Annotated in this window: 36 protein-coding genes, 2 pseudogenes, 1 CRISPR repeat array and 1 riboswitch; of the genes and pseudogenes, 11 read left to right on the forward strand and 27 right to left on the reverse strand. The window is 69.6% G+C overall.

The window, feature by feature from the left end; all coding sequences use genetic code 11:
- Positions 1-138: 138 nt before the first annotated feature.
- The 6 genes from GA0115242_RS32395 to GA0115242_RS32415 form a co-directional block, all read right to left on the reverse strand.
- The gene (locus tag GA0115242_RS32395) at positions 139-612 is read right to left on the reverse strand and encodes a TetR family transcriptional regulator (RefSeq protein ID WP_161353391.1); all 474 of its coding nucleotides are present in this window, start codon (positions 610-612) and stop codon (positions 139-141) included.
- A gap of 314 nt (positions 613-926) precedes the next feature.
- Complete coding sequence (locus tag GA0115242_RS41285) at positions 927-1,376, reverse strand: DUF2399 domain-containing protein (protein ID WP_202556147.1); 450 nt, start codon at positions 1,374-1,376, stop codon at positions 927-929.
- Between the two features lie 307 nt (positions 1,377-1,683).
- On the reverse strand, positions 1,684-2,298 hold the full coding sequence (locus GA0115242_RS41290; RefSeq protein WP_202556149.1) for a hypothetical protein: 615 nt from the start codon (positions 2,296-2,298) through the stop codon (positions 1,684-1,686).
- Between the two features lie 139 nt (positions 2,299-2,437).
- Positions 2,438-3,328, reverse strand: coding sequence for an MBL fold metallo-hydrolase (locus GA0115242_RS32405; protein ID WP_093834884.1), 891 nt, complete (start codon positions 3,326-3,328; stop codon positions 2,438-2,440).
- 91 nt (positions 3,329-3,419) lie between these two features.
- Complete coding sequence (locus tag GA0115242_RS32410) at positions 3,420-3,860, reverse strand: SRPBCC family protein (RefSeq protein WP_093834886.1); 441 nt, start codon at positions 3,858-3,860, stop codon at positions 3,420-3,422.
- A 61-nt stretch (positions 3,861-3,921) separates the two neighbouring features.
- A complete protein-coding gene (locus tag GA0115242_RS32415; protein WP_093834888.1) occupies positions 3,922-4,701 on the reverse strand; it encodes an oxidoreductase in 780 nt (259 codons plus the stop codon).
- A gap of 80 nt (positions 4,702-4,781) precedes the next feature.
- Here GA0115242_RS32415 and GA0115242_RS32420 point away from each other — a divergent pair, with 80 nt between their 5' ends.
- Complete coding sequence (locus tag GA0115242_RS32420) at positions 4,782-5,222, forward strand: MarR family winged helix-turn-helix transcriptional regulator (RefSeq protein ID WP_218088652.1); 441 nt, start codon at positions 4,782-4,784, stop codon at positions 5,220-5,222.
- Between the two features lie 190 nt (positions 5,223-5,412).
- Positions 5,413-5,682: direct repeats of the CRISPR family, unit length 28 nt; unit sequence GGACCACCCCCGCGGGCGCGGGGACCAC.
- Positions 5,683-5,786: 104 nt separating this feature from the next.
- Here GA0115242_RS32420 and cas2e read toward each other — a convergent pair.
- From cas2e to GA0115242_RS42030, 9 genes and pseudogenes are all read right to left on the reverse strand, one after another.
- A pseudogene (cas2e, locus tag GA0115242_RS32425) lies at positions 5,787-6,145 on the reverse strand (type I-E CRISPR-associated endoribonuclease Cas2e).
- Positions 6,142-7,086 (reverse strand): type I-E CRISPR-associated endonuclease Cas1e, encoded by a 945-nt coding sequence (cas1e, locus tag GA0115242_RS32430; RefSeq protein ID WP_093834890.1) that lies wholly within the window; start codon positions 7,084-7,086, stop codon positions 6,142-6,144. Before cas1e ends, cas2e begins: the two are co-directional and overlap by 4 nt.
- Positions 7,087-7,090: 4 nt before the next feature.
- Positions 7,091-7,849, reverse strand: a complete 759-nt coding sequence (gene cas6e / locus GA0115242_RS32435; RefSeq protein ID WP_093834892.1) for a type I-E CRISPR-associated protein Cas6/Cse3/CasE — start codon at positions 7,847-7,849, stop codon at positions 7,091-7,093.
- Entirely contained in the window at positions 7,849-8,586 is a 738-nt protein-coding gene (gene cas5e, locus GA0115242_RS32440; RefSeq protein WP_093834894.1) for a type I-E CRISPR-associated protein Cas5/CasD, read from the reverse strand. The genes cas6e and cas5e overlap by 1 nt, the downstream gene beginning before the upstream one ends.
- Entirely contained in the window at positions 8,583-9,776 is a 1,194-nt protein-coding gene (cas7e, locus tag GA0115242_RS32445) for a type I-E CRISPR-associated protein Cas7/Cse4/CasC (RefSeq protein ID WP_093834896.1), read from the reverse strand. Before cas7e ends, cas5e begins: the two co-directional genes overlap by 4 nt.
- A gap of 63 nt (positions 9,777-9,839) precedes the next feature.
- Positions 9,840-10,718, reverse strand: coding sequence for a type I-E CRISPR-associated protein Cse2/CasB (gene casB / locus GA0115242_RS32450; RefSeq protein ID WP_093834898.1), 879 nt, complete (start codon positions 10,716-10,718; stop codon positions 9,840-9,842).
- Positions 10,719-10,777: 59 nt separating this feature from the next.
- Positions 10,778-15,334 carry a type I-E CRISPR-associated protein Cse1/CasA gene (gene casA, locus GA0115242_RS32455; protein WP_256089807.1) on the reverse strand — a complete coding sequence of 1,519 codons (4,557 nt, stop codon included), beginning with the start codon at positions 15,332-15,334 and terminating at the stop codon, positions 10,778-10,780.
- An 897-nt stretch (positions 15,335-16,231) separates the two neighbouring features.
- Entirely contained in the window at positions 16,232-16,444 is a 213-nt protein-coding gene (locus GA0115242_RS32460; protein ID WP_237549435.1) for an STAS domain-containing protein, read from the reverse strand.
- Positions 16,421-16,549: pseudogene (locus GA0115242_RS42030) on the reverse strand (IS5/IS1182 family transposase); the annotation flags it as partial. The gene GA0115242_RS32460 and the pseudogene GA0115242_RS42030, both read right to left, overlap by 24 nt.
- A 288-nt stretch (positions 16,550-16,837) precedes the next feature.
- Between GA0115242_RS42030 and GA0115242_RS32465 the strand changes: the two are divergent.
- The 4 genes from GA0115242_RS32465 (at position 16,838) to GA0115242_RS41020 (ending at position 19,539) form a co-directional block, all read left to right on the forward strand.
- On the forward strand, positions 16,838-17,314 hold the full coding sequence (locus GA0115242_RS32465; protein ID WP_093834904.1) for a hypothetical protein: 477 nt from the start codon (positions 16,838-16,840) through the stop codon (positions 17,312-17,314).
- 155 nt (positions 17,315-17,469) lie between these two features.
- Entirely contained in the window at positions 17,470-18,066 is a 597-nt protein-coding gene (locus tag GA0115242_RS32470) for a hypothetical protein (protein ID WP_256089808.1), read from the forward strand.
- 25 nt (positions 18,067-18,091) lie between these two features.
- Positions 18,092-19,000 carry a transporter substrate-binding domain-containing protein gene (locus GA0115242_RS32475; protein WP_237549434.1) on the forward strand — a complete coding sequence of 303 codons (909 nt, stop codon included), beginning with the start codon at positions 18,092-18,094 and terminating at the stop codon, positions 18,998-19,000.
- A gap of 386 nt (positions 19,001-19,386) precedes the next feature.
- Positions 19,387-19,539 carry a hypothetical protein gene (locus GA0115242_RS41020; protein ID WP_161353395.1) on the forward strand — a complete coding sequence of 51 codons (153 nt, stop codon included), beginning with the start codon at positions 19,387-19,389 and terminating at the stop codon, positions 19,537-19,539.
- Positions 19,540-20,565: 1,026 nt separating this feature from the next.
- Here GA0115242_RS41020 and GA0115242_RS32485 read toward each other — a convergent pair.
- The gene (locus tag GA0115242_RS32485; RefSeq protein WP_093834911.1) at positions 20,566-21,144 is read right to left on the reverse strand and encodes a TetR/AcrR family transcriptional regulator; all 579 of its coding nucleotides are present in this window, start codon (positions 21,142-21,144) and stop codon (positions 20,566-20,568) included.
- Between the two features lie 395 nt (positions 21,145-21,539).
- Here GA0115242_RS32485 and GA0115242_RS32490 point away from each other — a divergent pair, with 395 nt between their 5' ends.
- Positions 21,540-22,385 (forward strand): DedA family protein, encoded by an 846-nt coding sequence (locus GA0115242_RS32490; protein WP_202556151.1) that lies wholly within the window; start codon positions 21,540-21,542, stop codon positions 22,383-22,385.
- 36 nt (positions 22,386-22,421) lie between these two features.
- Here GA0115242_RS32490 and GA0115242_RS32495 read toward each other — a convergent pair whose 3' ends face one another.
- Together GA0115242_RS32495 and GA0115242_RS32500 are read right to left on the reverse strand one after the other, a co-directional pair.
- On the reverse strand, positions 22,422-23,801 hold the full coding sequence (locus GA0115242_RS32495; RefSeq protein ID WP_202556153.1) for a ricin-type beta-trefoil lectin domain protein: 1,380 nt from the start codon (positions 23,799-23,801) through the stop codon (positions 22,422-22,424).
- Between the two features lie 393 nt (positions 23,802-24,194).
- Positions 24,195-25,445, reverse strand: coding sequence for an MFS transporter (locus GA0115242_RS32500; RefSeq protein WP_093834913.1), 1,251 nt, complete (start codon positions 25,443-25,445; stop codon positions 24,195-24,197).
- A gap of 55 nt (positions 25,446-25,500) precedes the next feature.
- Between GA0115242_RS32500 and GA0115242_RS32505 the strand changes: the two genes are divergently transcribed.
- Positions 25,501-26,031 (forward strand): CGNR zinc finger domain-containing protein, encoded by a 531-nt coding sequence (locus GA0115242_RS32505; RefSeq protein ID WP_141721831.1) that lies wholly within the window; start codon positions 25,501-25,503, stop codon positions 26,029-26,031.
- Positions 26,032-26,114: 83 nt separating this feature from the next.
- On the opposite strand, the gene GA0115242_RS32510 is transcribed toward GA0115242_RS32505, so the two are convergent.
- From GA0115242_RS32510 to GA0115242_RS32530, 5 genes are all read right to left on the reverse strand, one after another.
- Positions 26,115-27,467: a preATP grasp domain-containing protein gene (locus tag GA0115242_RS32510; RefSeq protein WP_093834917.1), complete on the reverse strand. Its 1,353-nt coding sequence runs from the start codon at positions 27,465-27,467 to the stop codon at positions 26,115-26,117.
- A gap of 43 nt (positions 27,468-27,510) precedes the next feature.
- Positions 27,511-27,933, reverse strand: a complete 423-nt coding sequence (locus GA0115242_RS32515; RefSeq protein WP_093834919.1) for a thioesterase family protein — start codon at positions 27,931-27,933, stop codon at positions 27,511-27,513.
- Positions 27,934-27,955: 22 nt separating this feature from the next.
- The gene (locus tag GA0115242_RS32520; RefSeq protein WP_093834921.1) at positions 27,956-29,101 is read right to left on the reverse strand and encodes an acyl-CoA dehydrogenase family protein; all 1,146 of its coding nucleotides are present in this window, start codon (positions 29,099-29,101) and stop codon (positions 27,956-27,958) included.
- Positions 29,102-29,198: 97 nt separating this feature from the next.
- Entirely contained in the window at positions 29,199-30,458 is a 1,260-nt protein-coding gene (locus GA0115242_RS32525) for an aminotransferase class III-fold pyridoxal phosphate-dependent enzyme (RefSeq protein ID WP_093834923.1), read from the reverse strand.
- Positions 30,459-30,516: 58 nt separating this feature from the next.
- Positions 30,517-31,497 carry a 3-oxoacyl-ACP synthase III family protein gene (locus GA0115242_RS32530; RefSeq protein ID WP_093834925.1) on the reverse strand — a complete coding sequence of 327 codons (981 nt, stop codon included), beginning with the start codon at positions 31,495-31,497 and terminating at the stop codon, positions 30,517-30,519.
- A gap of 586 nt (positions 31,498-32,083) precedes the next feature.
- On the opposite strand from GA0115242_RS32530, the gene GA0115242_RS32535 reads away from it, so the two are divergent.
- Entirely contained in the window at positions 32,084-33,058 is a 975-nt protein-coding gene (locus tag GA0115242_RS32535) for an LLM class F420-dependent oxidoreductase (RefSeq protein WP_093834927.1), read from the forward strand.
- A 281-nt stretch (positions 33,059-33,339) separates the two neighbouring features.
- Here GA0115242_RS32535 and GA0115242_RS32540 read toward each other — a convergent pair whose 3' ends face one another.
- Complete coding sequence (locus GA0115242_RS32540; RefSeq protein WP_202556155.1) at positions 33,340-34,779, reverse strand: short-chain fatty acyl-CoA regulator family protein; 1,440 nt, start codon at positions 34,777-34,779, stop codon at positions 33,340-33,342.
- Positions 34,780-35,155: 376 nt separating this feature from the next.
- Between GA0115242_RS32540 and GA0115242_RS32545 the strand changes: the two genes are divergently transcribed.
- The 3 genes from GA0115242_RS32545 to GA0115242_RS32555 are packed head-to-tail and all read left to right on the forward strand — an operon-like array spanning position 35,156 to position 38,739.
- Positions 35,156-36,664 (forward strand): MmgE/PrpD family protein, encoded by a 1,509-nt coding sequence (locus tag GA0115242_RS32545; RefSeq protein WP_093834931.1) that lies wholly within the window; start codon positions 35,156-35,158, stop codon positions 36,662-36,664.
- On the forward strand, positions 36,664-37,572 hold the full coding sequence (gene prpB / locus GA0115242_RS32550) for a methylisocitrate lyase (RefSeq protein WP_202556159.1): 909 nt from the start codon (positions 36,664-36,666) through the stop codon (positions 37,570-37,572). The genes GA0115242_RS32545 and prpB overlap by 1 nt, the downstream gene beginning before the upstream one ends.
- 33 nt (positions 37,573-37,605) lie before the next feature.
- Positions 37,606-38,739, forward strand: a complete 1,134-nt coding sequence (locus tag GA0115242_RS32555; protein WP_093834933.1) for a bifunctional 2-methylcitrate synthase/citrate synthase — start codon at positions 37,606-37,608, stop codon at positions 38,737-38,739.
- A gap of 110 nt (positions 38,740-38,849) precedes the next feature.
- Here GA0115242_RS32555 and nrdF read toward each other — a convergent pair whose 3' ends face one another.
- The 3 genes from nrdF to nrdI all read right to left on the reverse strand — a co-directional run bounded on the left by nrdF (position 38,850) and on the right by nrdI (position 42,516).
- On the reverse strand, positions 38,850-39,872 hold the full coding sequence (nrdF, locus tag GA0115242_RS32560) for a class 1b ribonucleoside-diphosphate reductase subunit beta (RefSeq protein WP_093834935.1): 1,023 nt from the start codon (positions 39,870-39,872) through the stop codon (positions 38,850-38,852).
- 35 nt (positions 39,873-39,907) lie between these two features.
- Complete coding sequence (gene nrdE / locus GA0115242_RS32565; RefSeq protein WP_237549438.1) at positions 39,908-41,989, reverse strand: class 1b ribonucleoside-diphosphate reductase subunit alpha; 2,082 nt, start codon at positions 41,987-41,989, stop codon at positions 39,908-39,910.
- 83 nt (positions 41,990-42,072) lie between these two features.
- Positions 42,073-42,516: a class Ib ribonucleoside-diphosphate reductase assembly flavoprotein NrdI gene (gene nrdI, locus GA0115242_RS32570; protein WP_093834937.1), complete on the reverse strand. Its 444-nt coding sequence runs from the start codon at positions 42,514-42,516 to the stop codon at positions 42,073-42,075.
- A gap of 168 nt (positions 42,517-42,684) precedes the next feature.
- Positions 42,685-42,907, reverse strand: a riboswitch (cobalamin riboswitch).
- Positions 42,908-43,125: the final 218 nt, after the last annotated feature.

Genomic DNA, 43,125 nt, shown 5'->3' on the forward strand with positions numbered 1-43,125 from the left:
GGTGTCCCCTTCACCGCGCACCGGACGGCACCCCGGCCCCGAGTGCCGCCGACCGGCTCGGCGCCCTGTCGAGGACTCCGCTCCCGGCCCCGGCCCCCGCCGTGCGGGCCGCCTCGGTCGGCCTGGTCTGCTGCGGGCTCAGGTGGCCTCGGCCAGCACGGCGCGGAGCGCCTCCTCGGCGCCGTCGAAGCACTCTTCGAAGGGCCCCTCGGCAGTGGCCCAGCGGCCGAACGCCTCCTCGGAGACGATCGCGGCCACGCGGGCCGCGAGGTGCGCCTCGGCAGGCGTGGCTCCGCGCTGTTCCAGGGCGTGTCGCAGCGCGGCGGTGACATCGGCCGACTTGCTGCGCTCGCGCTCCAGCAGCTCCGGACTGGACCGGACGATCGCTCTGCGTCGCCCGGCGTCGGTGACCGTCGCGCTGATCTCCGTGCCGACCTCGCGGAGGGCCGACAGCGCCGCGCGCAGCGGTGGCAGTCCGGGATCCGCGGCGAGCACCGCCTCGGCCACGGCGGGCGGCAGCCGCTCGGAGCCCGCGAAGAGGATCTCCCGCTTGTCCGGGAAGTGACGGTGGAAGGTCCGCTTCGTCGCTACATCAGCTGGTGAAACACGCACGCCGCCGACGAACGCCTCCGCGAGGTAGTGAACAGAGCGAACGTTGCCTGATGCGGCGCTAGCAGCGGGCGGAGCTCGGAGGGCCAGCTCGCTTGGGGCGGGCCTCCCCGATCCGGTCGGACGCGATCCGCAGTGATCCAGTCGTGCTCATCGATGACCGAGGTACGCGTCACCTCGGTGGGGGCGGACCTGACACTCATCTGCCTGCCTCCGGCGGGCGCGGTACTGACCCAGCACCTGGCTCAGTACCGCATCGTGCTCCTGGAAGACCGCTCTCCCGCCTGCCCTCAGGGCGTCCCACACGGTCTCCTCTCCTATTCCAGGAGCCGCCCGAGAAGAACTGATGAGGGCTCGGGGCCCGCGTTTTGAACCGTCGATACGCCCATCGCGACCAGCTCGGCTCCGTACGCACGGGCCACGTACTCGGCAATCCACAGACCACACCCGTCCAGGTCTCCGCTGTATCTCAGGTGGGTTCCCTGGTCGCCCGCGAGCTGCAGGAGGGTGTGGCCGACGTTGCCGAGCTGCCCGCTGGTGCACGTCAGCGGCCCCGGGCTGTCGCAGGCCATGGCTGCTTCGAGGACCGAGGGGTTCTCGACCACGGTGAGCACCTGGGGCGCGAGGGTGGGCGGGGTACGGGTCAGGTCGAGCAGGGTCAGCGCCACTGGTGTGGCTGCCTCTCGTAGCCGCTCGTGCACCGGCCCGTCGCCCACCGCCTGCACCTGGTACAGCAGCACGGAGGCCGACAGCCGGTCGGCGATCATTCCGTAGTCGGCGAGCAGCGCCCGGAGCAGGTCCGGGCGGCTCGGTTCGGAGCGCCCTGCCAGTTCGGCGATTGTGTCGGCCAGCCGGGTGCCGACGGGATGTTCAGGCCGAAGTAGTGCGGGTCGCCCGCGCAGTCGTGCGAGAGCTTCGCCAGAGAGACCGCGGGGCTGCGCGGCAGCTGCGAGGTGGCGGCAGCCAGGGCGTCGACGAGCGACGTATCGAGTCAGCGTCGTCGTCCGTGACGCCGGCCGCTCGCATCCGCGCCACCAGGGCAGGTAGGTGCGGCAGGGCTCGGCTTGTGTAGTCTCACAACCCCTGGCGCAGCGTTGCGGCTGTGCGCCGGTCTGCTGTGCTGTCCTCCACTGGGCGGCTGACAGCGCGTTCCACAAGCGGTGACAGGTCCTCGGTAGTCAGGCCGAGGACCGTCAGTAGTTCGCGGAGCGGCACGCGGACGCCGGTCGCACTGACAGCGACGACTGAGCGGACACTGCGGCGGCAGGCGGCGGTGTCCAGCCAGGAGCGCAGGGTGGCGAATCCCGCCGGGGGCAACGTGGGCACCCGTACTGCGGCGATCGTCTCGGGGGCCTGGCCGGAGCACAGTCGGTCGTGGATAGCCGTCCGCAGGGGGCCAGGTCGGGGGCCTCGCCACAGCCAGGGCGCGGTGACCTGGTGCCGTCCGGCGGTGACTACTTGGTGGACCATGACTGGCCCGGCTTCCTGTTTGATCATGGGGGTCATGAAGGGGGCGGTAGCGAGCACGTCGAAGTCCCAGGAGCGCAGGAGCGCGAGGACTTGCCGCAGGTTGAGTTCGTCGAATGCTGCGTCGATCTCATCGACGGACAGCAGTCGGGGTCCGTGGAAACCTTCGCCGGAGTACAGCGCGGCCGCGATCACGACCGGGGCGATCAGTCCCGCGTCCACGCGGTCGCTTCCGAGGTGGTGCTGCGGTCGGCGAGGTCACACCCCCGCTGTCGCCGACCTCATGCCCTTCTCGGACTGCTGATCGTCTCCCGCGCTGGGAACGCGGTCGGCATCGGCTGCTGTCGGCCGCCTGGGCTGCCTACTCCTGGTGACCCAGCTTCACGGTCATGTTCGGGTGGCGCTCGCTGAGTGCCTTCAGGGCGAGCAGGCTCTTGATGCTGGGTTCGCGTTCCTGCACGTAGGTTCCGGGCTCGACGTCGTTGTCCCAGCCCCAGCGCGTGTGGCTGACATCCCCGGTCATGAGCACCGGACCCGCCGCGGTGCGGGCGAGGTAGGACACGTGTCCCGTGGTGTGCCCAGGGGTGAGGATCGCGAAGAACGAGCCGTCGCCGAACACGTCGTTGACACCTTCGAGCCGTCCGCCCGGGTCCTTGGTGAACTGGAGTTCCTGGAGCGGCGGGCGTCCGGCCAGGAGGTGGTTGTTGGTTCCCTGGGCGAACAGGTTAAGGAAGAGCGATGCCTCCGCCTCGTTGGCGCCGGTGTAGATGGGGACGTCCTTGGGAACGTCCGGGAGTCCGGAGACGTGATCGAGGTGGAGATGGGTCATGAAGACCCCTTCCAGGGGGACTCCCTCCGCTTCGATGATCTCCGCGGTGCTCTGCTGCGGGCGCATCTTCTCGATGCCCCCGTACTTCCTCAGCATTATGCCGACACCCACGCCGACGGGGTCCTCCACCAGCCGCCGTGAAACGCCCGTGTCCACCAGGAAGAACCCCTGCGTGGGGTGCCGCACGACGTGGGCGTAGATCTTGATCGATTCCTTGTGGTCGGTGATCCCCGCCGCCACGGCCTTCGGGTGCTTGATGTTGAGCAGCCCCGTGATCGGGGCCTCCCAGTCGGCGCCGATCGTCTTGACCTCGGCGGGCCCGGGCTCGTTGATCACGGACTCCATGGCCGCCGCGCTGATCGGCTTGCCGATACGGGCAGGCTGAGTCTGGTGGGTCGTGGCCTTGAAGGTGAGCATCTTCATGGTGGAACTCCTCCTTCTTTGATCACTGAAAGCTGGTGCAGACCGATCTGCAAGTCGTGAGAGCGTGAGGCGCCGTTCCCGCCGCCGTTCGCTATCCGACGCGCTGCTCGCGGGCGTAGGCGTCGAGGCGGGCGAGTTCCTTGCCGTAGACGCGGTGCAGCCTGCGCGGCGCGACGATCCGCTCGACGAACCCGGCGACACCGCTCTCGCCGTCGAAGCGGGACGCGATGTCCACCAGCGCCTGCCCGCCTCGTGGGGTCACGGTGAACGTGGTGACGAGGCCGGAACCGCCTTTGTCGGCGTGGACCAGGGTTCGGCCCGGCTCCGGCTCGGTAACCTGCATCCGCAGCTCCCGAACGCCTCCGGCAAAGTCGATCTTGTACCGGAAGGCGCCGGTCTCTTCGACGTGGAAGTCGTAGAAGGGCGGCGGCAAGAACCGGGAGTGAAGCTGCGTGTCGGCCAGGTACCGGTAGACCTGGTCCGCGGGGGCGTCGATAGTGCGTTCGGCGGACGCGGCGACGACGTGAGTCATGGGTCTGACCTCCGTATTGGTGGGGTGGAGTGCGGGATTTCTGCGCACTGTTGCGGCTGGTTCAGACCGTCTTGATGGTGCCGCCGTCGACGACGTAGTCGGCGCCTGTGATGTTGCCGGCCACGTCGGACAGCAGGAACGCGACCAGAGCAGCGACTTCCTCGGCTTCGCTCATGCGCCCGGTGGTGATGTTCTGGGACTTCGCGATCTGCTGGACGAAGTCGGCGAGGCTGACACCCGCTGCCGCGGCCAGCTGGGCGACCGGGCCGTTGGGGTCCTCGTAGACGGTGGTGCGGACCAGGCCGGGAGAGACGGTATTCACGCGCACGCCCTGGGGGCCGAACTCCTCGGCCAGGGCCTTGCCGAGCGCGGTGACCGCAGCCTTGAGCGCGCTGTAGCTGGCTGGGACGCCCGCAGGCATCCGGGCGACAGCAGAGGAGATGCTGACGATCGCCCCGCGGCGCTCGATCAGGCTGGGCAGAGCCGCGCGCGTGGCGCGGACGGTGGCGAGCACGTTGATGTCGAACATGCGGGTCCACTGGGTGTCGGCGGCGTCGAGGAAGCCCATGACGGCCTCGTCCCCGCCGCCCACGTTGTTCACCAGCAGGTCGATGCCGCCCAGTTCGACCAGGGCCGCGTCGATGAGGGCGGCGACGCCTTCCGCGGTGCTCAGGTCCGCGGACACGGCGTGGGCGCCGGTTTCCTTCAGCTCGGGCGTGACGGTGCGTGCGGCGCACACGACGCGGACGCCTTCGTCGATCAGGATCCGGACGGTGGCCAGTCCGATGCCGCGGCTGGCGCCGGTGACGACGGCGGTCTTGCCCGTGAGGTTGAGGTTCATGAGGCTCGTCCAATGCTTATGACTTGAATGCTTAAAGCCATACCTATCATGGCTTGAAGCAGTCCGCTAGCCTGGGAGGCATGACGATGACGAACGCGCAGGCAGAGGCGCAGTGGGAGCTCGGCAAGCTGGTGCACGACCTGGACATGCAGAGTGCCGCTCGCATGCGTGACTGGGTGACGCCGCTGGGCCTGACCGTCGCGCAGGCTTCGGCCCTGCGCGAGATGACCGGTCCCATGACCATGCGCGAGCTGGCCGGGCGGATGAGCTGCGAACCGTCCAATGCCACCGTCGTGATCGACAAGCTGGAGAGCCTGCGGCTGATAGAGCGCCGCCCCCATCCCACCGACCGCCGGGCCAAACAGCTTGTCCTGACCCCGGAGGGCATCGAGCTGCGGGAGCAGCTACTGAAGGCCCTGGCCAAGGAACCCCTGTTCGCCGGCATGACGCAGGACGAACAGCACGCACTGGAGGGCCTGCTCAAGCGCGCCCTTCTCCGCGATGAGGTCCTCCATGCCTGACGGCGTCGGGCGGCGGGTTGAGCACGAGTGATCGCCTCCAGCCGTCGGGTGGACAGCACTGCGCCCGCCCCGCAGACGTCGTGCTCGCGTCGGCGGGGCGCATCGGGTGGTGTGGGTGGTGCGTCCGGCCTGGTGGCCTGTCCGGTCCTCGCCCTGGATCTTGGGTGCGGGGCGAGGACCGGACAGGCCAGGACCACCCCCGCGGGCGCGGGGACCACATGCGGCAGATCGCGTGCACCGCCTGGTGCTCGGGACCACCCCCGCGGGCGCGGGGACCACCCTGAGCCGCCGTCAGGGCCCTTCTTGGACCCGGGACCACCCCCGCGGGCGCGGGGACCACCCGTCGAAGGCCTCACGGAACGGCTCGCCCTCGGGACCACCCCCGCGGGCGCGGGGACCACGCGACGGTCCAGGCCGGGCCGTCCGGCGCCTGGACCACCCCCGCGGGCGCGGGGACCACAGGACTTGACCAGGGCTTCTAGCGGGTGCCCTCGGTGAATTTACCTACTTCCAGGGAAGCGGGAGAATGGTGCATTTGGAACCTTTGGTTGGTTTCTGTTGCTGTCAGCCTTTGCCGAACCGGCGTCGTTTCGCCGCTTTGCTCCAGCCTGAGAGAGGGGGTGAGGCCGTGGGGTTTTCGAAGGGGAGCGTGGCGCGGGCCGGTGGAGGAGGGTTAGTCCTTCATGGTCGGTCGGTTTCCAGGCGTGTTCGTGGGTTTGGAAGGCGAAGCCCTGTTCGTTGTTCGTCTGGTGAGCGAGCAGGGCGCGGCCCTGGCCGGAGTAGGTGCGGACCTCGTTCCAGAGGAGGTCGCGTACCCGGGCGGACGGAGAGCCCAGGAATACTCCGGGGGAGATCTCCAGGAGCCAGCGGGTGAGGAAGCCGCGTAGTCCGGCGGGGCAGTTGGTGAGCACGATGACGGTCACCAGATGGGCTCGTCCCCGTAGTTGCGTCCGCCGGCCACGTCGAGGCCGCCGTCCGACTGGAGCGTCACTCGGTCCGTTTCGGACGGCACGTCCTGGTCGTCGTGGTGGAGGAGGTTCTTGATGTCCTTCGCACAGCGGTCAAGCATGCGTGACCGGTTGATGCGGTCACGCAGTGCCCGTCTGGTGCGGGTGGGGATGTCGTCGGTGCCGTCGGCGACAGCGTCGAAGGCTGCTGGAATGGCGATCTCCGTCTTGTACAGGTCGGCGATGTCCAGGACGAACGACCTTTCGTGTCCGGAGTGCACGAAGCCGAGTCCGGGGGAGCAGCCGAGGGCGGTGACGACCGCGTGGGCGACGCCGTACAGACACTGGGCTGCTGCGGTGACGGCCTGGTTGGGGCCGTCGGCGGCGGTGAAGTCGTCCGTTCGGTACTCGCGGCGGCGCCAGGGAACGCCGGTGCGGGTTGATTCCGCGTGGTAGCAGTCCTTGACGCGGCGGCCTTCCATGCTGAGGAGTTCGTTGCGGGTGCGGCCGCTGGGGTCGTCGTCGGGGAAGCGGAGCCGGTACATGTCCCGTGCCACTTCCAGCCGGGTCCTGCGGTTTGCCCAGGCACTCGCCTGCGCTTCCAGGAGGGAGGAAGACCGGGTCAGTGAGCGTCCGCCGGCGTAGAAGCGGACGCCGTGTTCACCGGCCCAGACCACGGCGGCTCCGCTCTCGCCCAGCAGGGCCATCGCCTGGTGGGTCACGCGGGTGCCGGGCCCCAGCAGGAGTGTGCCGATGGTGGCGGAGGGGATGTGGGTGACGCCGTCGGTGTCCGTGGCGGTGATGGCGTTGTCCTCGCGGTGGACGGTGCAGCGTTCCAGGTAGAGGAAGGAGACACGGTCGCTGATCCGGGTGAGTTCGCGGGGCGAGGAGAGGCTGCGTTTGCTGACGGTGCTCAAGAGGTCACCGCACCGGGGAGAGGGTCATCAGGCCACAGCCGTATGCCTTCGCCTTGCCGAGGCCCTGGGTCAGGGTGCGGCGGAAGGAGGGCAGGTCGGTGATCCGCAGGCACCCGTCGAAGGTTGCCTGGGCGAAGTGGACGTCGGGGCCACGGGCCGCCTTGGGCCGCTTCTGCGACTGGAGCGGTGCCGTGTTCGAGGGGGCTGGCCTGCCGAACCGTACCGCCGCACGGTTGTGCACGACCACCTGGTAGTCCGCTGGTTGGGCGGGGGCTTCCTCCGCTGACGGGATTCTGGGGATGATCGCGAACCCGGCCCGTTGTTGGTGTTGGAGGAGCCAGCCGATCTGATGGCGGGCGGTGACGTGGGCGGTGCGCTTGGTGGGTGAGTCGGGCGTCGCGGTGTCCTTGCGGATGTGGTGGACGGGGTTGGCGGTGAGGCGGAAGGCCCAGACGTCGTCCTCGGCGAGCGCGTTCAGGAACTCCTCGTAGGCGAAGGTTCTCCAGCCGGGCTCGGGGAGGTGCGGCCAGCCAGCCTGTTCGACGAGATGGGTCAGGTCGGGACGGTGGGGGCTGGTGATGAACAGGTCGATGCGGTCGGCGGGTGCGGGGTCCACCCGCCACAGGACGCGCGGGCCGTTGCCATCGCGAGCCGGAGGCTCGGGGAACGCCATGTTGACGGCGCCGTGCATGCGGTGCGGTGAACCGAGGAGCCTTCGCGCTTCGGGCCGGGCGGTGTTGATGCGGAACCGGGTCAGGTACATCAGCGATCCTGGGCAAGGTCGGGGCTCGTGGTGCTGCCTTCTGGTATCGGTACGGGGCGCAGTCGGGCGGTGGGGTCGTGGGCAGGCTGGGGGGTGCTCAGGGCCTGGACTCCGCGCAGTGCGTACTGGCGGTGGTGCGGGCTGAAGCTGATGGGATGGTCGCGCTGCGTGTGGTCGGGGAGATCCGCGGGCGGGCAGTCGATGAGGATGTCCAGTCCTTCGGGCGGATCGCTGGGTGCTCCGCGTACCCGGAATCGGGCGGATGCCAGCCACGGCGCGGTGCGGAGTGCCGTGTCGAGGGGCTGGTCGGTGAGGGACTGCGGCAGGAGGAGCGGCCGCGCCGGGGGACAGGAACGGCGCCCCAGGTAGGGGAGGAAGCGGGGTGCGCCGACTGCCTGGTGGAGGCGGCGGAGGAGAGTGACTTCACCTTCGACGCCGGCGAGGAAGACGGCGTCGCAGAGGTAGTACCGCTCCGAGAGCGGCTTGGCCGTTCCGGTGTCGGCGTGCCGGGCGGTCTGGAAATCCCGGATGCGCGCGCCCGGTTGGTCGATGCGGACGCCGAAGCGGAGCGCCGCCAGGTCGGAGAGGTCGGAGTGCCGGGGACGTCCCTCGGCTGCTGCGAGCAGGCCCAGGACGCCGCTCTTGGTGGGAGCGTTCTCGGTGGTGCGGCGGACGAAGCGGCCGGCGGAGCCCCACGACTGGAGGGGGCCTGCCAGGCGTAGGAGGAGAACCGTCATGCTCCTGTCTCCAGTCGGTGCGCGACAGCTGTCCGGACCTGGCTGAGCATGGCCTCCAAGTTGACGGCGGTTCCGAGACCCGCGAGCGCCGCTGTCTCCTGGCCGACACGGAACACCCAGGCCGGCGGCTCCTTGCTGAGCCCGTACTGGCTTTCGAGTTCGGGCACGTAGTCGGCGAGTCGCTTGCAGCTCTCCCGCAGGAAGCCGCCCTGGGCGGACTTGCCGATGGGTTCCTCGAACGCGCCGACGAAGCTGACGGGCAGGCGGTCGCGTAGTTTGACGATCACAGCTGATGGGAGCGTGTGGTGCCCGAACGCGTTGATCTTTCCCGTCGGCAGTGAGGTGATGAACGCCTCCAGGAAGGCTGCGACCGCCTTTGATGCCGGGGTGCTGGGGGATTCGTCCTCGCGCAGTCCGCTGCCGAGATTGCGGTGCAGCTCGTCGGCGTCGATGGCGGCATAGCGGTACAGGGTCGCGGAGTTGAAGTCGACGGTGCCGATCATGCCTGCACCCTTTTCGGATTCGCCGCTGAGGTCGTCCACGGCGGTGTAGTAGTCGGACTCGATATCGGACCGGTGGACGCTGAGCGCGTGGGCCACCTGCGTGGCCGCCTCCACGTTCAGGTCGGCCGCGTCGGCCAGCATCCTGCCGAAGAGGGCGATGTCCACGGAGTGGCGGGTGTCGATCGCGTTGCGTACCCGCGCCTTGTTCGCCTTGTTCCTGAAGTGTTCCTTGAGAGCCTGCACGTCGCCGTCGGGACTTCCGGCCAGTGCCTCTTCCGCGAGTGCGTCGAGCTGGCGGCGGCTCAGGAACATGAGGTACTTGGCTTCGGGGGCGTCCGTGCCGTGGGCTTCCTTGCTCTTGGACTTCGATGGTTCAAGTGTCGAACCGGTCGCGGTCTTCATCGTCTCCTCGGCGAGGGCGGTCGCCGTGTCGCTCAGGGACGCGTCGCGTTCGGTGATGCGTTTGGCGAGGGCCTCGACCACCTTCTTGGTGCGCACCCCGAGTTCCTGGGCCGGCAGTAGCTCGTCGAACCGGCGTCGTACAGCGCGTTTCCATGCCTGACTGGAGACTCGGGCTCGCCGGACGCCGCCGTAGTAGGCGGATTTGGGTGTTCCGGTGTCGTCGCGGTTGATGTTGCTGGGCGGGAGGTTCTGCAGAATGTGAATGTCGATGATGGTGCGTGTCACGGACTCTTCCGATCTCGGTCTTGGGGGCGGGTGTGAGCGGGGTGACGGACGAGGCGTGGCGGCTCAGGTGTCCGCGTCCGCCGATTCGAGGTCTTCCGCGCAGTGGCTCTCGGCTTGCTCTCCACTTCCGGGAGCGGCAGCTTCCTTGTCCGCCCCTTCGGGGGACGACGGATAGCGGCGGTGGTATTCGCGGCCCCAGGACCGGCGGACGTCATCCTGCTGGTTGTGGTCCTGCCACCGCAGCAACTGGTCGGCGAGGAGGCCGTAGTCGAGGGGGATACGGGCCGCGCGCAGCAGAAGCGTCATCTCGCGCAGCCTGCTGCCCAGGACGTCGGTGTCCGAGGAGACGCCGATCCGCACGAACCTGCGCCGCACACTGTCGCTGGCTTCCTCGACTTTCCCGACCGGTGACGTTCCGTCGGTACGGTCGCTGTTCTGGCCGGCGGGGGGTGGGGAGGCGGTGGCCGGAGTGTCGTGAGTTCCGGTCTTCTGGTGGGCGAGGCGGCGTACCGCACGGCCAAGAGGCCACGCCGGCATGTGCATCGAGGCGTCCCGGATGGACTGTTGGTGCAGAGCCCACAACGTCACGGCGAGATGGACAGCGGTGTCTTCTCGAAGCTCCAGCTGTTCCTGGGCGGCGTAGCCGGCTGAGGTGAAGTACCTCGGTTCGGCTCGGCCGGGGGTTTCGTCAGCAGCCGAGGCTTGCTCCTGCTCCCGCAGGTGCGTCAGGTCCTCCAGATGGATTAGTCCCCAGGCCGAGGGGGAGGTGTGCGCGTCGCGCCCGGCCTCGCGGCGCAGTTGAGCGACCGCGCCCACCGCCCATGACTGCTCGCTGCGGTACTCGGTCTGCAGCTTGCCGATGGTGCGCAGTACGGAACGCCGGGGCAGGGAGAGGGCGGGGCGGGGTTTCTTGGCAGGGGGTGAGGATGTGGTGCGGCCCATACGGAGTCTCCAGACGGACGAGAAGATCGTGGTGTGGCGCGGGTCCGGCGATCGGTGGTTCAGGGCCGCGGAGACGGTCCGAGCACAGTGCGCAGCCGGGTGTGGAACCACAGTTCGGCACGGCCCGCGTCGACCAGACACGGGCCGAGGCCGGGAAGGTCGACGACCCTGCCGTCGACAGCGGCCGGACTTGCCGACCGGAGCAACTCCCGGCACAGCCGCAGGAGGTGAAGGCGCACGGTGCCGCGCCACTGCTGTCGTGCTGCCTGAAGGTCCGGCTGCCGGGCGAGAGAGCGCAGCCAGGCCCGGCAGGGGCCGTCCAGCGTTCCGTACGCCAGGTCCCGCGCCGCAGATGCCGCGGCTTCGTGATGATCGGAGCCGGAAGCGCGGGCCAAGTTCGCCGCCAACTGGCCAAGAGCCGTCACCGCGTTCTCGGCGTCCGCGACAGCGTCCAGGGCGGCAGCGCCATAGACTGGGTTGGTCGCGTGGAGGGTGACCACCGGCAGGACGACGGAGTCGTCGACGATCTCCTCGATCACCGACTGCTGAGTGCCGTACACGATGCCGACCAGGCGCAGCCGCACCAGTTCCCCGGGGTCGATCTCGCTGTCTGTGATGATCTGCGTGTACCAGCGAGTGATCCCGGAACGTAGGTCCCGCGCCGGTTCACCGCCAACGGCCGTCTCGGACGACTGGCTCCGGGCGGGCAGCAGGGCCGCGAGCCCCCGCCACGCGGTGCGTGCGGGGTCATGCCGTACGGGTCCGTACACGCGGCTGCGGCCCTGCTTCTTCTCCTGGGTCGGGCTGCGCCGCCAACCGGTCATCGGTTCCAGCCGCCACGGTGCTGCCATGGACAGTTGATCGCCGTAGCCCAGCACGACTCCGGTGACCGCGTCGTCCTCGACGCACAGCCGGATTCGTCGCGACTGCCAGGTGTACAGGTCCCGCAGACCCATTGGTTCAGGGCCACCCGCCTCGTCACCCCGTACTCCCGGGCCGTACGGTTCTCGTTGTTTCCAGACCGGCCGGTCACGCCTTGTCTGATCGGCATGACCGCTTCCCTGGTAGGCATCCTCGAAGGCGATGAGGTTGAGCAGCAGCGTTTCCCGGAGGGTGGCGCCCTCGGCGAAGACACCGCCGAGATTGCCGAGCGAGCCGACACCGAGGGGATAGACCTTTCCGGCCCGGCTGCGCTTTTCGTCTCCCTGCATCGCTGACTTGATGCCGGAGGTGTCGAAGGCGTGGGCGTGCAGCAGCCACCGCGCCGCCTCGGCGAACGGAAGCCGGCCGACGCCGGGCCTGCGCATCGCGAAAAGGGGCGACCCGGAGGGGACGTCGGCCACGATCCGGCTCAGGGAAGCGATCTCGCCCTTACTGGTCCGCAGATCGGGCGTCTGGAAGAAGGGGCGTTCGGGATGGAGGAGATCGAAGTGGTCCGCGACGTCCGCGAGGTAGTCCGCCACGGGGGCGAACGGTTCCCGGCTCTTCCACACAGCCTCCCATTCCTCAAGGTCCGCGGGGCCGTCCAGCGCGTCATGGACGATCGCCAGCATCAGCCGCAGAAGGGCCAGGTCCTGGGTGGGAATGTCACCGACGGTCCGGCGTAACGAATCCGCCTGGGCGAAGACCTCCAGCAGGGAGAGTTCGGCCATGGTGCCGTCCACACGCTGGACCGGCACCCACGGCTCGGTCACCAGATTGAACTCGCCGGCCGCTTTCGGTTTGGTCTGTTTCTGTGCACGGGTCAACTTTCCTGCCCCGTCATTTCTCGTCCCTTCTTCGGGACTGCTGGCGTGAGTGAACTCCAACCCGACCGCAGGGTGATATCGCAGATCGAAGCCCGCCAGCCGGGTCTGACAGCGGCTGTCGAGGACGAGGAGCAATTCCCCTGCCAGCCAGGGGCATTCCTTCACCTGCCAGGCGGGCACCATGAACTGTTCGAGTTCCCGGATAACCCGGTCGATCATCCAGCGCTTGCTGAAGCGGCCGGGCAGCGTCAGCGAACTCGCGGCGACCGCCTCCGCCGCACGTCGGCCGGGAGGGAATTCCGTAGGGAGCTCCAGTCCGCCCCGTCCTTCGTCCAGCCACGGAACGGTCCTCAGACGGCCGTCCGTTCCCCGCTGGACGACCAGGACTTCGAGGGTTTCCTCCCCGTCGCGGACCTGGGCACGGCCTTCCCGGCTGTCGTCGGCGTCGCCGGCGTGCGCCTCCAGCCATCCGTAGACCGGCCGGCCCGGACGCTGGACCGGACCGAGAAGAAAACCGTCCGCCCGTCGGAGTTTTTCGTCGAGAAGGGCACGATGCTGTACATGCGCCTGGTCCAGGGCGTCGCTCCAGGACGTCGGGCCGATCGGTTGGTCGGCGTAGGCGCCGTGCACCAGATCGCTGATGTCGGCGGGCAGAACTACCGGGCGGCCATCCAGATGCCGATCCAGAACAGCCAGCGAGCGCAGCAGGGTCCATTCCCCCGGATACACAGCGCGTGATCCCGGCACAGGCAGCGGTGGGGACGCGCTCCAGTCGACGCCGGTGACCAGGCAGCGGGCCGTGGACAGACGCGCGGGACGCGAGACGCCCGGATGACGGTGCAGGCGCCCCATCCGCTGAAGCATGAGATCGACCGGAGCCAGATCCGAGACCAACAGATCAAACGACACGTCGAGCGAGTTCTCGACCACCTGACTGGCGATCACCACATGCCGGTCCGGCCGTTCACCGGCCGGACCGAACTGCTCCAGGAGAGCGACGTCGTTCGACGCACGATCGGCGGCGAGGAAGCGGGAATGAGCGACAGACACCGTTGTGTCGCCGAGTCGCTCCCGCAGCACTTCCGCAGCCTCCAGCACCCGTGCGACCGTGTTGCGTACGACAAGGGCGCACCCGCCGTCGGCCAGCTCCGCTTCCAGACGATCCGCCAGCACGCCGAGATCGTCGTCCACGCGCTCCACCACGACAGCGGTCCCGCGGTCCGCCGCCGCCTCGGGACGGGCGCAGAGCGGCTCCAGGCCGGGGGCCACCGCAGTCAGCAGAGGGTATACACCGGCCTGGGACTCCACCCCCTCAGGTGTGGAGCCTCCCGCGTAGGCCGCCGCCAAGGCATTTCTGCGCTCGGCCGGTAACGTGGCAGACAACAACACCACCGGCACCTTGTAGGCGGCAAGCCAGTGCAATGTCCGGTCCAGATAGCGGTTCATGTAGGCGTCGTAGGCGTGCACCTCATCAATGACCACTACCTTGCCCGCCACCGCCAGATGACGCAGTGCCAGGTGCCGGCTTTTGAGCGCGGCGAACAGAACCTGGTCCACCGTCCCCACGCCGAAGGACGCCAGCAACTGCTTCTTCCGCCCCCGCAGCCACTGATGCGCTAGCAGGCCGGTAGCGCGATGACGCACCGTCCCGGGCTTCTCCACTCCGATTTCCGAAGCGTTCTCGTCGTCCATATCGACGCCGGCGAGCGTACGGGTCCCCGCTTTCAGCAGCCCGGACCAGGAGGCGTTGAGCGCGGCCTTGGCGTGCGCGAGCACCAAGGACCGCCTTCCCGAACCATCGTCCGGCAACACGTTCAGCCACGCCAACAGCCGCGCGAACATGGCGTCCCCCGTGGCACGGGTGGGAAGCGCCACCAGTACACCGCCGGCCCCCGAACGAGCCGCGAGAACCTCAGCCGCAGCCAAAGCCGCCTCCGTCTTACCCTCACCCATCGGCGCCTCGATGATGAGCAACCCCGCCGGTTCCATCGTCTGAGCCATCCGCACGGCTTCCTCCTGCACCGGACGGAGACTTCGGCCCGCCAGGTGGGGAAACCGCTCGCTGAACAGGCCCTGCGGCGGGCCCGACGGCACGACAGGCCGCCAAGCGGCCGGAAGATCCAGCCCCTTCCACGCCGCCTCCAGACGACGCCGCTCACCCGCCGGGCCCGGCGGCTGCCACGACTCCGGCGCGTAGGGGAAGAGCTCCGGCGCACTCGCGATCCAGTCAGCGAGGATGACGACAGCGGTTGCCAGAACCTGCACGGTCTGTGGAAGCCGCACCTCGCTCCACTCCTGCAACCTCTGCTCCACACCGGCCAGTTCGGCACTCCAGTCCATCAGCTCGAACTGGGTACGCCTCCACACCAGCTCACTGGGCCCTGTGTGACGGAGGAGGTGAGGACGCAGTTGGAGATCGTGCATCTGCTGGTGGCTCGGCGGCACGCCATGATGCCCCCCTGCCACCACCGCGAACTGCCCCGCGAGACGCGCCCCCAGCCCGAAGCGTTCTCTCAGCCACTCCTGGAGCAGCAACTGCCCGGCGAGACCGTGCGGAGCCAGACGCCGGTCCTGCCCGTACTCCTTGACTGTCGGCATCGTGAGCCCGCGATCCCGCATCCTGTCGGCCAACTGCTCCACCTGACACGCGAACGCGGGAGAGCACTTGCCGATGTCGTGCACCGCGGACAGGAAGCCGACCAACAGCCGGCCGTCGCCCTCACCACCGGGGAGAGCCTCAGACAGCAACCGTTTCACCGACTCCGGCAGCCAGCTGTCCCAGAGCTTGCCCGCTACAGCGCCTGAATCTGCCATATGGCGCCACAACGGCAGCCATCCGTCTGACGTCCTGTCGTGCTTCGCCCACACCGAACGAGCCTCCGCCGACAGCCTCAAACCGGGTGCCCCCCTACCGCCAGCACCTGAAACACCTTCAAACACGAACCCGTTCACCCCCGCTGAAACCGGTCACACGCAACTCGGACATGACGCGAATCGCTCCTGTGAACTTGGGGTCCGGCTGGGACGGCACCCGCGGGTGCCGTCCCAGCCGGAGATCTGTCAGTTCCGGAGCGTGCCGAGCAGCCCCATCAGCACCAGAAAGGCCCACAACCAGGGGCGGAATCCACTGGCGGCGATCATTGTCAGGACCAGATTCCACACGGGAGCATGCTGATCAGGCCCGGCTAACCACGTCATTGGCTAGACTCACCTCGTCCTTCAGTTGATTTCGTCACGGAGGGCAGGCCGGGCTCACCCCACTCCCTGAGACGGAGCGGGACTGCGTGAGCCCGGCCCCTCAAGGCTGCCCCGCAGAGAGTCCGCCGCCAAGCGATTGTCGTAACTTCACCGGTACTGCCCGCTTTTGATCCGGGCGTTCGGAGACCTAAACTCTTCGTTCAACTTCTGAGGGGTACCGGACCAGTTGGTGAGCCCCGCAGGTGCGGGGAGCAGTCGCGGAGCCCCAACTCTTCGGGGCCACCCCTGCCGCTAGTCAGGGAAGGCGTGGCGGCGACGTGGCGCAGGTTACCCAACCGCTGGGCGCGGTAGAAGTGCGAGCCAGAGCATCACGTAGCGTCGATGTGCCTGTGATTCTCATTCAGCATGGGCTGTAGACAGATCGGTCTGGCTGAGGTGTTCCTAAGGGTCCGCCGAAAAGTAACTTGCGTGTTTCTGGGCTTGACATCGCAGGTCAACGCTTTGCCCGCCCACAGGTTGTTCTCCGGCAGGCCCTAAACCTCCGGCGCGCGACGTGGCGGCCGGACGTTATCTCGTCGAGGCCGCAGCGATGTCGCAGTGAGGTGCAGGCGAGCCGTCAACCTCTCGTTTCAGGAGCTGGGAGTCGCAGAAGGCGAGCCGGGACAGATCGAACACGACCGGCCGGGCGGTCACGGCGAGGGCCTCGGCTATCTGCTCCCTGACCGGCTCGACGGAGTCTGCGTCGAAGTCGCCGCGCAGGGCCTGACGCGCGGCGGGCAGGCGTCGCCACCGCATCCCGATCTCCCGCCGTCTCATGGCCAGTTGCCTCGTCAGGAACCGCAGGGCGCGGCTGGACAGATCAATCGAGGACGGGTAGGCAAGCACGCGAAGCTCCTGGCGGCCACGGGTGATCTTGGTCGAGAACCCGTCCACCAGAAGCGCCACTCGTGTGCAGGACTGTCCAACTCACGGTCAGCAACACCAGCTTGGAAACGGCTCTGTGATCCCGAGGTAGGCCCTCTCGGGGACACAGGCAGTTCTCGCCAATTTTTACTGATCCCTGTACAAGGCAACATGCGCCCCTGGAACATTAGCCACAGATAACAATAGACCTGGGATTAGGCGAGTTGATCATATTGCGGCAGTGCGCTGAGAACACATGCGGAGGCGCCCATGATCAGTCTTCCTGAAATCTCTGCCGAACTCGCGACGTACTTCTCAATGGCGGCTGGAACATTGGGTACCGCTTTGATGGAAGGCGCTGCGCAACGCGTCGCAGACGGGTCGATTGAGGCTGGTCAGGGTTACTTCCGCAGGCTATTCCGGCTTCACGAAGCCGATGACTCCCAGGTCGAGTTGCCTCAGGGGGGCAGTGAGGAGCGTGCCGACGCACTACTCGGCGCGCTCTCCTCCGAGGACCGGCTGCGGCTGGCAGAGGCTCTGGCGGCGTGGGTCGGTGAAGTCCGCGACCGACAGCCGGGAAAGCCTCGTCTGGGCGAGGCCAGACTTGCCGAACTCATCGGCGAAAAGGTGCACACCGCCACATACAACGTCACTGCGAACGGTCCGAACTCCGCTGCCATCGGCTCAGTGGGCCCCAGTGCAACCTTCCACTTCGGCGGCAGTGGCCGGGACGGGACGGGAATATGAACTCCGCAGGCCCCTGCCACGGTACAGAAGGGAGCCGTGAGATCGGAAAGGTTGAGACCGCCGGTACCGGTTCGCCCGCGATCGGGTCGGTCGGCGATCACGCCACGTTTAGCTGGGTGCGCGGACGCGCGCTAACGCAGGATGTGTGGCTCCTCGTGTCCGCCGCCTTCGTCATCATCGCAACCGTCAGCTTCACCATCTTCGCCGTCGTCCGGTGGCCCAGCGGCCCGCAGGGCCAGTACATATGGTTCTACGTCCTTGTGGCCCTGGCCCCACCAATCGCTGGTACCGCTCTGTACCTGACCGACCGAACCATCCGCATCGCCCTCGTTGTGGTCGCCGCCCTCTGCTGCGGCGGCGGCGCGCTCGCCTGGGTGGAAGTGGACCGTACCGGTGAGGTCGACGTGGAGATGGAGATCCAGGACGCGCAGCCCGTCGAGGACTCAGGCGGCAGGATCAAGGTGAAAATGGCGCGGCCGGCCCCCGGTGACGTACGGGACAAGCTGCGGCTGAAGTTGACCATTAGCGACGAAAAATCAGACACCCCCACCTGCGTTGGCCGGACAACGGCGCGCATCACCGCCGACACACCTGGCATCACCCCCAATATGTGGGAGGTAGGTGCCGAGTCGACCGTCGACTTCGACCTCGGTGGTCGCCGAGGGGCGGTTCAATTCACTGTCTGGGTGACGCCTGACACCGGCTGCTCCATGCTTCTCACGCAAGCTCACGGAACGCTTCACAACGACTGAACCGAGAAGACTGTGAGGAGTGCCCATGAATATAGCCGGACGCAGCTTCCGAACGATCCGCGTAGGTGCTGCCATGGTGGCCTTCGCGGGAGTTGCCCTGGCAGGCTGCTCCTCCGAGCACCCATCACTGTTCGCCGAAGGGCGGATCGAAGTCGGCTCCAAGAGCGACCAGCCGGGAACGAGCTACTCGCCGCACGATGGTGAGTTCACCGGGTTCGACATCACCGTGGCACGGGAGGTGCTGCGCAAAGTAGGGATCGAGACTCCAGACTTTGAAGGTGTCCTGTCCGAGAATCGCGCTAGTGACCTGCACAGGGGCGATATCCAACTGGTCGCGGCTACGTACTCGATCACGGCGGAGCGGATGGCACCGAAGTCGGAGCGCGGCGACGGCCTTGACTTCGTAGGGCCGTACGCGTCAACCCAGCAGGGCATCCTCGTGCGGACCGAGGATGCCGAACAATATCAGCGGATGAGTGACTTCAACGGGAAACTCGTCTGCGTGTGGAAGGGCACCACTTCTGCGGCGGAACTGAAAAGAGAAGCATACAGCAAGATCGGCCTTGCGGTGGAGACAGATGCACGGACCTGTGTGCGCAGGCTGCGGGACAAAACGATCGACGCAGTTTCCACCGACCAGCTGATCCTTTACGGATTCATGGAGGACGAGTCCGGCTTCGCCGTGGTGCATTCCCTGACATTCGGCGCGTTCAATGACTACGGGATCGCCATGGTCAAGGGTCATCGCGAGGACTGCCGGAAGCTCCAGGATGCCCTCATGGAGTACGCGCGCAGCAACGACTGGGACCGGGACTTCCAGAACGACCTGCCGAAGGTGCCCAAAGCCATCCGCGACGAGGCCCGGCCCACCGAGGACGACATTGACCGGTACTCCTGCCGGGACCGGCCGGGGAACGCACAGGCCGCGGACTGAGCGGACCGGAAGCGGACAAGCTTCTCCCAGCAGGAGACGGAACTGTTCGCCGAACTCCAGCTCATCCTCGCCGGAGGAGAGCATCAGTACCCACTGCGGAGAAGAGCCGCTCCAGCTCACCCGGCGCAACGACGTGTCAGTCCCCCTGGTCGCCGATCCGTTCACCGCCGCCAGTGTCGTCCTCGATCACCTGATGGCGCTGGTGGCGTGGCCCGCCGCGACCCGCGAGCGCGCCCGCTCGTACATCGCGGGCGGCCGTCGTCTCGGAGCTGAGTTGGCTGAGCAGTTTATCGCCGAACTCCGGCCGGCCGCGGGGACCGGCTGCCCCTCAGCCCAGCATGATGGAGCGCTGGCCACCGGCAGGGTCGGTTGTCCAAGGCCGGGCAATGAGCGCACTGCGACCCGGTGACATCACCGACGGGATGATCCAGGCCATGGAAACGGTCAAGCGGCAGGCCCTGCAGAAGGATCTCCGTGCCCTCGCCCCGAACATCCGCGCCGACGCCGAAGGCCGCTACGACAGCCCAGAGCCCAGGTAGCAGGCGGATCTGGTGGGGTCACTTGATTTTGTCGTACGAGTCATTCCTTTTCTCCTCAACGAGTGAGTGCCGAATTTTTCGGTTACATTACGGGTGCACCTTCTCCCTGTGCACTTTTACCCAGGATTACCCAGAAATCTCTACCACGGCAGCGCGATCTTCTTTGCCGTCTGAGACTAGTCACTGAATGTCTTAAAAACGTTTACGAATAGTAGATAATCAGCTTGCCTTCGGCCGAGGATTGCGGGTTCTTGTTCAAAGTGCAACGGACATGCGGACCTTTGTGCCCTCGCCGCGAACATCTACGCCGACGCCGAGGGCCGCTACGACAGCGCAGAGCCCGGGTAGAGAGCCGGGGCCGAGTGGACGCTGCTGCGGACCGAGTACAACGCCGGCCAGCTGGTCGAGGGCAGGGCGAAGACAGCGCCGTCGACGGGCGTCAGGGTGCGTCGCCGTGTGCGGCCTGGATCGCGGCCGTGGATCGTATGAAGATCGGCAACCACGTCGTGCGCGCCGGCCCCGATCTGCTGCGCCCGGTGGAGCAGCCGCCCACCGGGCGCAGCAGATCGGGGCGGGCAGACGTGATGCGTTACCGCGTCAGGGCCGAGAGGGCCCGGTGGATGGGGCAGGAAGTCGCGGCTGCTGCGAGTGAGCGAGCCCTCGGTGGAGCGGTGGTGCCAGCCTGGCGAGGCCGCGGCGAGGTCCGGGTCCGGTTGCGGGGTTCTATGGGCACCGCTTGGGGACCACACTGTGTACGCGATGGTGCACGCTGGAGCTTGCTATGCACATTATTTGCCCCGATTAAGTCTGCTATATCCAGAAAATACCCTTGACCCCTACTCCTGGGGGTCAAGGGGTCGCAGGTTCAAATCCTGTCGTCCCGACTGGAGACAGTCGCAGATGAGGGCCGGTATCGGAGATCTTTCCGATACCGGCCCTCGATCGTTTCCGGGACCGGGCGGGGCCCGGCGTCGTCGCCCCCCCGCCTGCGGAGGTGCTCCCGCTGACCGGCTGAGCCGGCGGGGATCACCCGGACAGAAGCTGACGTGCGTACCACCGCAACAGGCGCTTCTCGCGCGGGAGGTTGTAGCGCTCCGGGTCGATCACGGCGCAGAGGTGCATGCCGTTGATGATCACCAGCACGTGGGCCGCCTGGTCCTCGATGTCCTCCTCGGCCATGTGTCCCTGCGCGGCCAGCGTCCGCAGCCACCGGCGCACTGCGGTGGTCGACGCCTCATGGGCGGCTCGCAGCACGTTGCGGAGGGCGGCCGACGCGTTCGGGGCCAGGGCCGTGAAGTACAGGTCGAACCAGTTGCCGCGGGACAGGGCGTCGGTGGCGGGATCCGGCAGGAACTGCGCGAGGCAGTCGTAGAGGCGCACGGCCGGGTCCTCGGTGTCGTCCTCGATGGCCAGGTCGGTCAGGAGCGAGGTGATCAGCTCGGTCGTCACCGCGAGGTGCAGGTCGGCTTGCGAGGGGAAGTAGTGGCGCAACGTGGTCGCGCCCACGCCGGCCTCGCGGGCGACACCTCGCACGCTCAGAGCACCGAATCCGTCCGTGCTCGCCACTCGTAGTGCGGCTCTGACCAGCTCATCCCGGGTCGACATGGCTCCAGTGTACTGGTACGAACCCCAGAGTTTATGCCGGTACAGTTGACCGACATCGTGCTAGTACATATTCTGGGATCGTACTAATCGAGGGGAGGGTGCGAGGGATGACGTCACGGGCGCTGTCCAGGACCCCGCGTCTCGTCCGCTCCGTGCGGACCGAGGTGCCGGCGTTCGCGGCGACCTGCCCCTGCTGGATCGACCGGGTGGAACCTGTCGGCGCCGTTCACCGCCGTTCTCGCTCCGCCGGGCGAAGAGTTCGCCCGGCGCGAGGTCCCGTCCGGCACGCCGCGGACGCGTGATCGGCGCCCACCTCCGCGCAGGGGCGCGCGGCACGAACTCACCGCCGGTGCGGGGCGGTTGTCCGAACTTCTGTTGCCAACGTGAGGAAGACCATGACCAGGATGTCCGGTTACGACGAGGCCGCTCCGTCCGTCGCGTCCGAAGGGGCGGAGGAATCCGCCACGAACGAGAAGGGGCGGCGGACGTGGTGGGGCCGAACCTACAGTCCTGAGGAGATCGAGGCCGCTCAGCAGCAATGGCGCGACCTGCGGCCGTGGGGGAGCCCGATGGCGCGGGCGGACAAGGTGCTGATCGGTGTGCTGATCGCCGCGGTCCTGCTGTCGCTGGTCTCCCTGCCGCTGCGTCCCTTCCTGCTGGAATCGCACCCGATCGCGACGGCCGCGGCCACGGGCAGTTCCTCGGCGATCGGGGCGGGTGCCGCTTTCGCGAAGCTCGGGCAGGGGGAGCTGTGGTGGGTCATCGTGGCGGGCGTCATCGGGAAGATCAAGTTCGACTGGCTGTACTGGTGGGCGGGGCGCCGGTGGGGTGAGAAGGGCATGGCGTTCTTCGTCCCGACCGACCGCGCCAAGCGACTCGTCCCGCGACTGCGTTCCTGGCCCGTGGTGGGCAAGTTCAGCCTCGTGGTCGCCGCTTCCCTGCCGGGTGTGCCCGCGATCTTCGTCTTCTTGCTCGCCGGACTGTCGGGGATGTCGCTCCCCGCGTTCCTGCTGGCGGACGCGCTCGGTGCCGCCCTCATGACCGGACTGGTCGCCGGCCTGGGCTACGGGCTCGGCCAGAACGCCGTCGACGTGGTCCTGCTGATCGACAACTACGCGCTGTGGATCGTCGTCGCCTTCTCGGTCCTCATCGGCATCCAGGCCAGCCGCGCACAGGTCGCCCGGCAGAAGAAGCAGCGAACCGCCGCGCAGGACCGGTCCGGTGACCACCAGCAGGCCTGACGCCCTCGATCGGCTCCGGCGACGGCGGCAGCCCCCTCACTGATCGTGGAAGTCCCCGTACGGCGTCCACCACTTCTGGTTCGTTCCGCCCCAGCAGTCGTAGAGCCGCAGATCCGAGTAGCCGCTCTCGGTGCTTCCGCCCGTGACCTCCAGGCAGCGGGCGGAAGCGGGGTTGTAGAGCTGCCCGTAGCGGCCGAGGACCCACTGCTGGTTCCGGCCGCCGTTGCAGCTCCACAGGTTCACTTCGGTGCCGTTCGCGGTGCCTGCGCCCTCGGCGTCCAGGCAGAGGCCGTTGGCCCGCAGCGTGCCGTCGAGTCCTACCGTCCACCGTTGCGCGGACGAGGTGTTGCAGGTGTAGATCTGCGCGTCGGCGGGCGACGTCTGCTTGTTCCCGTCGACGTCCAGGCAGAGGTTCCCCTGCTTGTCGCGGTTGCGCAGCGTCGTGACGACCGGACCGTTCGGGGTGAGCGTGGCGCGCACGTCGCTCACGGACGAGGTCGTGGACGCCCCGCGGTTGCTGCTGACGATCTGGAGGCCGCGGAAGGCGAAGTTCGACTTCGGCAGACCCCCGGGATTGAGGTAGCGCGCGTACCGGTCGAACAGGGCGCTGACGTCGTCGCCGACCGGCCCGTCCTGCCCCTCGCCCAGCATGCCCGCCGGACTCTTCACCATGACGCGGCATCCGTACCCCGCCTGGCACGACCTGCCGTCGGGGTTCAGCGTGCTCCACACCACGTCCCCGGCGACCGGCCCCGTGAAGGCGTTCCGGGCGTCGTAGTGCACGACCGAGAGCAGGGCCGTCTCACGGTGGGCGAGGTCGTCGAAGATGAAGTCGGTCGTGAGGATCGCCCGCTTCTCCGGGCAGGTGAACGACCCCGACTGCCGGACCGACGCGCGGTAGGAGACGTTCACGGTCCCGTCGCCCAGCGTCAGCTTCCTGCGGTCGGGGCCCCACCGGAGCTGCGAGTTCTGGTACGTGTAGCTCACGTTGGTCTCGCGCAGCGGGCCGCAGTCGCCACCGGCCGCGCCGTTCGTCATGGTCACCGTCCGCGACCCGGTCCGTGCCGAGAACGAGAACCCCGGCGTCCGGCCCCAGTCGGCGGTGTCCCAGCCCAGGGTGCCCATGTCCCATGTCGGTGAGCTCTCCGGCCGGTCCACGCTGCGCTGGAACTCCTTGTCCGCCGCGAAGGGGCCGCAGCCGGACGTGTCGACGTGCGCGGGGTCGCTCCTGCCCGGGTCGTCGTCGACGATGCGGCCCCAGCAGTCGTGCGCGGGGCCGGGGTCGTACAGCAGGTCGTAGGCTCCCGTGCTCGCGGAGGCGGGCTGGCTCAGCGGTGACACCGCGGGCCACAGCAGACACCCGGTGGCGACGAGCGCGAGGGCTGTCCTGCGGCGCGGGGCGAGCGCGAACTTCATGAGGCACTCCGGCGGTTGGGGACATCCCGGTGGCGCCCAGGTGACGGACGTGGGGGTGGACGGAAGGCGGAGCGCCGCCTCGCGAGGCTCATTGAGCTGCGCGCGCCGGACGGTGTCAAGGGAGCCCGAGCGCGCGAAGACCGCTCCCCGGGCGGTCCCCGAGCGCGCGCCGTCGCGCCGCCGTCGGCCTCGACCTGGGGCGGAACGGGAGCGGGAGGCCGCAGCAACCGCCCGCACGCCCGCGCCGCGCACCCCGCATCGCTCAACTCCCGTGCTCGTTCGCCCGGGAGATCGGCGCGTCCCGCACCCGGTCATGTCCCGTGCTCGTCCGCCCGGGAGGTCGTGGCGCCCCGCATCGCTCAACTCCCGTGCGCGTTCGCCCGGTCGGATCGTCTAGCGCTCCGAGCGCACGGGTGGGTCGGACACCGCGGCGGGGGAGGCGCTGGTGCGGGTGACGCGCTCGCCCGCGAGCGACACGCCGCCGATGACCGCGGTGACGAGGGCGCAGACGAGGAAGGCATTGCCCGGGGTCGAGGTGCCCAGGAGCGCCGCCGACAGGAGGCCCGCGGCCCCGTACCCGACCCCGGCCGCCGCGTACAGCACGGAGAACCCGGTGGCCCACGCCTGTTGGGGGAGGCGGTGCTGCAGGGCGATGTTGCGGATCACCATGAGGGGGCTGAAGAGGAGCCCGCCCAGCGCGAAGGCCGCGGTCAGGTGCCAGGGCGCGCCGGTCCACGCGGGGAGCGCGAACGCGCCCGCGAAGAGGGGGAGCAGGCAGGCCGTCTGGCCGAAGGGGGAGCCGGGCCAGCGCCGCGCCCCGTAGACGAGTCCTGAGACGATGCTCGCCACCGCGAAGGCGGTCATCACCGGCCCGGCCAGCGCCGGTGACGCGCCGTTCTCCTCCAGCCGCGGGGGCAGCAGCACGTCGGCGGTCCCGATGAGGAACATGATCGCGACGGACAGCAGCGCCGTCGGCCAGACGGTGCGCAGGATCTCGCGGGTGCGCGTGCCGGTGGCCGCCCCGTCCGTGACGGCGGCCGCCGAGCGCTCGGTGTGCGGGATGCGGCGGGCGAAGAGGAGCGGCGCCGCCGAGGAGACGGCCATGACGAGGAGCGCTCCGGCGGCTCCGGTCCGGGTGTAGACCAGGGCGACCAGGGGCGGGGCCACCGCCCAGGTGGTCTGGCTGAGGGCGCTCTCCAGGCCGAGTGCGGCGGGCCGCAGGTGCTCGGGGGACGTGGCGGAGAGCTGGGCGCGCATCCCGCCGGGCGCACCCGAGGCGGCGGCGCCCGCGAGGAAGGTGAGGGCCGCGAGGAGGACCACGGGGGCGTGTCCGGCGATCAGGGCGATGACGGCGAAGGCGGCGCCCTCCGCGGCCAGGGAGAGCCGGAGCTGCCCGAGGAAGGGGCGGGTGTCGAAGCGGCGGCCCATCAGGGGCGCCCCGGCCGCCTCGCCGATGGCGTGGGTGGCCGCCAGCAGGCCCCCGGCCGCGAAGGAATGGGTCGCGTGTCCCAGGAAGACCAGCGCGAGAGGGGCCATGACCACGGGGAGCCTGATGAGGGCGGATGCCGCGTACCAGGTCTTGTGGCCCGGGAGGGCGAGGACCGCGCGGAAGCTGGGCTTCGGGTCGCTCTGTTTACCGGTCATACGCAGAGATGGTAACGACTGGGGGGTCCTCACGTTTACCGCCTATCGTGGTGACATGAACGCATCTACGGTGGAAGGCGAGGACGCGCGGGAGCTGCGGCAGTTCCTGAACAGCTGGCTCATCCCCAACGACACGCGCGAGCCGACGGAGACGCTGCCCGCGCTCGCGGCGGACGCGGGCGCCTGGAAGGCGGCGTTCGCGCGTGTCCCACGTCCCCGCGGAAGAGCGCAGATCGAGCAACTGATGGCGTTCCGGGACGACTTGCGGGCCGATGTCGCCGAGCGGTCGAGCGACCGGCTGGCGGTGTGGCTGGAGCGGTCTCCGCTGACGGTGCAAGTCGTCGGCGGGGAGGTGGCGTTCACCGGCGACGGCAGCTCCCGGTCCCGTCTGCTCGAGACGGCGGCGGGCCTGGTGATGGAGGGCCGGTGGCGGCGGCTGCGCTCCTGCCCGGACTGCAAGTGGGTGTTCTACGACCAGTCCCGGAACAACTCCCGTACCTGGTGCAGCATGTACGCGGGCAGCACCGGGCGCGCCTGCGGGAGCATCGCGAAGGTGAAGCGGGCGCGGGGGCGGCAGGCGGCCTGACCGACGCGGCGCCGTCCCGTCGGCCGCGCCGCCTCCCGACGGGGACGCGGCGCGGCGGCCAGGACGGTGTGCGCGGCGGACCGCTACCGGGGCAGGCCCTGGAGCCGTTCCTCCGCCCGCGCGGCGAGTTCGGCCGTGGTGCCGTAGACGAGGTACTGCACGACCTCGTTGTAGGGGGTGTCGTCCACCAGGAGCAGCGCTCCTGAGCCGCCGTCCCGCCCGTTCAGGAGCGGGTCGTTGTCGATGGCCTTGGCCAGGGCCGTGAAGTCGCGGCAGGACAGGTCGTTGCGGGTGAGGACGGTGTACTCGCTCATGTAACCGGGGCCGAGGACGCGCGCGGCGGCGTGGTGGACGTGGGTGCACCCGCCGACCCGGGCGTTGACCTCGCTGAAGAGGAGTTCACCGGCCGGGGTGAGGATGGAGTCGCAGTTCACCAGTCCCCGGTATCCGGTGGTCTGGAGGTACTGGGCCATCTTCGACGACCAGACGAGCATCTCGGTCTCGGCCGCGCGGGGCAGGTCGAGCGGGGGCAGCTCGAAGCCGTTCCAGGTCGGCTCCATGCGCATGCCGCCCCAGTTGAGGACCTCGGGCTCCCGCCCGGGGCCGGGCACCAGGACCTCGCTGTAGAAGGTGAGGCTCCCGCCGTGGTAGACCTCCACCACCGCCTCGGTCGGGCGCAGCCCGGCAGGGAAGTCCCGGGACTGCTCGATCGTCGGGAAGGACTGCGCCAGCAGCTTGTCGATCTCGCCCTCGTCGGTGGTCGGCGCGATGACGTGCACGATGGAGACCCCGATGCCGGGCAGCGTGTCGTCGGTGGTGAACAGGACGTTGCCGAGCCCGCTGCCGCTGAAGTCCTGCTTGACGATGACCGATCCGGTCTCGGGCAGCAGCTCGGTCACCGCTGCCGCGGTGGCGGCCCGGTTGCGGGTCACCTGTCCGCGCGGGACGGGGACGCCCAGTCCGCCGCTCCAGGCGCGGAAGAACGCCTTGCTGTTGAAGATGTCGCTGCCGCCCTCGGCGAAGAAGGACGGGTTGGCCTCCTCGTCCAGGCCGAGTCGCCTGCCGAGGGTGGCGATCGTCCGGTCGTGGATGTAGGGCACCATCACCCAGTCGGGGCCCACCGTCGCGCGGAGCCGCTCCAGCATCGCGGGGTGCAGCAGGCTCGGGTGGTCGAGGAACGCGGAACCGGTCGCCTCCTCGTCGTGGGTGAGGAAGGTGATCCGTCCCGGGTCGAGGCCGAGGGTCTGTCCGAGGTACTGGAGGAACTCCGCGGTCAGGGGGCGGTCGGTGAGCATGACGTCCCCCTCGCGGAGCAGCCAGGCGGTCCGGGTGGACTCGGCGTGGCGCTTGTTGAGGATCTTGGGGGAGAAGGTGTCGACCGAACTCTGGTAGGTGTACTCGGTCGTGGCGTTGCCGATCACGAGCTGGCGGGGCACTGGTTCTCCTTCGTGCGTCGGGACATGCGGTCAGGGGGCCGGGTCAGCCGCCGCTGTGGCGGGCGAGCCGCTCCAGGAAGGCGGGCTGGTCGATGACCGCCCGTTCGTGGCGCCCGCGCAGGACGGTGGTCTCGGAGTCCCGGCCGGTCACCTCGAAGACGAGCCTGCGGCCCGCGACCTCGGTCAGCTCGGCGGTGAGGACGACCGTGTCACCGGTGGGGGTGGGCGCCAGGTGCTGGGAGTCGTGACGGAGCCCGACCGTCATGGACGGGTGGGTCACCGCCTCGCCGATGACCTTCATCGCGGCGATCTCGCTGAGCCACAGCAGCACGGGTGTGGCGAGGACATCGATGTCGTTGCCCCAGTTGCGGGCGGAGTCGGTGGGGGACACGGTGTGGGTCAGCGTCGCCGACCGGCCGACGAGCGCGTCCAGGGCGGCGGCAGGGGCGGACTTCTCGGACGTCATGATCACTCCGGGGAGGGTGGGGTCAGCGGGCGGGGGCGAGGCGGCGCATCTGGTTGAAGACGTTCTTGCGCTGCATCTCGGCGGTGCCTCCGGCGATCACCGTTCCCAGCGCGTCCTTGAGCGCCTGGGCGTAGGGGCCCTCCATGTAGCCCCGGTGTCCCAGCACGCGCAGCGCGGTCTCCGTGCCGAGCTTCAGGGTCTCCCCGGCGTGGTACTTGGCCACCGAGCACATCAGCGACGTCTGCGGAGAGTCCTGGAGCAGGGCGTCCAGCGCCCCGTAGGAGACCCAGCGGGTGGCCTCGACGGCGAACTTCGCGTCGGTGATCCGCCCCTGGACGTACTGGTGGTCGGCGATGGGGACGTTGAACGCCGTCCTGGACCGGCTGTAGTCGAGGATCTCGGTGAGCAGCGGGTCGAGGTAGGAGGCCGCGAGGATCCCGTACAGCAGCCGGTCGAGGGAGATGGTGTTGTAGACGGCGTCGATGCCGCCGCCGATGCCCCCGACGATGTTGTGGGCGTCCACGCGGACCTGGTCGAGCGCGATGGGGCCGGTGGGGCTGGTGCGGTTGCCCATCATGTTCTCCACCGGGCCGGTGGAGACGCCGTCGGCGTGCAGGTCGACCAGGAAGAGGGTGATGTCGCGGTCGCCGTGCTCCGGCACCCGGCCGAGGATCAGGGCGATGTCCGCGGCGGGCCCGTTGGTGATGTGGTCCTTGTGGCCGTCGAGCAGATATCCGTCCTGGTGCGGGTGGGCCGCCGTCCGTATCCGGGTGACGTCGGACCCGCCGGTGGTCTCGGTCAGGGCGGTCGCCCCGACGGCGCCGCTCGTCAGCGGCGGGAGCCAGAACTCCTTCTGCTCCTCGGTCCCGTAGACCAGGATCGACCGGATGAGACCGGCCTGCGCCACCAGGGACAGGCTGAAGCCGAGGTCGCGGCCGCCGGCGGCGATGCCCTCGAAGGCGGCGGCGAAGTCCCACCAGGTGCCCCCGCTGCCGCCCCACCGGACGGGAACCGGTAACTTCCACAGCCCGGCGTCGCTCATCTCCTGCCAGGACTCGCGGTCGAGACGGCCGTCGGCGGCGCACTCCTCGGCGCGCTTGGCCACGGAGGCCGAGGCCCGCTCCCGGTAGGCGTCGCGCAGGGCACGATCGGCGAAGTGATGGATCATCAGAACGTCCTTGTCGGTCGGTGGCGAGGCGCGGCGATCCGCGGCCTCGCGAACGCGGTACGGAGTACGGGGGACGAGGGCCGAGAGCGTCGGCGGTTCACCGCGCGACGGGCTCGGGCACCGGCTGCGCGAGGAGCGTCAGCGCGCGGTCGAGGCGCCGGACGAGTTCCGTCAGCTCCTCGTCCGTGCTGGTCAGCGGCGGAGCGACCAGCACCGATTCGGTGATCGGCGTGCAGCCCGCGGGATAGAGCAGCAGCCCCTCGGCGCGGGCCGCCTCGGTGAGGTCCAGGCTGATCCCGGGGAACCGTTCGGGATCGCCGTGCAGCCCCAGCGCCTGCTGGAGCCCCAGCCCCCGCACGTCCTTGACGAGCCGGTGCCGTCGGCACACGGTCTCCAGCAGTCCGGACAGATGCTTCCCGGCCGTCGCGGCCCGCTCCGCCAGATCGTGCTGCACCAGGTACTCGGTGACGGCCAGTGAGGCGGCCGCGGCGAGCGGCGCGCCCGCCATGGTGTGCCCGAAGACCAGCGAACCGATGTTCCGGCCGAGCGCGTCGGCGATCTCGTCGGAGACCAGGACCGCGGACATCGCCGCGTACCCCGCGGAGATGCCCTTGCCCAGCACCATCACGTCCGGGGCGATGTCGGCGTGGTCGCAGCCGAACCAGCGGCCGGTCCGCCCCATGCCCGACATGACCTCGTCGGCCACCAGCACGAAGCGCTGCTCGTCCGCCGCGGAGCGCAGGAAGCGCAGCACCTCCCGGTCGCAGGGGACCGCGCCGCTCGCGGCTCCGCCGACCGGCTCGACGATCACCGCGGCCAGCCTGTTGGCGCCGACCCGGTCGATCGCCTCCTGCCACTCCTCCACCCCGGCCCGCAGCGCGCCGTGCGTCGGCCTGACCCTCGCCACCGTCACCTGGTTGCCCAGCAGGGACTGGAGGCCGGACCGGCGCAGCGGGTGGCCCGAGGCGCCCAGGGCCCCGGCCGTCATGCCGTGGTAGCTCGGCTCCTCGGTGAGCACCACGCACTTGTGCGGGTTGTGCCTGCGCGAGTGCAGGAGCGTGACGAGCCGGAGCGCCATCTCGATCCCCTCGGAACCCGAGTTGGCGAACTCCACGTGGTTCAGGCCGCCCGGGGCCAGATCGGCCAGCCGCTCGGCGAGCTCCATCAGCGGCCGTGACCTGAACTGGGTCCGGTAGACGAAGTTCACCTGATCGATCTGCTCGTGCATCCGCTGGGTTATCTCAGGCACCCCGTGCCCGAGGTTGACGTTGATCGCGCCGGAGCATCCGTCCAGATACGCGCGCCCTTCCTCGTCGTAGACGTAGACGCCCGAGGCGCGGCTGACGACAGGCAGCATGATCTACCTTCCTCCGCAGAGAGATGATGTGCAGAAAACGTGTGTTTCGCGTGTCGGGTCAGAACCAGGTCAAGACGACGGCCGCCGCCGTCATGCCGCCGCCCACCGACGCCAGCAGGATCTTCTCGCCCCTGCGAATTCCCCGCAGCTCGTTCTCGTGCGAGAGGGTGAGAGGAATGGAGGCGGCAGCAGTGTTTCCCCAGAAAGGAGCGGTGAGTGCCACCTTCTCCGGCGGAATTCCTATCTTGGCGGCCAGTGACTGCACCAGGTTCGCATTCCCCTGGTGGAATATCACCCGGTCCATGTCGTCGATCGACTCGCCCGCCTGCAGCAGCGCCTCGTCGACGACCTTGGGGACGAACTGCAACGCCCACTCTTTCACCGCGCGGCCGTCCATCCGGAAGAGCTGGTCCCCCGCCGAAATTGCCTCGGGGTCCAGCGGGGCGCGGGTTCCGCCGCCCTCCACCCGGACGAAGTCCGCGGTGGCGCCGTCCGCGACGAGCGCCTTCCCCCGGATGCCGTACCCCTCCGGGACCTGCCCCAGCAGGGCCGCCCCCGCCCCGTCGCCGAAGAGGCTGACGGTGCGCGGGTCGTTCGGGTCCATGATCGAGGAGAACTTGTCCGCGCCGATCACCAGCGCGTAGGCCGCGGAGGGCTGAGCGGCCAGGACTCCCTCGGCGGCGGCGATGGCGTAGAGGAAGCCGGAGCAGACGGCGTTGACGTCGAAGGCCGGCAGCGGGGGCAGTTGGAGGCCCGCCTGCACGAAGCTGGCCGTCGCGGGCTGCGGCTGGTCGGGGGTCGCGGTGGCCACGATGACCGCGCCCATGCGCTGCCGGACCGACTTGTCGCGGACCAGCGGTTCGGCGGCCTGCACGGCCAGGTCGGAGGTGGCCACCCTGTCGGGCGCGTAACGGCGCTCCAGAATTCCGGTCCGGCTCTCTATCCACCCCTTGTCCACTCCGGCTCTGGAGGAGATGTCCGAGTTCCCCACCACCTGCCGCGGCACGTACCCGGAGACATCAAGAATACCTAATGGCATTTCATTTCTCCCGATCGTCGTCGAACGGTACCTGGGAATGTAAGTTACCAGTCAAGCGTTGTGGTGGTAATCGAGTGCACCGCCCTTTCGGTCATCCCCATATGGGCGATATGAGCGACTGGCAGGGATTTGTCACCAGGTGTGACGACGGTCTCACGGGGGAGTGATCAATGGACTTGCGGGCACGAGGGTGAGTTCACCGGCAGAAAAGGGAATCTCCGAATCCGGCGTTTCGCCTGCGGCGTGACCGCGGCAACTCGAAGACGAGCCTCGAATTACGCCGAAGATCGCCTCGGAATGTGCGAATCCGAGGCAATGGAAAGGTAAACAACAAGCGCCCTTGATCGAATTCGAAGTCCTGTCGATTGGCCGAATGACCACAGTGCGAGGAGCAGGATCATCGGACGTCCGACCGGAGGCGCCGCGCGGATCCGCCCCTGGCACCCCGTGCCCTCCGCGGCCGCGCCCGCGTCCGCGAGCGGCGCCGTGCGACTCCCGGGCCACCGGGTGACCCCGCTCCCGGAGGGCCCGTCCGTCGGAGCCGCCCGCGTGTTTTCGCCCCCTCCGCCAGGGCACTCGCGGACCTATGGTGCAAATCGGATACACGATGATGACGGAGCAGGCCGGGCCGAGGGACCTGGTGGACCATGTGGTCCGTGCCGAGGAGGCCGGGTTCGACTTCTCGGTCGCCTCGGACCACTCCTCGCCCTGGCTGCGCTCCCAGGGGCACGCCCCGTACGTCTGGAGCGTCCTGGGGGCCGCCGCCCACGCCACCTCGCGCATTCCCCTGATGACCTACGTGACCTGCCCGACGGTCCGCTACCACCCGGCGGTGGTCGCGCAGAAGGCGGCCACCGTGCAACTCCTGTCCGAGGGCAGGTTCCGGCTCGGACTCGGGTCGGGCGAGAACCTCAACGAGCACGTGGTGGGCACCGGTTGGCCCTCCGTGGACGTGCGGCACGCCATGCTCGCGGAGGCGGTCGAGATCATCCGGGCCCTCTTCGACGGCGGCCAGGTGACCCACCGCGGCGCCCACTTCGACGTGGACTCGGCCCGGCTGTGGGACCTCCCCGAACAGCCCCCGCCGATCGGCATCGCCGTCTCGGGGGACCGGTCCTGCGCACTCGCCGGGCGCCTCGGCGACCTGGTCATCGCGACCGAACCGAAGCGGTCCCTGCTCGACGCGTTCGACCGGTACGGCGGCACCGGCAAACCCCGGGTGGGGCAGCTCCCGGTCAGCTACGACCCGGACCGTGGGACCGCGATCCGGCGCGCGCACGAGCAGTTCCGCTGGTTCGGGCTCGGCTGGAAGGTCAACTCCGAACTCCCGCACCCCGACGCGTTCGCGTCGGCGACCCGGTTCGTCACCGAGGACGACGTCGCCGACGCCGTCCCGTGCGGCGACGACCCCGGCGCCTTCGTCGACGCCGTACGCCCGTACGCCGAGGCGGGGTTCACCGAGATCGCTCTGGTCCAGATCGGCGGCGACACCCAGGAGCGCTACCTCGACTGGTGCCGGACGACGCTTCTCCCGGCCCTGCGCCGGGAGTTCGGCGGGTAGCGGCGGGGAGGGGGCGGATGCGGTGCGGGGGGCCGGGGGTTCGGGGAAGGGAGGACCACCCGCGGACCCGGGGAGGGGCGACCGCCCGCGGAGTCGACCCACAACCGCAATCGGCCGTCGGCCACGAGTCGGGACCCCCGGGGTGTTTCCCCTGCACAGCTTCCCACGGCCATGGTCCGCAGCGTGAAGCCGAGAGCCCTGGCGTGAGCCGACGCGGCGCCCCGCGCGCCGACCCCACGTCCGGCGCCTCCGCTGGCCCGCCCCCGCCCGCCGCCCCGCCGTCACTCCCGCGTGCCCTCCACCGGGTAGGGCACGTAGGCGCGCCGGTCGGGGTCGACGGCGAGGCGGCCGCCCGCCGGTGGCCGGGCCCGCTGGGCGCAGTCCCGGCGTTCGCAGATGCGGCAGCCGAGCCCGATCGGCGTGGCGGCCCTGGGGTCCTCCAGGGCGATGCCCCCGGCGTAGACGAGCCGGTGGGCGTGGCGCAGCTCGCAGCCGAGGGCGACGGCGAACTCGGCGCGCGGCGCGTGGTGGCCGAAGCCGCCGCGGGTGATGGTGCGGGCGACCCAGAAGTACCGCTTGCCGTCCGGCATCTCGGCGACCTGGGTCAGTATCCGGCCGGGCGCGGAGAATGCCTCGTACACCGTCCACAGCGGGCAGGTGCCGCCGAGCCGGGAGAAGTGGAAGTCGGTGGCGGACTGGCGCTTGGAGATGTTGCCCGCCCGGTCGACGCGCAGGAAGGAGAACGGCACGCCCCGCCGTCCGGTGCGCTGCAAGGTGCTCACCGTCTCGAAGCCGACACCGAACCGGGCCGACAGCAACTCGATGTCGTAGCGCACCTCTTCGGCCACCGCGTGGAAGGCGCCGTACGGCATGAGCAGGGCGCCCGCGAAGTAGTTCGCCAGCCCGATGCGGGCCAGCGCCGCGGACTCGGGCGAGGTCAGCTCGGTGGCGCTGTCCGCGAGCCGGCCCAGGAGCGCACCGTGCTCCAGCAGGGCGAGCTGGGTGGCGAGTTGGAAGGCGCGCTGGCCGTCGCTGAGCCAGGGGGAGAGGAACAGCAGCCCGGTGTCGGGCGCGAAGCGCCGCGCGTCGCCCGGCTTCCCGGGGGCTGCCTGGACGACGCGCACGCCGTGCCGTTCGGCGAGCCGCGCGGTGAGCGGGTCGGCGGCCTTGCCGGGACGCAGGTCGAGCGCCCCGGCGGTCCGCTCGGCCTCGGCGTCGAGCGGTTCGAAGTGGTTGTGGTGGGCGTAGAAGAAGTCCCGCACCTCGTCGTGCGGCTCGGCGGGAGGCAGCAGCCCGCCGGTGGTCCCGGGGGAGCCGAGGGCGGCGGCCCGCTCGACGGTGTCGCGGTAGCGGCGGTGCAGGGCGACCAGCGCCCGCGCCACGTCCGGGTGGGCGCGGGCGGCCTCGGCGATCTCCTCGGGGGCGAGCGGTGCCGTGCCGCACGCCTCGTCCGCGACGGCGGCCCGCAGATCGGCGGCGAGCCGGTCCTCGTCGGCGTCGGAGAAGAACTCGGCGTCGACCCCGAAGACCTCGGCGATCCGCAGCAGGACCGCTGCGGTCAGCGGACGCTGGCTCTGCTCGATCTGGTTGGCGTAGCTGGTGGAGATGGAGAGCGCGCGGGCCATCTCCACCTGGTTCATGCCGTGCTCGCGGCGCAGCCGCCGCAGCCTGGCGTGGGCGTAGACCTTGCGGTCGGCTGCTCCTCGTGGCACGGCGCACATCCTTGTCACAGTCCGGGAAGCGGGAAGCGGGAAGCGGGAAGCGGGAAGCGGGAGGAGGGATGGGAGGTGGGAGGCGCGAGGCGGGGAGCCGTCGAGCCGGGGACTCGTACGGCCGGGGACTTGGGGACTCGGGGGCTCGGGCACGCGGGGGACTCGGGGAGCTTGGGAGCCCGGAGTCCGGGATGGGGGACATTCCGGCAGGGCCCGGTTGCGAAGATAGCATCCGCGTTCTTCGCAGATTCCGCAGATTCGCAGCTCCCGGATGGCGGGATTCCACACCCTCGCGAGGTGGCCGGACGGCCTCCCGGCGGGCACTGTCGATCACGTCGGCACCGTGAGACGCCGACGAGGACCGCCCGTACCCGTGAGGAGTCCCGTGATCGAGCACCACGTTCGTGTCCACCCGAGCGCCGACCGGCTGCCCCGCGAGGACCAGCTCGCCTGGAAGCTCGCCGCCGTCGCCACCGGCACCGGCGAACTGGACACCGACAGCGCCGCCATGGCCGTCAACCGGGTGATCGACAACGCCTCGGTCGCCGTCGCGTCCCTGCTGCGCCGCCCGGTCGCCGTCGCCCGCGCCCAGGCCACCGCCCACCGCACCACCGCGCCGGGCGCCCGCGTCTTCGGCACCGCCACCCGCGTCCCGCCGGAGTGGGCCGCCTGGGCCAACGGCACCGCCGTCCGCGAGCTGGATTTCCACGACACCTACCTGGCCGCCGACTACTCCCACCCCGGCGACAACATCCCGCCCCTGCTCGCCGTCGCCCAGCACACCGGCCGCACCGGCGCCGACCTGCTGCGCGGGATCATCGCCGCCTACGAGATCCACGTCGCGCTGGTCAAGGGCATCTGCCTGCACGAGCACCGCATCGACCACGTCGCGCACCTCGGGGCGGCCACCGCGGGCGGCCTGGGCGCGCTGCTGCGGCTGCCGACGGAGACGGTGTACCAGGCGATCCAGCAGGCCGTGCACACCACGACCGCCACCCGGCAGTCCCGCAAGGGCGAGATCTCCAGCTGGAAGGCGTTCGCCCCCGCCTTCGCCGGGAAGGCGGCGATCGAGGCCGTCGACCGGGCGATGCGCGGCGAGACCTCCCCCTCGCCGGTCTACGAGGGCGAGGACGGCTTCCTGGCCTGGATGCTCGACGGCCCCGGGTCCGACTACCGGGTCCTGCTGCCGGGGCCGGGCGAACCGCGCCGCGCCATCCTCGACACCTACACCAAGGAGCACTCCGCCGAGTACCAGGCCCAGGCCGTCATCGACCTGGCCAGGCGGCTGCGGGAGAAGGCGGGGCCGCTCGCGCGGGTGCGCTCGGTGGTGCTGCGCACCAGCCACCACACCCACCACGTCATCGGCTCCGGCGCCAACGACCCGCAGAAGTACGACCCGGCCGCGAGCCGCGAGACCCTCGACCACTCGGTGCCCTACATCTTCGCCGTCGCGCTGGAGGACGGGACCTGGCACCACGAGCGCTCCTACGCCCCCGAGCGCGCCCGCCGCCCGGAGACCGTCGAGCTGTGGCGGAAGATCACCACGGTGGAGGACCCGGAGTGGACCCGCCGCTACCACGACCCCGACCCGGACCGCCGCGCCTTCGGCGGGCACGCGGTGATCACCCTCGACGACGGGACGGTGATCGAGGACCGCCTCGCCGTCGCCGACGCCCACCCGGCCGGAGCCCGCCCCTTCGACCGGTCCGGGTACGTCGGCAAGTTCCGCTCCCTCGCTGAGGGCACCGTCACCGCGGCGGCGCAGGACGCGTTCCTGGAGACCGCCGCCCACCTCGCCGAACTGCCGACCGGGGACCTGGACGGCCTCTTCCCCGCGGTCGACACCGAGACCGTCGCCCGGTACGACGCGGGCCTGCCCCAGGGACTGTTCTGATGGTGCTCCACACCCGGACCACGCCCGCCGAGCGCCGCCGTGCCCTGCGCGCGGGCCTGGCCTCCGGCCGCCTGCTGCGCATGCCCGGCGCGCTCAACCCGCTCACCGCCCGCCTCATCCAGGAGACCGGCTTCGACGCCGTCTACCTCTCGGGCGCGGTGCTCGCCGCCGACCTCGGGCTGCCCGACATCGGCCTCACCACCTCCGCCGAGATCGCCGCCCGCGCCCAGCAGACGGCCCGTGTCACCGACCTGCCGGTGCTCGTCGACGCCGACACCGGCTTCGGCGAGCCGATGAACGCGGCCCGCACGGTCCAGCTGATGGAGGACGCCGGCCTGGCCGGGCTGCACCTGGAGGACCAGGTCAACCCCAAGCGCTGCGGCCACCTGGACGGCAAGACCGTCGCGCCCCGCGCCGAGATGGTCCGCCGGGTGCGGGCCGCCGTCGACGCCCGGCGCGACCCGGACTTCCTGCTCATGGCCCGCACGGACGCCCGCTCCGTCGAGGGCCTGCCCGCCGCGATCGACCGGGCCAGGGCGTACGTCGACGCGGGCGCCGACGCGATCTTCCCCGAGGCCCTCGCCGACGTCTCCGAGTACGAGGCGTTCCGCGCGGCGGTGGACGTGCCGCTGCTCGCGAACCTCACCGAGTTCGGCAAGACCCCCCTCCTCGACACGGCCACTCTGGAGAACCTCGGCTACAACATCGCGCTCTACCCGGTGACGCTGCTGCGGATCGCCATGGGCGCCGTCGAGGACGGGCTGCGCACCCTCGCCGCCGAGGGCACCCAGAAGTCCCTGCTGCCCCGCATGCAGACCCGCTCCCGGCTGTACGAACTCCTCGGCTACGAGGAGTACGCGGCCTTCGACTCGGCCGTCTTCGACTTCACCCTCCCGCCCGGGGACTGACCCCGGCACCTGACCCGCGAAGGCAGGCACCCCATGACCACCGCACCCGGTATCCACCGCGGCCTCGCCGGTGTCGTCGTCGACACCACCGAGATCTCCACCGTCATCCAGGAGACCAACTCCCTCACCTACCGCGGCTATCCGGTCCAGGACCTGGCCGCCCAGCGCTCCTTCGAGGAGGTCGCACACCTGCTCTGGTACGGCGAACTCCCCGACGCGGCCCAGCTGTCCGACTTCCGGGCGAGGGAACGCGCCCTGCGCCCCCTGGACCGGACCACGCTGGAACTGCTGGCCCGGCTGCCCGAGACCTGCCACCCCATGGACGTGCTCCGCACCGCGGTCAGCTTCTTCGGCGCCGAGGACCCCACCGAGGACGACGGCAGCCCCGCCGCCAACCGCGCCAAGTCCCTCACCCTGCTGGCCAGGCTGCCCACCGTCGTGGCCGCCGACCAGCGCCGCCGCCGCGGCCTCGACCCGATCCCGCCCGACCCCTCGCTCGGGTACGCCGAGAACGTCTTCCACATGTGCTTCGGCTCCGTCCCGGGACCGGACGTGGTGCGCTGCTTCGAGATCTCCCTGATCCTGTACGCCGAACACAGCTTCAACGCCTCGACGTTCACCGCGCGCGTGGTCACCTCCACCCTCTCCGACCTGCACAGCGCGGTGACCGCCGCGATCGGCGCGCTCAAGGGTCCGCTGCACGGCGGCGCCAACGAGGCCGTGATGCACATGCTCCTGGAGATCGGCGACCCGGATCGCGCCGGGGAGTGGCTGGACGAGGCGCTGGCGGCCAAGCGGAAGATCATGGGCTTCGGCCACCGCGTCTACAAGGAGGGCGACTCCCGCGTCCCGATCATGCAGGACGCCCTCGACCGGCTGGTGGCGCGCGCCGCCGACCCCGAGGTGACCCGGCTCGCCACCCTGCACGCGGCGCTGCGGCACGCGATGATCTCCCGCAAGGGCATCCACCCCAACCTGGACTACCCGGCCGGACTCGCCTACCACCTGATGGGCTTCGACATCCCGGCCTTCACCCCGATCTTCGTGATGAGCCGCGTCACCGGCTGGACCGCCCACATCACCGAGCAGCTCGCCCACAACTCCCTGATCCGCCCGCTGGCCTCCTACGCGGGGCAGGAGCAGCGGGCGGTGCCGGCCGCCTCGTAGGAGGCGGTGCCGGCCGCCTCGTAGGAACGGCCTGCGAGGCGGCGCGGCGGACGGGCGCGGACGGTCGACGGGCGCTGCCCGTACGGCAGTCGCGACGGGTGGACGGCGGCTCAGAAGTCCCAGTCGTCGTCGGCGGTGTCCTCCGCCTTGCCCATGACGTAGGACGAGCCGGACCCGGAGAAGAAGTCGTGGTTCTCGTCCGCGCCGGGGGACAGCGCCGCGAGGATCTCCGGGTTGACCTCGGTCTCGGCCGCGCTGAAACGGGCCGGGTACCCGAGGTTCATCAGCGCCTTGTCGGCGTTGTAGCGGACGAAGACGGCCACGTCGTCCATCAGCCCGAGCGGCTCGTACAGTTCGCCCGAGTACCGCAGCTCCAACCGGTACAGCTCGTCCAGCAGGTCGTGGGTGAACGTCCGCATCTCCGCCCGCTCCGCGGCGCCGAGACGTTCCAGACCGCGCTGGTACTTGTAGCCGGAGTAGTAGCCGTGCACCGCCTTGTCGCGCAGGATCAGGCGGATCATGTCCGCCGTGTTGGTGAGCAGGGCGTGGGTGGAGAAGTGCAGCGGCAGGTAGAAGCCCGCGTACAGCAGCAGCGACGACAGCAGCGTGGAGGCCACCTTCCGCTTGAGCGGGTGGTCGCCGTAGTACTGCGCGAGGACCGTCTTGCAGCGCTGCTGGAGCACGTCGTTGCCGACCGCCCAGCGGTAGGCGTCGTCGATCTCCGGGGTGGCGGCGAGGGTGGAGAAGACGCAGGAGTAGCTGCGGGCGTGCACGGCCTGCATGAAGGCGATGTTGGTGTACACCGCCTCCTCGTGCTCGGTGCGGGCGTCCTGGATCTGGACGATCTCGCCGACCGTGGCCTGCACGGTGTCGAGCATGGTCAGACCGGTGAACACCCGCATGGTGAGGGTGCGTTCCTCGGCGGTGAGGCGCTGCCGCCAGGCGTTGACGTCGTTGGAGAGCGGGACCTTCTCGGGCAGCCAGAAGTTGGCGGTGAGCCGGTTCCACACCTCCAGGTCCTTCTCGTCGGTGACCCGGTTCCAGTTGACCGGGCGCAGCCGGGCGGCCGGGTCGTGGCGGTAGGAGGGCGGGGTGACCGACAGGTCGGTCAGCGGGGCGGGCGTCGTCGTCATGGTGCGTGCTTCCGGTGCGTCGGTGGCGGGCGGGGTCACAGGGCGCAGGACAGGCAGTTCTCGATCTCGGTGCCTTCCAGGGCCTCCTGGCGCAGCCGGATGTAGTAGAGGGTCTTGATGCCCTTGCGCCAGGCATGGATCTGCGCCTTGTTCAGGTCGCGGGTGGTCGCCGTGTCCCGGAAGAAGAGCGTGCAGCTCAGCCCCTGGTCGACGTGCTGGGTGGCCGCCGCGTAGGTGTCGAGGATCTTCTCGTAGCCGATCTCGTACGCGTCCTGGAAGTACTCCAGGTTGTCGTCGTCCATGTGCGGCGCCGGGTAGTAGACGCGGCCGAGCTTGCCCTCCTTGCGGATCTCGACCTTGGCGGCGATCGGGTGGATGGAGGCGGTCGAGTCGTTGATGTAGCTGATGGAGCCGGTCGGCGGGACCGCCTGGAGGTACTGGTTGTAGATGCCGTGGACCCGCACGGACTCCTTCAGCGCACGCCAGTCGGCCCGGGTCGGCAGGGCGATCCCCGCCCGGGTGAACAGCTCCCGCACCCGTTCGGTGGCCGGCTCCCAGGTCCGCTCGGTGTACTTGTCGAAGTAGGAGCCGTCGGCGTAGGCGCTCTCCGCGAACCCGTCGAAGGCGGTGCCGCGTTCGATCGCGATCCGGTTCGACGCGCGCAGGGCGTGGAAGGCGACCGCGTAGAAGTACATGTCGGTGAAGTCGACGCCCTCCTCGCTGCCGTAGTGCACGCGCTGCGAGGCGAGGTAGCCGTGCAGGTTCATCTGGCCCAGGCCGATGGCGTGGGAGAGGTCGTTGCCGTGCGCCACCGACGGTACGGCGTCGATGTGCGACTGGTCGGAGACCGAGGTCAGTCCCCGCACCGCCGTCTCGACGGTGGCGCCGAGGTCGGGCGAGGCCATGGCCGCGGCGATGTTGAGCGAGCCCAGGTTGCAGGAGACGTCCCGGCCGACGGTCTCGTAGCCGAGCGAACTGTCGTACGTGCTGGGCGTGTTGACCTGAAGGATCTCCGAGCACAGGTTGGACATGTTGATCCGGCCCGGGATCGGGTTGGCCCGGTTCACCGTGTCCTCGAAGAGGAGGTACGGGTAACCGGACTCGAACTGCAGCTCCGCGATGGTCTTGAAGAACTCGCGGGCCGGGAGCGTGGTCGTGCGGATGCGCGGGTCGGCGACCATCTCGTCGTAGTGCTCGCTCACCGACAGGTCGGCCAGCGGCCTGCCGTGGACGCGCTCCACGTCGTAGGGCGAGAAGAGGTGCATGTCCTCGTTGCGCTTGGCGAGTTCGAAGGTGATGTCCGGGACGACGACGCCGAGCGAGAGGGTCTTGATGCGGATCTTCTCGTCCGCGTTCTCCCGCTTGGTGTCCAGGAACCGCATGATGTCCGGGTGGTGCGCGTGCAGGTAGACCGCGCCCGCGCCCTGCCGCGCGCCGAGCTGGTTGGCGTAGGAGAAGGAGTCCTCCAGCAGCTTCATCACCGGCACGACCCCGGACGACTGGTTCTCGATCCGCTTGATCGGGGCGCCCTGCTCGCGCAGGTTCGTCAGCAGCAGCGCCACTCCGCCGCCGCGCTTGGAGAGCTGGAGCGCGGAGTTGACGCCGCGTCCGATGGACTCCAGGTTGTCCTCGACCCGCAGGAGGAAGCAGGAGACCAGCTCACCGCGCTGCGCCTTGCCCGCGTTGAGGAAGGTGGGGGTGGCGGGCTGGAAGCGGCCGGTCATCATCTCGTCGACCAGCCGGGTGGCGAGCCGCTCGTCGCCCGCGCCCAGGAAGAGGGCGGTGGCGACGACCCGGTCCTCGTAGCGCTCCAGGTAGCGGGAGCCGTCGAAGGTCTTCAGCGTGTACGAGGTGTAGTACTTGAACGCGCCGAGGAAGGTGCGGAAGCGGTGCCGGTGGGCGTACGCCCGTGCGTAGAGGCCCTCGAGGAACTCCCAGTCGTAGCGCCGGATCGGCGCCTCCTCGTAGTAGTCGTTGCCGATCAGGTGGTCGATCTTCTCCCGCAGCGATCCGAACTCCACCGTGTTCGGGTTGACGTGCTGGAGGAAGTACTGGCGTACGGCCTCGCGGTCCTTGCCGAACTGGATGCGCCCGTCGCAGTCGTACATGTTCAGCATGGCGTTCAGCGCGTGGTAGTCCCGGCGCGTGCCGACCGACTCGCGCGGGGCCGCGGGGACCGTGACCGCCGTGGTCAGGGGGGTCATGCCGCCGCCCTCCGCTCCGTCGTCCGCCCGGTTGACGAGTGTCGTGTCCACCATTCCCGCAGCCCTTCCCTCACGGCGCGGACGTCGCGGTCCGTGCCCAGCAGTTCGAATCGGTACAGCTCCGGGACCCGGCACTTCGCCGAGATCACCCGCCCGGCCAGGCAGTAGTCGGCGCCGAAGTTGGTGTTGCCGGAGGCGATGACCCCGCGCAGCAGCGTCCGGTTGGCCTCGATGTTCAGGAAGCGGATCACCTGCCTGGGGACCGCACCGGCGTGTTCGCCGCCGCCGTAGGTCGGTGTGATCAGCACGTACGGCTCGGTCACCAGCGGCATGCCCTCGCGCCGCGGGTGCAGGGGGATGCGGGTGGCCGGGAGTCCCAGCCTCTCCACGAAGCGCCTGGTGTTCTCCGAGACGCTGGAGAAATACACGAGACCGCTCATCGGCCGCCGTCTCCTCTCGCTCGTTCCCGTGTCGTCCGGGGACCGGCGGGGGAGGAGCGGCGTGACGGGTACGGCGGAGGGCGGGGGTGGCGAACCGTGTCGCCGCACCCGCGTCCGTGCGTCCGCTGCCTGGCCCTCCCTCGGGGCCCCGGAGCGCGCACACCGCTGTCCGGCGTGCGCACCGGTGGCAGGTCTTCGGACTCGCGGGCGCGTCTCGTGTCGTACGAGACCCCTACTGGCCGTCGCTTCCCGGGCCCGTTGTCCGGACCCAGTGCGTAGGACGGCGGTCGTTCCCGCTCACCGCTGCGGGGCAGTCCCGGTCTTGCACCGGGTTCCCTCTTGCGACGCCGGACACGGCTGTGCCCGGCGAACCACCAGCAACATCAACACTACATCTAGAACCCGGCGAGCGCGCGCATCCCAGATGTTGTGTCGCGAGAAAAACTTAGGTATACCTAAGTCACGATCTCCGGCGGGCCGCCGCCGGTGCCCCGGCGTGCCGCGCGCTCGGGAGACCGCGGCTCGGCACGGCGCCGCATGGGGCGGCACGGGTCGGCAAGAGGCCGCACGGTTCGGCACGGGCCGGGCCGACGCCGCGTGTGCGCGGGG

The sequence above is a fragment of the Streptomyces sp. SolWspMP-5a-2 genome (genome assembly GCF_900091845.1).
Classification (GTDB): domain Bacteria; phylum Actinomycetota; class Actinomycetes; order Streptomycetales; family Streptomycetaceae; genus Streptomyces; species Streptomyces doudnae.

Coding starts and splice junctions, on each gene's coding strand:
- GA0115242_RS32465 (WP_093834904.1), top strand. CDS start 16,838: ATGATCAGTCTTCCTGAAATCTCTGCCGAACTCGCGACGTACTTCTCA.
- GA0115242_RS32505 (WP_141721831.1), top strand. CDS start 25,501: ATGAACGCATCTACGGTGGAAGGCGAGGACGCGCGGGAGCTGCGGCAG.
- nrdI (WP_093834937.1), bottom strand. CDS start 42,516: ATGAGCGGTCTCGTGTATTTCTCCAGCGTCTCGGAGAACACCAGGCGC.
- GA0115242_RS32535 (WP_093834927.1), top strand. CDS start 32,084: ATGGTGCAAATCGGATACACGATGATGACGGAGCAGGCCGGGCCGAGG.
- GA0115242_RS32410 (WP_093834886.1), bottom strand. CDS start 3,860: ATGACTCACGTCGTCGCCGCGTCCGCCGAACGCACTATCGACGCCCCC.
- GA0115242_RS32485 (WP_093834911.1), bottom strand. CDS start 21,144: ATGTCGACCCGGGATGAGCTGGTCAGAGCCGCACTACGAGTGGCGAGC.
- prpB (WP_202556159.1), top strand. CDS start 36,664: ATGGTGCTCCACACCCGGACCACGCCCGCCGAGCGCCGCCGTGCCCTG.
- cas6e (WP_093834892.1), bottom strand. CDS start 7,849: ATGTACCTGACCCGGTTCCGCATCAACACCGCCCGGCCCGAAGCGCGA.
- nrdF (WP_093834935.1), bottom strand. CDS start 39,872: ATGACGACGACGCCCGCCCCGCTGACCGACCTGTCGGTCACCCCGCCC.
- GA0115242_RS32540 (WP_202556155.1), bottom strand. CDS start 34,779: ATGTGCGCCGTGCCACGAGGAGCAGCCGACCGCAAGGTCTACGCCCAC.
- nrdE (WP_237549438.1), bottom strand. CDS start 41,989: ATGCTGAACATGTACGACTGCGACGGGCGCATCCAGTTCGGCAAGGAC.
- GA0115242_RS32525 (WP_093834923.1), bottom strand. CDS start 30,458: ATGCTGCCTGTCGTCAGCCGCGCCTCGGGCGTCTACGTCTACGACGAG.
- GA0115242_RS32515 (WP_093834919.1), bottom strand. CDS start 27,933: ATGACGTCCGAGAAGTCCGCCCCTGCCGCCGCCCTGGACGCGCTCGTC.
- GA0115242_RS32475 (WP_237549434.1), top strand. CDS start 18,092: ATGAATATAGCCGGACGCAGCTTCCGAACGATCCGCGTAGGTGCTGCC.
- casB (WP_093834898.1), bottom strand. CDS start 10,718: ATGGGCCGCACCACATCCTCACCCCCTGCCAAGAAACCCCGCCCCGCC.
- GA0115242_RS32415 (WP_093834888.1), bottom strand. CDS start 4,701: ATGAACCTCAACCTCACGGGCAAGACCGCCGTCGTCACCGGCGCCAGC.
- cas5e (WP_093834894.1), bottom strand. CDS start 8,586: ATGACGGTTCTCCTCCTACGCCTGGCAGGCCCCCTCCAGTCGTGGGGC.
- GA0115242_RS32520 (WP_093834921.1), bottom strand. CDS start 29,101: ATGATCCATCACTTCGCCGATCGTGCCCTGCGCGACGCCTACCGGGAG.
- GA0115242_RS32500 (WP_093834913.1), bottom strand. CDS start 25,445: ATGACCGGTAAACAGAGCGACCCGAAGCCCAGCTTCCGCGCGGTCCTC.
- GA0115242_RS32495 (WP_202556153.1), bottom strand. CDS start 23,801: ATGAAGTTCGCGCTCGCCCCGCGCCGCAGGACAGCCCTCGCGCTCGTC.
- GA0115242_RS32530 (WP_093834925.1), bottom strand. CDS start 31,497: ATGCCATTAGGTATTCTTGATGTCTCCGGGTACGTGCCGCGGCAGGTG.
- GA0115242_RS32420 (WP_218088652.1), top strand. CDS start 4,782: ATGACGATGACGAACGCGCAGGCAGAGGCGCAGTGGGAGCTCGGCAAG.
- GA0115242_RS41285 (WP_202556147.1), bottom strand. CDS start 1,376: ATGATCGCCGACCGGCTGTCGGCCTCCGTGCTGCTGTACCAGGTGCAG.
- GA0115242_RS32405 (WP_093834884.1), bottom strand. CDS start 3,328: ATGAAGATGCTCACCTTCAAGGCCACGACCCACCAGACTCAGCCTGCC.
- GA0115242_RS41020 (WP_161353395.1), top strand. CDS start 19,387: ATGAGCGCACTGCGACCCGGTGACATCACCGACGGGATGATCCAGGCC.
- GA0115242_RS32555 (WP_093834933.1), top strand. CDS start 37,606: ATGACCACCGCACCCGGTATCCACCGCGGCCTCGCCGGTGTCGTCGTC.
- GA0115242_RS32490 (WP_202556151.1), top strand. CDS start 21,540: ATGACCAGGATGTCCGGTTACGACGAGGCCGCTCCGTCCGTCGCGTCC.